Here is a 57671-nt window from a genome sequence, read left to right on the forward strand (position 1 = left end):
GGTGAACTTCTACGAAGGCAACTATACTGAGTATACAGAGTGGTTGAAACAAACGCTTGGTGCTCAGGCTGCAGAGCCTCATCGAATCAAGTACAAACGTATCGCTAAGTAAAAAAACGACACGTTTTCAAGCAAAAGACCGCCCAGGCGGTCTTTTCTTATATGTACGAAATGAATCAAGAAGCAGTGAACTGGATTTCTTAGACGTCACAAATTTAACCGACTCTTTTCCTATTTGCTCCGTAGAAGGAGTACCATAGGGCAAAATTTAAGCATTTATCCGAAGAGAGCAAACTATGATTGAACGCCGTCGATTTTCTCGTGTTGTCTACCAAGCGCCTGCCAGACTGATACAAGGCGACTTGTCCCTGAGCAGCGAAATCCGAGACCTGTCACTGCATGGACTTTTGCTTTCTAGCACGCCAGATACCCACCAGCTCAGTCAGAACACGATGTTAGACGTCGACATCGAGTTACCTGAAAGTGACATTGTGATATCATTAGAGGCTGAAATTGTGGAGCTGAACGACCAGTTCATGCGAGTAAGTATCCACCATATTGATATTGACAGCATCAGTCACCTGAAACGATTGGTTGAACTGAATGTTGGTGATGAAGCCCTTTTGCATAGAGAATTAGAGCAGCTATCTGATTTAGGTGCTTAACAAGCAATAAATGTCTCGAAAAATACAAATATCTATCCCGACTTCGTCTGGGGTACAGCATTTTTTTGTGGGAAGAAAAGCGACAGCCGGTATTCTTCTTTCACTGTTTGCCCTTCCAAGTTTCCTGGGCACATCCATCTACCAGTACCTTTCTGCAAAAGACTATGCAGAGAGTTCACTTGCGCGAGCGGAGCAAAGTTTCGTTCATGCGCAGACTCAGATTGATTATCTTGACCAAAAAAGCGATCAGTTTAAGGCGCTTTACGAAGCGCAGATCAGTGCCAACCACTCTTTGACTCAAGAGCTGGAAGAGAAGAAAGGCGAGATTCTGACATTGGGTAAACGTGTCAACGATGTTGAATCTGTCCTTGGCATTACACAGGAAACGTCTGTGGTTGATTATGCCGAGCTTTCACTGGAGCAACGGATTGATGCGGCAGCCATTGACTCGGCTGTACGCGCAACCATGTTCCGACTGCTTCCAAACGACAGCCCGGTGATCTATCAACGTATTTCTTCAAGCTACGGTTACCGTAAAAACCCGATTACCGGAAAACGCCATCGCCATTTAGGGATCGATTTAACCTGTCAGCGAGGGGAGCAAGTGCTGGCCCCGGCAGACGGTGTGGTAGAGCTGCGCCGACCAAGCAGAGAAGGTTACGGAAACTTGTTGAAACTTCGTCACGCCTTTGGCTTTATGACGTCTTATGCGCACTTGCAGAGTTTTAAAGTTCGCAGCGGTCAGTTCGTGAAAAAAGGCGATGTGGTTGCAACCTGTGGTAACTCTGGCAATTCGACCGGTCCTCACTTGCATTACGAAGTGCGTTTCTTGGGCAGAACATTAAATCCTAAGCACTTTATGGACTGGACCCCAGACAGCTTCGATACTTTGTTTGAAAAAGAGCGAAGCATCAAGTGGGCATCACTGGTGGATGTGATGAGTAACGTCGTCAAATTGCAGGTTTTGTTAACGCAGAACCCAAGTAAAGAACCAGATTCCGTGGATACAGTTAAAAACGCAACGGAAACGGAAGTGGTCAATTAAACCTGACTGCATCGAAAAACAAAACGGCTCCAGAAGGAGCCGTTTTCTATTTTGTCTGTTATTTAACCGCGGTGAATGGCGTCATTGGCTTGCTTAAGCAGCTTCTGACTTTCTTCCATAAATTGCTGGGAATAATCCCCAAACCAGTCACCTACTTTTTCAAAGCTTTCAACAAAGGCTGTTTTGTCGGCTTTTTCCAACATTTCCAAAGCACTGCCAAAACTTTGATGGAAGCGTTTGATCATCTCAATATTGTCTTCTGAGGACAAAATGATGTCTGCGTACAGGTTAGGGTCCTGAGCAAACAAACGCCCGACCATTGCCAGCTCCAGCCGATAAATAGGGGAACTGAGTTGAAGCAAATTATCGATATTTGGGTTTTCGCCACTTAGGTGCAAACCATAAGCAAACGAAGTAAAGTGGCGCAGAGCCTGGATCAGGGTCATACCATGATCGTGTTCTTGGGCTTCACACTTACACAGGCTCGCGCCCCAAATCTCAATTTGTTTCAACAGCCAGTGGTAGGAGTCTTCACCGCGACCATCGCAGAACACCACAACCTGCTTTGCCAGGCTTGGTACATCCGGACCAAACATAGGGTGAAGACCAACTACCGGACCTTGATGTGTTTCCATCATGGCTGCCAGAGGCTTGGCTTTAATCGAGGTCAAATCACAAAGAATGCAGTTTTCAGGGAGATTACCCAGCTTTGCGATGACACTCTCTGTCAGATGAATCGGCACCGTCACAACGACCAGTCCCGCTCCATCCAGTATTTCATCAGCACGCTCCCAATCCTGACTCCCCAGCACTTTTACGTTGTAGCCAGATAATCGGAACATGCGACCAAACAAACCACCAAGCTGACCATGGCCGCCGACAATCACAACCGAACCCAGATCTGGGGTAAGGCATTTGAATCCTGAATCTTTTTCGCTGGTATACGATTCGCGCATGGTGCGACGCAAGATGTCCTCGATCAGCTGAGGCGGTACGCCTTGCTTTTCCGCTTCTTCGCGTCTTGAAGCCAGCATTGCGGCTTCACGCTCGGGGACATAAATGGGTAGCCCGTGTTCACTCTTTACTTCCCCGACTTTTTCTACCAGTGCTAGCCTTTGGGCTAGCAGATCGACCATTTGTTTATCCACCAGGTCGATTTGATCTCTCAATTCATTCAGTTCAACTGCCATTCAGCTTTTACCTTATTGGTCTTTTATTCTGTCTTCTAAAAATGGCACCAGCTCTTGGTGTGCATGTGTTAATAGTGCCTCAGTTGTGTCCCAATTGATACACGCATCGGTGATAGAAACCCCGTACGCCATCTGATCTACAGGAATATCTGACGCCTGATTGCCTTCATTGATGTGGCTCTCAATCATCAGACCGATGATCGACTTGTTTCCTTCACGGATTTGATGGATTACATCTTCTGCAACCAAAGGCTGACGGCTGAAGTCCTTACGGGAATTAGCGTGGCTGCAATCGACCATCAGTGCAGCATCCAGCCCTGACTTCGCCATTTCTTCTTCACATTCAGCAACAGAGACTGAATCATAGTTAGTCTGCTTACCACCACGCAAAATGACATGACCATGAGGGTTACCTTGCGTCGTCAGTAGCGCAACCTGACCTTCGCGATTGATCCCCATAAAACGGTGACCTGAGGAAGCCGCCTGCATTGCATTAATGGCGGTCGCCAAGCTGCCATCCGTACCGTTTTTAAAGCCAACCGGCATAGACAAACCACTCGCCATTTCACGGTGAGTCTGAGATTCAGTGGTACGGGCACCAATCGCAGCCCAACTGAACGTATCCGCTAAGTATTGCGGGCTGATAGGGTCCAGTGCTTCGGTTGCCAGTGGAATTTCCATTTCAGCCAAATCGACCAGAAGCTGACGAGCTACGTGCAGACCGTGCTCAATATCAAACGTCCCATTCAAATGCGGGTCGTTGATCAAACCTTTCCAGCCAACCGTCGTTCTTGGTTTTTCAAAGTAAACTCTCATCACGATGTATAGCTGATCATTCAATTTCTCAGACAGGGCTTTCAGGCGTTTGGCGTATTCTTTGGCTGCATCAATGTCGTGAATGGAACATGGTCCACATACCACTAACAAGCGATGATCTTTTTTATCCAGAATGTTCGCAATTTCCTGACGAGACTGTTGAATGAATCGTCGTGCATTTTCGCTGAGTGGGATTTTCTCTTTCAGTGCGTTTGGTGTGATAAGAACCTGTTCGTCGCTGATGTGTATATTACTTAATTCGCTTTTTTGCATTCCCATTACCTGTAAACTTAAAATTACACTCACTTCAATCAGCGAGCTATACATCCAATAACGAACAAAATAACAGCTAAAAAAAGTATTTCAAGCGTAAACTTAAAAAAACATTTACTGTAAATATTAATTTACACCCCATATAAACACGGTTCTTTTCCTACTTTAGAAGAATATCGATTAAAATAGCGAAAAACCCTCCTTCAGGAATGGCTATGGATTTAATTTTGTCTTTGCTTCAGCAAATGTGCGTGTACCTTGTCTTAGCCTATATGCTGAGCAAAACACCCATCTTTTTGCCCTTGCTTAATATTTCTTCCAGCTTAAGCCACAAACTCAGCTGTTATGTCCTGTTTTCGTTGTTCTGCATTATGGGCACTTATTTCGGTCTTCAGATCAACGATGCCATCGCCAACACCCGTGCCATTGGAGCCGTTATGGGCGGGCTGTTTGGAGGCCCCGTTGTCGGGTTTGCAGTTGGATTAACTGGGGGGCTGCACCGGTATTCGCTCGGTGGATTCACCGATCTTGCCTGCGCTATTTCGACCACTGCCGAAGGGCTTATTGGCGGATTGCTCCACAGCTACTATGTTCGACGGGGCAAAACCAGCCAGCTGTTTAATCCTATCGTCGTGTTCTCTGTGACCTTATTTGCAGAAATCGTTCAGATGGCAATCATTCTGGCAGTCGCGAAACCTTTCGATCAGGCTTACCAGTTAGTGAGCGCCATTGCAGCACCAATGATCATCGCGAACTCAGTGGGTGCCATGCTGTTCATGAGCATTCTTCAAGACAGAAAAACCATCTTTGAGAAGTACTCAGCCGCCTTTTCCCGAAGGGCTCTGACAATAGCAGAACGGTCGGTGGGTATCCTTAGTTCAGGATTCAATGCGGACAACGCGAACAAAATTGCTCGTATTGTCTACGAAGAGACGAATGTGGGCGCAGTTTCAATAACCGATAAGGACAAAATCCTGGCTTTTGTCGGGATTGGAGACGACCACCATAAACCGAACACCCCTATTTCATCCAAAAGCACCATTGATGCAATTCAAAATAATAAAATCATTTACTTAGATGGCACCACACGCCCCTACCAATGCTCAATTTCCAACGACTGCAAATTGGGTTCAGCATTAATTATTCCGCTAAAAGCGGGAGAAGATGTGATAGGCACCATCAAGCTCTATGAACCAAAGAGAAAGCTGTTTTCAACCATAAACATGTCGATGGCAGAAGGCATAGCTCAACTGCTTTCCAGTCAGGTCTTGTATGGGGATTACCAAGAACAGCAGACTCTGCTGACACAAGCTGAAATCAAGTTATTGCATGCTCAGGTAAACCCTCATTTTCTGTTCAATGCGCTGAATACCATCAGTGCTATCACACGAAGAGATCCTGACAAAGCAAGAGAGCTCATCCAGCATCTTTCGCGCTTTTTCCGTAGCAACTTAAAACAGAACATTGAGACCGTCAGGCTAAAAGAAGAACTCGATCATGTGAATGCCTACCTGACGATCGAAAAAGCACGGTTCAGCGACCGGCTTGAAGTCGAATGGGCAATAGACGATGCCTTACTCGAAAAAATCATCCCAAGTTTTACCCTACAGCCTCTTGTCGAAAATGCTATCAAACATGGTATTTCTCAGCTGTTGGAAAATGGTAAAGTCCGGATATACAGCCAGTTTACAGACAACCACTACTCCATCGTAGTGGAGGATAATGCGGGGTTGTACACCACTCCAGAGCATGGACACTCTGGTTTGGGGCTAGACATCGTCAATAAAAGACTGACCAATCAGTTGGGTAAGTCATCCGCATTGAAGATTGACTGTCTGCCACACGAATACACTCGAATGAGTTTTACACTACCGAATACAGAGGCACACGAATGCTGACCGCGATTGTCATAGATGACGAATTATTCGCCAGAGAAGAGCTAACGGAACTGCTCCTGGAAACACAAAAAATCGAAATTATCGATCAGGCGTCCAATGCAATTGAAGGATTGAAAAAGATCCACAGCCTGAAACCCGATGTGGTCTTCCTTGATATCCATATGCCACAGGTCAGCGGCATCGAGCTGCTCTCTATGCTCGACCCGGACAACATGCCTAACGTCGTATTTGTCACTGCTTACGATCAATATGCGATTCAGGCATTTGAAGAGAATGCTTTTGATTATTTGCTTAAGCCCGTCGAACAAAAAAGGCTTGAGAAGTGTGTTGCCAGACTGGTGAAAACGGCTGAACTCAAACAGCCCGTAGATTACTCCCCAATGATCAAAGATAAGCTGGAGCAGGTGCCTTGTGTCGGGCACAATCGGATTGTCATTTTTCCTATCGCAGAGGTGGAATTTGCTTTCACCGACATATCGGGGGTTCAAGTAAAAACCGCTGAGCAGACCGCCACCAGCCAGTTAACCTTGAAAGTTTTGGAGCAGAAAACGCCTCTGCTTCGCTGCCATCGGCAATATCTGGTCAACACTCAGGCGATTCGAGAAATTAAACTGTTAGAACACGGGCTTGCTGAAATAATCACTCACAGCGGGAAACCCGTCCCGGTGAGCAGACGATACCTAAAAAGCCTGAAAGAAACTTTAGGGATCCAATAGAAAACTGCCGTGAAATCAGGATGCACGGCAGTAATATTCGACGAGGTAACTAGCTTTCTAACATCCGTTTCATGGCTTCAGTTGCTTGCTTCCACTCGTGACTCAATCGCAATTCAGCTAACGAAAAACTCTGCTTTTTCAGCAAATGGTGAGCATTAGGGACTTCTGAAATCGGTAGATTATCCAACGCGCTCACGGTGTAGTCCCGATTATTGCACATCAGCAGCATGTCGCATCCTGCATCAAGAGACTGCTTTGTACGTTCTGCTGGGGTTCCCATTACGCCTGCACCTTCCATACTTAAATCATCAGAAAAGACGATTCCCTGAAAACCAAGCTGCTCCCTTAACACCTTTTTAAGCCAGTAAGCACTTCCGCTGGCTGGCGCGGGATCGTATTCAGGGAAAATAACATGGGCAGGCATCATGGCATCAATCACACCTGCATCGATATGCGCTTTGAATATCGCCATATCCTGTTCAAAAATGGAGTCGCGCTCATCAATCGCCGTCTCATGGTGCGTATCAGTAATAACGCCGCCATGCCCCGGGAAATGTTTGCCTGTGGTCGCCATTCCTACCGCTTTCATACCTTTCATATAAGCCTGGCTGTGACTCAGTATGGTTTCTTTATCTTCACCAAACGCTCGGTTACCAATAGCTTTGCAATCGTGCCCTTTGTCTAGAACAGGAGCGAAGCTCAAATCGACATCATGAGCAATCAGCTCGGCTGCCATGAGCCAGCCTGCCTGCTCCGCCAGTTCAAGACCTTGGTTATGTTTGGCAAAATCCTGCGCGGGAGGAATAAGGCTAAAGCCTTCTTTGAATCTCTGGACTCGCCCCCCTTCCTGATCAACACCAATCAGTATCGGGCGCTTGGCAGCTTTGCGGATACTGGCATTCAACGCGAGAAGCTGTTCATTGTCGTGATAGTTTCGCGCAAATAAGATGACTCCACCCACCGTCGGATGCTGCAAAATCTCTTTGTCTTCTGCATCTAACTCATAGCCTGCAACATCTATCCAGAGTGGTCCCATAAGTATGCCTCTTGTTATCCCGAGTTAAGGTTAATATATTGATATTCAAACGATCGCTTTATTATTACAGATATTGAATCGTGGAGTCAGTCAATTTCACGTTAGGGAGAGCTACGTGGCAAATCAAAACGAATACTACATTGGCGTCATGTCAGGAACGAGTCTGGATGGCGTTGACGTTGCGCTGGTAGAAATCTCAGAAAATGACATCACGCTTATTGATAGCTACGTACATCCAATGCCACCAGAGGTAAAACAGCGAGTCCTCTCGGTATGCGAAGGGCAAACCACCAGCGTGAAAGCGATTGGGGAACTCGACCACGATTTGGGTAAGCTGTTTGCTGAAAGTGTGAATACGTTTATCGAGGCTAAAGAACTCTCCTCAGAAAGCATCCGAGCGGTTGGTTGCCACGGTCAAACCTTGTTTCATCAGCCAGATACTGCTCCCCGATTCACCATGCAGCTTGGTGACGCAAACCTCATCGCAGTAGAGACGGGGATTGATACCGTGGCTGATTTTCGTCGAAAAGACATGGCATTAGGTGGTCAAGGTGCTCCGCTGGTTCCTGCTTTTCATCGCTGGCTGTTTGGCAGTTGCGACTCTACAACGGTTATCCTGAATATTGGCGGCATTGCAAATATCTCTGTATTGCACCCAACTCACCCCACAGTTGGCTACGACACAGGCCCCGGGAATATGTTGATGGACGCCTGGTGCTTCAAACATACCCATTCACCATACGATAAAGACGGTCAACTTGCCCGTTCCGGAAAGGTGGTACCAGTCCTTCTCAACCAGTTTTTAAATGAAGCCTATTTTGAGTTACCTTCCCCGAAAAGCACGGGGCGAGAGCTATTCAATGTAAACTGGTTGGCACAGTTTGAGTCCGTAAATAACCACACCATTGAAGACATTCAGGCAACGTTACTTGAGCTAACCGCAGTCAGTATCGCTCAGGAGGTAGAAAAGCACGTATCAGGTGCCGCCCCTACCTTGCTGGTATGCGGTGGTGGTGCAATGAACCCCGCCCTAATGGAGCGACTGGGTACATTACTTCCTGATTGGACAGTAGCGGACACCAAAGATCGCGGTATCGACAGTGAGTTCATGGAAGCCATGGCTTTTGCTTGGCTGGCTCATAGACGTATTCATGGATTGCCAAGCAACCTTCCTGAAGTCACAGGAGCAAGCAAGCCTGCCTCTTTGGGTGTAATATATCCTTCAAACTAAAGCTCATAAGGCAACATCATGGCTAACGACGCATTACTTTCTGCTTTGGCGCATTTGGTCTCTGAAGGTCGAAACCCAGAAACCATGGACATTGACTTACTCTCCTCTCTGGATATCGTCAAAAAGCTTAATCATCAGGATAAACAGGTCCCTGCTGCGATTGAAAAGGAACTGCCTCAGATTGCTAAAGCGGTTGATCGAATTGCTGAAGCTTTTCAAAAAGGGGGAAGGCTGATTTACATTGGTGCGGGGACCAGTGGTCGGTTAGGTGTTCTGGATGCGTCTGAATGCCCGCCTACCTTTGGGGTTTCTGATCAGATGGTGATTGGTTTGATAGCTGGCGGAAAAGACGCGATGTTCAAAGCCAAAGAAGGGGCAGAAGACAGCCAAGCTTTTGGTCAGCAAGACCTGGAAAAAATCTCGCTCAGTTTAAATGATGTGGTTGTCGGAATCGCTGCAAGCGGAAGAACGCCTTATGTAATTGGTGGTCTGGAATACGCCAATCACATTGGTGCTTACAGCATTGCGCTGTCCTGTAACCCAGAATCCCCGATCGCACAGTGTGCCAAACTGGCAATCAGCCCTGTTGTGGGTCCCGAAGCACTGACAGGTTCTACACGCCTGAAGTCTGGCACCGCTCAAAAGCTAGTACTCAATATGCTGACGACTGCCAGTATGATCCGAATTGGTAAGAGCTATCAAAACCTGATGGTGGATGTGAAAGCCAGTAATGAAAAGTTGATTGCAAGAGCCGTGCGTATTGTTGTTCAGGCGACAGAATGCAGTAAAGAAGACGCGAAAACCATGTTAATTGAGACTCAGTATGATGTGAAACTGGCTATTCTGATGATATTAACGGGAATGGATTTAAGCAGCGCAAAAGCGCAGCTATCAAAACAGCAGGGATTCTTGAGAAAAGCCGTTCAGGATCTGGTTTAGATTTTATTTGGGGAAGGCTATTCGCCATTCCCCGATCTTTGATTCCAGCCTCTTTGCCACTCCATTCGGAATTTCTGCGCATCTGGCATTCCTTCACATACACCTTCGTAAAAGCTGCCAGATAAGCCAATTTGATACGCAAATGCCGGGTTACAATACTCCTGAACACCAACCAGGTAACCCTGATCGTAATCGGCATGATTAACCTGCCCATATTCCGCTAAATCCTGAAAAGAACGTTGAGTCTGCCCTTTCACACCATCGCGGTAACCGATCGAATACCAATCACTGTCACCCGATAAGAATTCGCTGCCGGTGCAGCCGACCAGCAAGAGTCCCATCACTAAAGCCACTAATCGTTGTTTCATCGCCATACCTGATCGTTATATTGAATTATCAGTGTACGATGAAACGCCTGATTTTGCCTGATTTATTCCAATACGAGTCGATTGGATTTTGCAGTATGAGCCGGACGCATTGAGATATCGGAAGAAGCTTGAATTAAAGTCACATTGTCGCCACTCAATTCCGCCAGATATGTAGGTAACTCAATGCGTTGTTCGAGTACCGAAACGGAGTCGCCAAAAGGCGTCGGCAAATGAACGTCCTCTAGAGCCTGACGAACAGCACCTGGCTCTGTCGATTTAGCAAGGTTGACCGCATACCCAAAGGCCAGAACAGACAGGTAGGCTGAAACAAAGCCGCCTGACACGTAGACTTTAGACAGATCGCGATATACCCGTTGAGTAAATAACGGGTTAACAGGCTCGAAGAAGCAACTCGCATTGAGTACGCTAATCTTGTCCAGTTTGCCCAGTGCCACGGATTCGCTGCGGCTCATGTGTGAGCAGAGTACTGTGAGTGGGCGTCCATCCCAGTCTCTGTTCAGCTCAGTCAAAAAGGCGTAACTCGCCTCCCCCATCAAGTGATTCACAACGAAGTCGGGTCGGTGAGTCAACAATGAACGAATGGTGTAGTGGAAAGTACGGCAACCTTCACGGTAGTAGTTGTCAAAGGTAAGAGTCCCACCGCCAGTTTTGACATATGAGGTCGTCATCTCACTGAGTTCCCAGCCAAGCTGGTCATTCGGGCTTACGATGGCACACTTTGTCCCTTCTTCCTGAAAGGCGTATTCGAGAAGTGGCAACAAGTAACTGTCTGGGGATGCGCCAAATTCAACCAGCGAATCGAAGTGCTGCTGTTTGCCAGATAAAGCGGAAGACCAGAGCAGAGCTGAATCGCCTTCCATCGATTCCAGCACACATAATCGGGAATCGATAGTCGTGGTTCCGAAAAGGTGTTCAATACCCTGCTTTTGTAGCTGACGAGCATGATTAATGTAGGTATTTTTCTGGCCAAACGGATCTTTGTGTACGGCTCCGAGCTTGAAGTCGAAATGTGGATTTGCATTAACCTGAGCAATGCCGAACTGAGTGCCGATTAATGTCTGGTAACTGACTTTTCTATACTGACTTTGGCTGGAATAAAGCACGCCTACGGGAATGGTATTCATCATTCTCCCCCTACACAAATATCCATCTCATCAAGCCATGACGTTTTGTAGTTGGGCTAAATCTCGTGCTTTCGCATTCAATTTATTAATTAGCTCATTTTCTTTTTATTTATGCTCATATCTAGCCGAGCCGTAGAGAAAACTCAAGGCTGGTTACAATTGCTTTACCTCATAAATTCTCAATATAGAGACAGATTTTATAGCAACATATTTCTTATTTTCATGAGGTTATGACAAAGCCACTTTCTCTTCAAAAGCCATATTCTCAGCTCTGCGACTTATCTGTTTTTGTATTTTTGTTCAAACCACTTATTTCTGATAACTACCACTTAACTTGCTATTCCACCACTCACGACCAAGCAGAATGAAGTGGACATGAGGGAAGCGTATTATCCAGTCTGAAAGGTTAAAACAAGACACGGGGCGTGAAATATGTTGTGGTTTCTCATGTGTGTCGCTGCACTGATTGGCGGCTACTTTATTTATGGGACGTTTGTAGAGAAGGTATTCGGAATCAAAGAAAACCGACAGACACCCGCTTACTCAAAACAAGACGGCGTGGACTATGTTCCCATGTCGAACAAAAAAGTGTACCTGGTTCAGCTACTGAACATTGCAGGCGTGGGACCTATTTTTGGTCCAATCATGGGAGCATTGTATGGCCCTGCAGCCATGTTGTGGATCGTACTGGGTTGTATCTTCGCAGGTGCGGTACACGACTACTTCTCTGGCATGCTTTCTGTGCGCAACGGCGGAGCATCTGTACCAAGCATCACAGGTCGCTACCTGGGTAATGGCGCAAAACACTTTATGAATATATTTGCCATTATTCTTCTGCTGCTTGTTGGTGTGGTGTTTGTTTCCGCTCCCGCTGGCATGATTACGAACCTCATCAATGACCAGACGGACTTTTCCGTTACTATGACTAGCATGGTAGTGATCATTTTTGCTTACTACATCATTGCGACCGTTGTTCCTGTCGACAAAATCATTGGTCGCTTCTACCCAGTATTTGGGGCACTACTTATCTTTATGTCGGTTGGTCTGATTTCTGCCATTGCTCTGTCTGATGAGCATACGGTTATGGGTGGTTTTGAAGTCACGGACATGTTCACTAACATGAATCCTAATGACCTGCCTCTTTGGCCAGCACTGTTTATCACCATCGCATGTGGTGCTATCTCTGGTTTCCACGCTACGCAGTCTCCTCTGATGGCCCGCTGCATGCAAAACGAAAAGAACGGTCGCTTCATCTTCTTCGGTGCGATGATCGGTGAAGGTGTCATTGCACTTATCTGGTGTGCACTGGCTCTGTCTTTCTTCGGCTCGGTGGATTCCTTATCTGAAGCCATTGCAAATGGTGGTCCGGGTAACGTTGTGTACAGCGCTTCGTTTGGTCTGCTTGGTGTATTTGGTGGTGTTCTGGCATTCCTGGGCGTGGTGATTCTTCCAATCACTTCTGGTGATACTGCGTTCCGCTCTAGCCGCCTGATTCTGGCTGAATACTTCAACATGGAGCAGAAGACACTACGCAACCGCTTATTGATGGCTGTTCCACTGTTTGTTCTTGGCGGTATTCTGACTCAGGTTGATTTCGGTGTTATCTGGCGCTACTTCGGATTTGCAAACCAGTCGACAGCAACCATGATGCTATGGACAGCTTCTGCATACCTGCTACGTCACAACAAACTGCATTGGATTACCACTGTCCCTGCTATCTTTATGACAACGGTATGTGTGAGCTTTATCATGAGTAATAGCCAGCTTGGTTTTGGTTTGCCGATGAACGTCTCTACTGTGGGTGGCATTGTGACAGCACTGCTGATTACCGCATACGTTATTAAGACATCAAAAGGGAAAGGAGAAACGGAACTGGCAGACGAAGAAACACCTTCTTCAACAGCCAAGACCGCTTAACAAACTTATTCTCACATGAAATTTAAAAGGGCTCTCAGAGCCCTTTTTTCATCCACATTCTTCCGCGATAAGACATAACTCATCAAGCCACTGATGGGTAAGCTCGAACAGTTGATTAATCTGTTGGTCATCCATTTTTTTCTGCTTAGCCACCAGATCCGCCAGCACTACCATGCCAGACAACGCAACTTTCTCGAACAGACTACTGAGTACCTTCGCACTTGCTGTTATATTTTCCAAATCCTGATTTTGTTGCGCTGTATTCAGATCCGTCACCGCTGATAACGCCTCTTCAATCACATTGTTAATAAACACTGGCATCACGTCATAAGCGACAGCGTTTTTGCGCATAATGAGATTGATGTCTACGGTATCGGTGTCTGCGTGTGTGTTAGCGCTTTCAGTTTGCTTGTAGATAATCCCATTCGGAAACAGCTTTTCCGCGTAACTGCTTAACGTTTCGTGCAACTCCCGCTCCACCACAGGTTTGGCAATCAGATTATCGACCCCTGCCTGTTTCATCTTGTCTCGAGTCTCTTTAAACAAATCAGCGGTGCAGCCAAGAATCAACGTGTTCTTATTGAGTGAGTCCTGACGAATCAGGTACGTTGCCTCAATGCCATCTTTCACTGGCATGTGGTTGTCCATCAATATCAGGTTGAAGGCCTTGGTTTTCGTCAGCTCATAAGCCAGTTCGCCATTCTCAATGCACTCGGTTACAAACCCGCATTGCTTGAGCATAGACTGGAGCACCATAGCATTAAGTCGGTTGTCTTCAACAATCAGCGCTGTGAGTCCGTTGTAATTGAGTGGTCGGGTATCTTGCACAACCGCAAGCTGAGGCTCAGCAAGTGCTAGTGGCATGGTAACAGTGAAACAGCTCCCCATTTCGATCTCGCTGGCTACTTTGATGTCTCCACCCATTTGTTTCACCAGCCGGAAGACAATGGATAATCCAAGCCCTGTACCGCCGTATTTTCGAGTGGTAGAGCTGTCGGCCTGTTCAAACGGATTGAATAAGCGTTTGAGTGTCTCTTCGCTCATACCGATTCCAGTATCTTTGATAGAGACCGTCAAAACCGTTTTTTCACCTTCAATTTGCTCTTCAACTTTCAGTTCTATAAAGCCTTTTTCGGTAAACTTAATGGCGTTGTTCAACAAGTTAAACATCACCTGACGAACACGCGCTTTGTCGGAGTTCACCCAACGGTCTGGAGCAACTTTATTATCGATATAGAGATCGACACCTTTTTCTTCTGCCAACGACTGGTAGATGCTACTGACCGATCCCATTAGGTGAGTGAAGGCAAAAGGATGATTATCGAGCTCGAATTTTCCCTGCTCTATCTTGGAAAAATCCAGGATCTCGTTAAGCAGCGTCATCATGTGCTCACCTGACTCATGGAGGTTTTGCAGATGACTTCGCTGACTGTCACTCAAGTCCGTTTTTTGCAGTAACTGCGCAATTCCCAATACACCGTTCATGGGTGTTCGGATTTCATGGGACACCACCGCAAGAAATTCTGTTTTTGATCTGCTCGACTGCTCTGCCCGATCTTTTTCGCACCTTAAAAGCTCGATGATTTTTTCAAGGTTACCTGCGATCTCATTCAGTTCATCTCCTTCCCAGGAAAGCGTTTCGTTTTGAGCGGGCTCATGGTGGTAGACACTCTTTTGTAGCTTTTCGCTGTATTGAGCAAACTGTTTTAATCGGCGGGTCAGGGTTCGGTAGAGCCAGGTCATACATACAATGGAAACCAAAAAAATCACGATAGTCGCTATCACGACTTTCCATCGCATTTCAGAAAACAGCGCATTTACCTTGGTCAGTTGTTCCGCTTCGCGATCCTTAGCGGTATGTTCCAGATTATTGAGTGCATGAATCGCGGGTTCATCATCGACTCTTGCCTGGTCATCAATTTGATCTATGGTCAGACTTTGATGATATTCTACGGGTAATTGGAAGAGTTTACTTTGGTATTCGGTGATGACACGATCGACCGCTTCAAGAGCGTGCTTTTCAGAAATAGTTAGGTTCAGTGTTTTGTATTCAGCAATGACCAATTTTGCTTGTTTAAAGCGTTCTAAAGAGGCATCGCGATCTTTATTTTTTCCACGTAGTACGTAGTTTTTGAATTGATGAATCGCCCCGTCATACCCTAACTGATACCGAAGCTGCTGAAGCAAGTTGATGCGTGAAGACACTTCTTCACGATATTCCGTATTTGCCTGTTGATAGGCGCTGAGTGAGGAAATGGATATCCATGTAAAAACTGACACCACCGCCAGTATAAAAACAGTGATTAGCCAGAGCTTTCTTTTGATCGAGCTGTTAGCGGAAAACCACGAATTGAACTGCATTCCGTTTCCAACCTCCCTGTTTTATTAGTTTGATGATCGGTGCAACATGCTAGGGTCTGTTGACCTTTCGAGATGATTTTTGCAGCCATTTGTGGGTTCTTTATACAAGGCAGCGCTTATTCGGTGTAGTCGCTCTACATCAATAAGCGGTAACGCAGTAGAAAGGAGCCACAAATGCTGCCCAAAGGGTTCGGTTCTATGCGCTTTACTCTTTGTTGCAAGGTATTTGCTTAGAATGACTAAGCGAAAGACCTTGCGCCGCGATTAAAGCACATAGAACTCGAACAAAATTTAACCGCGAAAGGTCAACAGACCCTAATTATCAAGATCATTCTTATTACTCTACTTTAAAAATAGTAAAGCCCCGAAGGTTTCGGGGCTTTATTTGTTGATTTAGTCGTGATTTTTCAGACTTCTCGTACCTGTAACTCACGCGGCACTTCGAAAAACATGTTCTCTTCACGTCCAAGAACTTCTTCCACATCGTTCGCACCAAGTTCTTTAATGCGATCAAGAATTTGGTTTACCAGCTCTTCTGGCGCTGATGCTCCTGCGGTTACCCCAACGAGTGACGCATTATCAAACCAATGCTCTTCAATTGCCTCTGGGCAGTCAATCAGGTGACCCGGCGTGCCCAGCTTTTCAGCCAGCTCTTTCAGGCGAGTAGAGTTCGAGGAATTTTTTGAACCGACGACCACCAGCACATCAACCTGAGTAGCCAGAATGCGCACCGCATCCTGACGGTTTTGCGTGGCATAGCAAATGTCGTCTTTACGAGGTCCCTGAATATCCGGGAAAACACGACGTAGTTCTTCAATAACGTCTGCCGTTTCATCTACAGACAGCGTCGTCTGGCTTACATAGTGGAAGTTGGTTGGATCTTTCACTACCAGCTTTTCAACATCCTCTGGGGTCTCCACCAGATACATGCCACCGGTGTCACTATCATACTGCCCCATGGTGCCTTCAACTTCAGGGTGACCTGCATGACCAATCAGCACCACTTCCATATTGCGTCGGCTGGCACGTGCCACTTCCATATGTACTTTTGTTACCAATGGGCAAGTCGCATCAAACACCGTTAACTTGCGGCGTTTGGCTTCTTTTCTTACTGCTTGTGATACGCCATGAGCAGAGAAAATCACAATGTTATCGTCTGGCACTTCATGCAGCTCTTCAACAAAGATAGCACCACGTTGCTTCAAACCCTCAACCACAAAGCGGTTGTGCACAACTTCATGGCGCACATAGATTGGTGGTTGATACATTTCCAGCGCCCTTTCAACGATGCTGATGGCGCGGTCAACCCCGGCACAAAAGCCGCGAGGGTTTGCTAACAGTATTTTCATTTCATTGCTCATAGTACTATCGTTTTTATGGCGCGTAGTTTACCGTCATCCCTATTGCTGCTCAAGCAAACAGCAGTCGAGGGATAGAGGGATTTGTTACCGCTTATTCCACACCTAAGATTTCGACTTCGAAAATCACATCTTGCCCTGCAAGAGGATGGTTAAAATCGACGGTTACCGAATCCCCTGAAATATCAGTGATAATACCTGGGATTTCCATGCCATCTTTTCCAGAAAACGCCATGATGGTGCCCACTTCAACTTTCTCTTCGCCGATAAATCTAGCTCTGTCCATATGATGAATATTATCTGGATTTGGCTGACCAAACGCGTCGTCTGCCGCCAGCTTAATGCTTTTGTTTTCGCCCTCTACCAAGCCCAATAGTGCTTTCTCAAAATTTTCACTCAGGCTTCCATCACCCATAGCAAACTTAGCTGGCTTGCCCATGCTGTGAGTGCTGTCGGCTACAGAGCCGTCGTTCAACTTAATGGTAAAATGGAGCGTTACAGCCGAATCATTAGTAATTGTTGTCACAGAGGGTTGTCCTTAATTGTGTTATTGGGCTTTGGCTTTAATACGGACTGCAATGGTGCTGGGTGCATTACTTAAAAAATAGCGCACGGTCCAATTTTTTAGCCTTTATATTAAAAAGCGCCGTCCGAATCAACGGACAGCGCTTAGGGTTATTCGATTTAAGCCATCATGACTGAGCAGGTTCTTCTGGCTTTTTACGGAATCCATCAAGGATTATCATTGCGGCACCAAGTACTATTCCAGAGTCAGCTAGATTGAATGCAGGCCAATGGTAGTCACCCCAGAAAAAGTCTAGATAATCGACCACATAGCCATGTACAAGGCGATCAAAAACATTCCCTAATGCTCCACCAATGATCATGGCATAAGCGATGTTATTCCACTTTTCTGAACTTGGCAGTTTGCTCATCCAGTGTATTAACACACCTGAAACAACAAACGCAATTGCGGTGAAAAACCAGCGTTGCCAGCCAGCTTGATCACTTAGAAAACTAAATGCCGCTCCGTAGTTATGAACATACAGCAGGTTAAAGAATGGCAATATCTCAATGCGATTTGCCCAACCGTAACCCATGTTTTCCATCACCACGAACTTGATGCCGATGTCCGCAATAAAGACGAGCACCGCCAGCCAAAGCCAGCGGACTCCTGATTGTTTTAGCGATACCGCTTGTTCACTCATATTCAATCCAATTATTAAGCGAACTTACGAACTTCACCGTCACCATCAACGTTTGACACACAGCGACCACAAATCTTCTCGTGACCTTTAATTGTGCCTACGTCAGGGGAATGGTGCCAGCAACGATCACATTTCGGGTCTTCAGAAGCTTTCACTTCCACAAACAAACCTTCAACGTCGGTTGCCTGAGCAGATTCCGGTTTGTCTGCCAGCGCTCGAACCGTTGCCTTAGAGATCAGAAGCACGAAACGCAGTTCATCTTCCAATTTGTTCATTTTGGCAGCCAATGCATCTTCGGCGTAAAGGGTTACCTCAGCCTGAAGCGCACCACCAATCACTTTCTCATTACGAGCAGATTCCAGTTGCTTGTTCACAGCATCACGAATTTGTTGGATTTCAGTCCAGAATTCGTTGCTTAGCTCTTCACCTTCAGCCAGACCAAACAGACCATCGAACCACTCATCAGCAAATACAAACTTACCACGCTCGCCTGGCATCTGGTTCCAGATTTCATCCGCCGTGAACGACATGATAGGCGCCATCCAGCGAACCAGAGCTTCTACGATGTAGTACAGCGCCGTTTGACAGCTGCGTTGTGCGTGTCCGCCACGTTTCGCGGTGTACTGACGGTCTTTGATGATGTCTAGGTAGAAAGAACCCATCTCGATGGAGCAGAACTGCATCAGACGCTGCATAACCGCGTGCGTGTTGTACTCGTCGTATGCTTTGATGATTTCTTCCTGTGCAGCAAGTGCGCGACCTACAGCCCAGCGATCCAATGCCACCATTTCATCTGCTGGCACAATATCTGTTTCTGGATTGAAACCGCTCAGGTTTGCCAGGAAGAAGCGAGAGGTATTACGAATACGACGGTATGCGTCTGCACTTCGCTTAAGGATTTCATCAGAGACCGCGACTTCGCCAGTGTAATCCGTAGAAGCCACCCATAGACGCAGGATATCTGCACCAAGTTTGTTGGTCACGTCTTTCGGCGCGACAACGTTACCGATGGACTTAGACATCTTGCGACCGTGACCGTCTACTACAAAGCCATGCGTCAAAACTTGTTTGTATGGCGCTTCACCTTTCATCGCAATGGATGAAATTAGCGATGACTGGAACCAACCACGGTGTTGGTCAGAACCTTCCAGATACAAGTCAGCGCTGTTGCCGTTGTATTCTTCACGAGAATCAACCACTGAGAAGTGAGTGACACCAGAATCGAACCAAACGTCTAGGGTATCCAACACTTTCTCGTATTTGTCTGCTTCTTCACCCAGAAGCTCAGCAGAATCTACGTCCCACCATGCCTGAATGCCTTTCTGCTCAACAAGCTGAGCAACCTTTTCGATTAACTCTAGAGAATTAGGGTGCAATTCAGCGGTTTCTTTATGAACGAACAGAGCAATTGGCACGCCCCATGTACGCTGACGTGAGATACACCATTCAGGACGACCTTCGATCATCCCTTCAATACGGCTTTGACCCCACTCTGGCATCCACTGAACACCTTTGATGGCTTCCAGTGCTTTGGCACGCAGACCCGCCTGATCCATCGACACAAACCACTGTGGTGTCGCACGGAAGATGATTGGGGTCTTGTGACGCCAGCAATGCGGATAGCTGTGTTCGTAAGCGTGGTGATGCAGCAATGCGCCTCTTTCTCTCAGCACTTCAACCACAGCATCGTTAGCTTTAAATACGTGCTGACCAGCGAACAGTTCCGTATCTGGCAGATACACACCGTTAGAACCTACTGGGTTTGCAACTTCCAAGCCGTATTTCTGACCAACTGCAAAGTCTTCCTGACCGTGACCTGGCGCTGTGTGAACCACACCAGTACCGGATTCTGTTGTGACGTGATCACCAAGGATAGCTGGAACAGAGAAATCGTAGAACGGGTGGTTGAACTGAGTCAGCTCTAGATCCGCACCTTTTGCAAAGCCAAGGTTATGGAAGTTTTCAATACCAGCACGATCCATGACGTCTTTCGCCAGATCAGAAGCCACGATGATACGCTCAGCCTTGTTTTCAGATGAGTCGTCGCCTTCTGTTTGGATTAGGACATACTCAAGATCGTCACGTAAACATACAGCACGGTTCGCAGGCAGCGTCCACGGTGTAGTTGTCCAGATAACGATGGAGATATCGCCCTGCCCTTCATGACCTTCGGTCAGGTTGAACTTAGACAGCAGAGCGGCTTCGTCAGCAGCTTTGAATCGTACATCGATTGAAGGAGATACTTTATCTTTGTATTCCACTTCAGCTTCAGCCAATGCACTTCCACAATCCGTACACCAATGAACTGGCTTGAAGCCTTTCAGCAGGTGACCCTGGTCAGCAATCTTACCTAACGCACGGATGATGTTGGCTTCAGTTGCGAAGTCCATTGTGCGGTAAGGTTTGTCCCACTCACCAAGAATACCAAGGCGTTTGAAGCTCTCTTTCTGACCTTCAACCTGACCTTGTGCGTATTGACGACATTTATCACGGAACTCAGCCGCTGTAACTTTTTGACCTGGCTTACCAACCTTTTTCTCTACCATCAATTCAATAGGTAGACCGTGGCAGTCCCAGCCAGGAATGTAAGGTGCGTCAAAACCTGAAAGTGTTTTGGATTTAATAATAATGTCTTTAAGAATCTTGTTCAGTGCGTGACCAATGTGAATATCACCGTTCGCATATGGAGGACCATCGTGCAAAACAAATGACTTCTTGCCTTTTTTGGCTTTACGGATTTCTCCGTACAGATCTTCTTTGTACCAACGCTTAAGCATTTCTGGCTCGCGATTAGCCAGATTGCCGCGCATCGGAAACCCTGTTTCAGGTAAGTTCAGGGTATCTTTATACTCACTCATCGATTCTTAATTCCGTTATGTTGGGCGAAAGTTAGACATTATGCTAAGTGGTGGACTAAACCACTTAACCATTAAGCTGACGCAGCCACACCCTTGCTGCCTCAGCATCCAATTCAATTTGCGCTGTTAGCGCATCAAGAGAGTCGAACTTTTTCTCGTCTCTCAGTTTATGAAGTAATGATACTTCCAGTTGTTTACCGTACAAGTTTGAATTGAAATCAAACAAATGCACTTCAAGTTGTTGTCTCACACCATTGACCGTGGGGCGCTGACCGATATTTGCCACGCCTCCATATGCTTTACCATCAATGCCATGGACTTCAACAACGTACACACCAGATACAGGTGATACGCAACGTTTTAGCGGGATATTCGCCGTTGGGAACCCAATGGTTCGACCAAGTTTTCTCCCGTGTGATACCCGACCATTAATGCTATATGGTCGACCGAGCATCTCTTCTGCACTGGAAAAATCATCGTTCGCCAGAGCTTCGCGAATTGCGGTGCTGCTGACACGAAGTTTGTTCATTTTGAAGCTTTGAGTGCTAACGACATCAAAACCGAACTCTTTTCCTGATTTTTCCAGCATCTCAAAGTTGCCAGTACGATTTTTTCCAAAGCTAAAATCGTCCCCCACAACAAGGAACTTTACGTTCAGTTTTTCAACCAGAAGATCTTTGACAAAGCTTTCGGCGGTCAGGCTGGAAAAGCCAGCATTAAAATTCACACAGATTAGTCGTTCAATATTTAACTTTTTTAGCTGAACGACTTTATCACGCAAGCGAGTCAGCCTTGCCGGCGCTTTATGCCTGGCAAAGAATTCCATAGGTTGAGGTTCAAATGTCATGACCATGGTAGGCAATCCCATCTTACGAGCTTGCTCAGATACCTGTTTCAGCACTTGCTGATGCCCCAAATGGACACCATCAAAATTACCAATGGTCAAAACGCACCCTTTATGTCGGGGCTGAATATTGTGTATACCTCGGATTAACTCCATGAAATCTCTAGCTTAGGCTCACTTGCCGTTGTTCTTTTAATTTATTGTGCACGAAACCGACGGATTATATACCCAAATAGCAATAAGATGCGAGTTTCGCTCCTAAAATAATCTGCTCACTAAGATAAGGCTTTTAAGTGGCGAATTCTTACACCTAACACCACGACCGAAATCAGATAAACCAACGCTCCGGCACCTATCATCATAGCGAGCTGCAGACAACGGTAACCAAAGCTCCAGGTCAACCACGTGTCCATTGATGGATTTAACCACAGTACTGCCGTGACCATAGCACCACCAGCAAGGATAAGTTTCAAAGAGAACAGGATGGTTTCTTTGGTAATACGGTATACCTTTTGACGGTGCAACCCACGATACAAAAGCCCCATATTGACCAAAGCAGAAAGCGCCGTGGCAATAGCCAAGCCGACATAGCCATAAAACCACGCGAAAATCGCGTTAAATACCATGTTCGATACCATGGCTATGATGCCGTATTTGACGGGTGTTTTGGTGTCCTGACGGGAGTAATACCCAGGAGCCAAGACTTTAATCAGCATAAAATTCAATAAGCCTGAGGCGTAGGCAATCAACGACATAGAGGCAAACTCTACATCTTGAGGAGTGAACTCACCTCGCATGAAAAGCACCATTAGCATCGGCTTTGATAATACTATCAACCCCAACATAGCGGGTACACCAAGCAAGAGCACCATTCGAACGCCCCAGTCCATGGTATGGGCAAATCCATCGCTCTGCGCATCCACATGCTTTCGGGAAAGAGCGGGCAATATCACTGTTGCAATAGCAATCCCAAACAAACCCAATGGGAACTCAAGCAACCGGTCTGAATAGTAGAGCCAACTGATAGATCCAGTTGCAAGAAAACTGGCAATGAAAGTATCAAACAGTAAGTTTATCTGGCTGACAGACACTCCAAATAATGCCGGGATCATCAAAGTGCGGATTTTCACGACTCCAGGATCACGCCATCCCCATTTCGGCTTAACCAACATTCCCTCTTTTATAAGGAATGGGATTTGAAAGATAAACTGCACCAAACCGCCAAGGAATACGCCTATGGCTAAACCCACTTCAGGTTGCTCTAACCTCGGAGAGATAACCAGTGCGGAGCCAATGATCATGATGTTGAGGAAAACAGGCGTAAAAGAAGACACCGCAAACTTTCCGATGGTGTTCAGTATTGCGCCCGAAAGAGCCACAAAAGTGATGAACCACAAATAGGGGAAAGTGATTTTTAGTAGGAAGCTGGCAAGTTCGAATTTATCGGAAGACGGTCCTCCGTTCAGCCAGTCCAGAAACCAGCCGAATCCGAACAGAGCCGTAATGACACCGGAGCCCAATACTCCAATGAATGTCACCAGAGTAACGATGACGCCGAGAGTACCGGACGCTCTGGCGATCAGTTCTCGGGTTTTGTCTTTATCACCACTGGCATGATATTCCGTCAAAACAGGGACAAACGCCTGAGAAAAAGCACCTTCTGCAAAAAGTCGACGTAAAAAATTGGGGATCTTATTTGCAAAGAAGAAGACATCTGCACTGGCTCCTGCTCCCATCAAATTGGCTACGACCACATCCCTTACCAATCCCAGTATTCTGGAAATAAAAGTCATCATACTGACGATCAAGCCAGACTTGAGCAGCTTTTTACTCACAAATGTCCCCTAAGAAATACAATAGAATATCCGCCGCCTCCGATTAGTTTGGCTGGCAGACATATTTATTAGCAATGGTATAAAAATGCTGTTAGAATCCACGCCATCTTAACCGCGATGACCTTCTATTCCAAAGATTGTTTGGATGAGGCGGGTTTTTGCACAAATCATTTGACATTTAGGCGCAAATAGGGGATATTCCTCGCCCTTAAATTGTCACCGAACTAAAGTTTTTGGGAGTTAGACCCTTGGCAAACAGTAAATCTGCTAAGAAGCGCGCTATCCAAGCTGAAAAACGTCGTCAGCACAATGCTAGCCGTCGTTCTATGATGCGCACTTACATGAAGAAAACTATCGCAGCTATCGAAGCTGGCGATAAAGAAGCTGCAACTGCTGCATTCACTGCAGTTACACCGATCCTAGACCGCATGGCGACTAAAGGTCTTATTCATAAGAATAAAGCTGCTCGTCATAAGTCTCGCTTCGCAGCAGCAATCAAAGCTCTTTAATTCGAGTTTAGAATTGCGAAAAAAACCGGCTTCTGCCGGTTTTTTTATATCTTAAATTTGCCTGATGCGTTAACAACGCTCTCTCACAACCAAGTTGCTATACAACCAAAGCCTCAGCACAACATAGTTGCTTAGCAAAATTTAAGTTAGGTTTTTAATCTTCACAGTACAAAGAGTGAAGCAGCTTGATCATTTGCTGCACCTCAGAACTGCTCAAAGAGTAGTAAACCGTCTGGGCTTCCTTTCTTGTTTGCACCAGACCATCTCTTCTAAGCCAGGCTAAGTGTTGAGACAGCGCCGATTGGCTCAATTCTAGGTGAGAACAAAGTTCTCCGACGGAAAGTTCGTTGTTGTGTAACATACACAAAATTTGCAAGCGTCTTTCATTCGCCATCGCTTTCAAGAGGACGACAGCTTGAGCAGATTTCTGCTCCATTTCCTGTAAGTTCATTCAGCAGCCTCCATGGGCTATAAACGTAAGTTACTGCATCTTCAACTTGTTATTTGTGTTATGTCAGTTGAAGTCCTTATTCAAATAAATGTTATTACAACAATGTGAAGTAATACAATGAAATCTGTTAATAGAAGAGCTGAATGAAATCAGCATCACAAAGATTTTTCACTGTAGGGTGTTGAATCATCCTCTCAGCGAATATAACAAAGTATTCTTCCTTCAGCTCATTAATCTCTCCAACCAGATGCAATGAAACGTCATCCCCAACTTCAGATTTGTACAAACTAGGAGCCAGAAAGAGTGCGTCTTTATGATCTTGCGCGAATGCTTTCATCAAAGCCACGTCATCAAACTCTCCGAGAACATTTGGTTGAATACCTTGTCTGTCAAACCATTGCATGACTTTTCGCCCCATGGAAGTACGGCTTCCGGGAAGCAACAGCTTTCGGTTTTCGAATACTGATGGGAAGGTTTCATTCTCCAACGGTTTGGAACTGAAAAAACTCATTCGACACTCTCCCAGTTTTTTACTGTAGAGTCCGGGGCTCTGGCTTGAATCTACTGGGCAGTCAGACAAAATCATATCCAGCTTGTGCTGAGAGAGCTGTTCAAGAAGCAATTCGTGCGTCGATTCAAAGCAACGCAAATGGATACTGTTATCGGCTGGCACGGTTGTCATCAATATTCGGCTGACTAATCGCTTAGACAAAGCATCCGCCACACCGACATCAAACAAAATATTAGAACGCTGGCTGTAATTTACGATATCTAACATTTCGTAGCTGAGTCCAAACATCCGGTCGGCGTATTTGAAAACCAGCTGTCCCAATTCGGTTGGCTCTACACTGCGTCCATTTCGCTTAGTGAGCTTACCATCCATTCTTTCTTCTAGAGCTTTTATTTGCCCAGTGACAGTCTGCGGCGTAAGAAAAAGTGCATCTGCAGCCTTTGTTACTGATCCTTGTTTGCATACCATCCAAAAATAGTAGAGATGGTTGTAATTTAAGTGAGACATGCTTTGTTATCCGTCAAATCCTTAGGCATATGATACAACGCATCATAATAAGACACTATGTTTTCGGTATTTCCGATAAATAAAATTAAAAATATCGAATAAAACCGAACACAGTCATGACTTTTATGACACTGTCATAAAGAGAAAATGTGACAAATTGCAAATATCCACAAATTTTCGCAATAGAACCCTATTATTAACCCTATCAAATAAAGTTTTTAATTCATTTAAATCAATACCTTACACCAACCATAATTCCGCTTTATCGGTTGCGTAGAAAAAATAGCAAAAAATGCATTCTTAAACCTAAATGTCATATAACTGCAATATTTCATCTCTAGTATCGCCCTCAGATTCACTAACCGACCAAATGAGAACGGTCAACGGAGAAAAATATGATAAACCAAGCTACTTCAACAGCAGCGCCACAATCGGGTTCCGCTCGCTGGCTACGCTGGGCTAACTTGGCTTTCATGCTTTACCTACTATTACTTGCAGTATCTATGGTAGGAAGTGGTTTTAAGTGGGCTACTGGAGAACACGCTAAAACTCTTTTCGAATTTGCTTCTCACCCGGTTGCAGGCTTAATGATTGGTCTTGTCGCAACTGCCTTGATTCAGTCATCGAGTACTGTTACGTCTATTATTGTCGGTCTTGTTGCTGGCGGTCTTCCCGTCGCAACAGCGATCCCTATGATCATGGGTGCCAACATTGGTACTACCGTGACTAATACCCTAGTAAGCTTGGGTCACGTTCGTTGCAAAGACGAATTCAAACGCGCTTTCGCTAGTGCAACTATTCACGATTTCTTCAACCTGCTCGCAGTCATTATCTTCCTACCACTGGAAATGATGTTCGGCATTCTGGAAAAAGTCTCTCACTGGCTGATTTCTCCAATGCTGGCGACTGGTGACATGAGTATCAAAGGGTTTAACTTCATCAAACCAATTACCAAACCTGTTGTAAGCGCAATTAAAGAGCCGCTAGCAACCTTTGGTGATGTCGCTGGTGGTGTTACTCTGATCCTGCTTGGTATCGCAACCATCTTTGTTGCTATCACAGTGATGGGTAAACTCATGAAGAGCCTGATGGTTGGTCGTGCTCGTGAAATCCTGAAAAACGCTATCGGTCGTGGTCCTCTTCACGGTATCGCTTCTGGTTCTGTTGTGACTGTATTGGTTCAGTCTTCTTCAACAACAACTAGCCTGATGGTTCCACTAGTAGGTTCTGGTGTACTGAAAGTTCGCGATGTTTACCCATTCACTCTGGGCGCTAACATCGGTACATGTATCACGGCTCTGCTGGCTGCTACAGCGGTATCTGGTGAATTCGCGGTCTTCGCATTGCAAATCGCTTTGGTACACCTGGTGTTTAACCTGATGGCGACCATTTTCATCTACGGCATTCCATTCCTGAGAGAGCTGCCAATCAAAGGTGCAGACCTAATCTCGGACATGGCGATGAAAAACAAAGCGGTTGTTGTGGGTTACTTGCTTGCGGTGTTCATCATCATGCCAGGCACGATTCTGGCACTGACTGCCTAAGCTTGAGATTTAAAAATTCAATTCCCAGCATTCTCTGAATGCTGGGGATTTTTATTGTATCTAATATCAATTGCAGCAAGTGATTGGTATACCCTGAGCTCAGGTTTATCGAAACTATCAGATTGCTAAGTTGTTTCCTTCCCATGAAATTGGCTTTCGATCAGGACATAGATTTGAAGAGTGAGTCGTATTGAGTCGAGAATGGAGCTCTAACGAATGTGTAATACGTCGAAAGTACTGAGAGGTCACCATAAACGCTTTGCGTACAAAAACGCCACTCTGTGCTTTAGAGTGGCGTTTTAGCGTATTCGACTACTAATCTGAGAATGAATATTAAACCGAGAACGGATACTTAATTGCGTCGTGGCACTGGTAACCAACCACTTCAAAATCGTCCATGGTTACCCAAGTTTCCAAATCTTCCAGAGATTTGATGTCTGGATTGATTCTAAACTCTGGAGCAGGGAAAGGTTCGCGCTTAAGCTGAACGTCGCGCATCAGTTCTAACTGATCTTCATAGATATGAGCGTTAACAATCTTGTGGTACGCCTGACCCGGTTTCTTGCCCGTGATCTGCGCCATTAGCGCTAAGAAAACGTAAACCTGAACCATGTTGAAGTTCAAACCTAATGGTACGTCACAAGAACGCTGGGTGCTGTTCAGGTATAAAGTGTCACCCAGCAAAGAGAAATGATGGCTGTACATACAAGGGCGTAAACACCCCATATGGAATTCGCCCGGATTGTAGAAGTTGAGTATCTCACCGCGGTCATCAACACCTTTAGAGAGATCATCAACAATTTTTCTGAGTTGGTCGATGTGCCCGCCATCCGGCTTAGCCCAGGCACGCCCCTGAACACCATAAACACGACCCATGTCGTCTTCACCCTTTCGATACGGGTTGTTCAGCCAAGCTTCGTTAAGGTTGGCGTTTGCATCCCAGGTTTTGGTGCCAAGTTTTCGAAAGTCTTCTGCGTTGTCATATCCACGAATGTAACCCAGTAGCTCTGCTACCGCGGCTTTCCAGAAGCTTTTACGCGTAGTCACTAATGGAAATTCATTCGCGGCAACGTCATAAGTAAGATCTGCGTTAATTACCGTAAGGCAACGTTTACCTGTACGTTCATTTTCAATCCACACACCGTCATCGACGATGTGCTGACACAAGTCTAAATACTGTTTCACTGTCGACCTTAAATTTTTGATTTAACAGGTTGTTTGTTTACGCTGTAAGCCCAGCCTATCAGCGCTGCTCCACCAATCACCATTGGCAGTGACAAAATTTGTCCCATTGAGATCCAATCGCCGTAGAGCCCTAAGTGCGCATCCGGCTCGCGGAAATACTCCACAATGAATCTGAATGCGCCATAGCCTAGCAGAAACAGCCCAGCGACGCTGCCTGCCGGGCGCGGCTTCTTAATAAACCAGTTGAGAATGAAGAACAAGACCACACCTTCAAGTACAAACTCATATAACTGAGATGGGTGTCGAGGCAGGTATCCACCGCTTGGGAACAATACAGCCCAAGGTACGTCAGTAACACGTCCCCAAAGCTCATCATTCATAAAGTTACCCAAACGCCCCATTCCCAAACCAAATGGCACCAGTGGAGCAATAAAATCTGCAACGCTGAAGAATGTGCGTCCATTTCGACGGGCATACCACGCCATTGCGGCGATAACACCCAGAAGACCACCGTGGAAAGACATTCCTCCGGTCCAGATTTTAAAGAGGTAAAGCGGATCGCTTAAGAGAACATCGAAATTGTAGAAGAAAACATAACCAATACGCCCACCAAGCACGACACCTAAAAAGCCAGCGAATAACAAATCCGAGACATTGTCACGCGTCCAACCACTGTTTGGCATATCAGCACGGCGGTTGGCGAGCCATAGCGCGAACACAAAGCCGACAAGATACATCAAGCCATACCAGCGCAGGGCAAGAGGTCCTATAGAAAAGATAACAGGATCAATTTGAGGAAAGGTTATAAACCCTTGGTTCATGTTTAAATCTCTTTAAATGTGATGAATCTGAAGCCGCATTTGAGTCGAATTAAAACGGCAACAGCATTTTTCCAGCGACGAACAGTAAGAATACCGCAAAGATTTTCTTCAATACTGCGGTAGGAAGTCGGGTTGCCAGTTTGGCTCCCACGCGAGTCGTTAACACGGATGTCGCAGCAATACCAAATAGTGCAGGCAAGTATACATAACCAATGCTGTACTCTGGAAGCCCGCTGGCATCTAAACCATGTACGACAAATCCGGTCATACCTGCAATGGCAATAAATGATCCGCATACCGAAGACGAACCAATCGCTTTACGCATTTCCACGCCATGACGGCTAAGAAACGGAACTGTTAACGAACCACCACCGATACCCGCAAGACTGGAAGTGACCCCAATAAGACCACCGTAACCCAAAGTGGTTCCGGCAGCAGGCATAGGGCGACTGTTTGAAGATTTTAGAGACATCAGCATTTGAATGGCGAGCCCCAAGACGATGATACCAAACACTTTAATCAGGTACTGAGTTGGGATCGCTTCAGCGATGAAAGAACCAGCTAACCCACCAACGACGACACCAGGCATAAGCCATTTAACAACGAACATATCGACGTTGCCTAGCCTAAGGTGATTAAAAGCAGAAGAACCGGAAGTCAGAATGATGGTGGCCAGAGACGTAGCCAGTGCGATGTGCATAACGAGATTGGTAGAAATTCCTGCAGCCGGGAGCAGCCAAAGCAACGCGGGGACAACCACTAAGCCTCCACCAATTCCCAATAAGCCAGCCAAGACCCCAACCACACTTCCCAGTATCAGGAATTGAATTATCAGCTCTATGTTCAAGTTTACCTCTATTTATTACCCGCCCGGACAAATCCTGCGAGATTTCGTTGTTCTAAGTAATCAAATACCTGATCGTAAATCGCCTGCCCGTACGGCTGAGCAAGCGCACTCAGAGCTAATTGCTCCAGGTCCTTCACTGAGGACTGACGAAGCAAATATTTCACTCTGGCTACGTTGGCGGTATTCATGCTCAGAGAACGATACCCTAATCCAACCAATAGTAAAGCCCCAATAGGGTCACCCGCCAACTCGCCGCAAATGCTCACCGGGAGTTTATAAGCCCGACACGTTTTTTCGATTTGTGCAAGAGCTTGTATCACGGCTGGATGCACCGATTCATATACGCCAGACACACGTGCGTTGTTACGGTCTACAGCAAGAAGATATTGGGTTAAGTCATTGGTTCCAACCGAAACGAAGTCTATTTTATCTGCCATAAATGACAGTAAATAGAGCATGGAAGGGACTTCTAACATAACGCCTACACGAGGTTTGCACACATTTTTGTGACTTTGCGACACCTCGTCATAGGCTTGTTGGATCAGAGCAAGTGCGTCATCCAGCTCTTGGTTGCCAGATAACATGGGTAATAAAATGTTGAGATTGTTCAGACCATCACTCGCTTTGAGCATGGCACGAAGCTGGATAAGGAAAATATCGGGATGGTCCAGAGTAAAGCGTATTCCACGCCAGCCCAGGAAAGGGTTGTCTTCCTCAATAGGAAGATAAGGTAAAGGTTTGTCGCCACCGACATCCAACGTCCGCATGACTACGGGTTTATTCGGATACGTTTCGAGCACTCGACGATATTGCTGATGTTGTTCTTCTTCAGAAGGAAAACGATGCTGAAGCAGAAAAGAGATTTCCGTTCGATAAAGCCCGACACCATTAACTCCCTGATTGACAGAAATGTTGGTATCAGCACTCAAACCCGCATTAAGAAGCACGTCAACTTTACAGTCATCCTGAGTTTTCGCTTCTTGATGAAGTTCTTTCTCCACCATTTTTGAGAGTTCGAATTCTTCATCTCTCAGCGAGCGATACTCTTTCAATAACTGCGCTGGCGGCTCAACGAAAATTTCACCGCTGTAACCATCTACAATCCCTTCTTTCCCATTGAGGTTTTGCGGAGTGACATTCGCTCCCATTATGGCAGGAATACCCAGCGCACGAGATAAAATCGCCGCGTGCGAGTTTGCCGCACCCTCAATAGATATCACAGCAAGTAACTTGTCTTTGGGTAGGCTAGCGAGCGTAGATGCCGTAAGTTCATTGACCACCAAAATGACGGGCTGGTTGAGCTCTAGCTCCCCCACTTCACTGGTATGCAAAAAATAAAGCAGTCGCTGCCCCAGTTCACGAATGTCTTGAGCTCGCTCTCGCAAGTACACGTCTGACATCTGAGCAAACCGGTTTGAATAGGTTTCTACGACCTGACGCAAAGCCCAGTCTGCACGATCCCCCTTCTGGATCTGCTCTTTCAGATCGTTTCGCAGCATGGGGTCGTTCAATAAATGGGTGAAGAGATCGAAAATTGCCAACGTATCTTTGTTGATATCGTTGTCCAGCTTCTTCCTTAAACGGCGAAAGTCTGCTTTTGCACTTTCCATCGCCAGTGCGAGCCATTCATGCTCCTGTTCAACATCAAGAGTACTGGCCGGGTAAACGTCTGAAAGTTTGGGCTGCGTGTCGTCCCACCAGAACTCGCCGACTGCAACACCAGGTGACGCCGCAATTCCGCTTAATTTCTGGCTGTTGGCATCATTCAGAAGCCAGTGACCTTGCGCTTGAGCATGGGCAATGATCACCGCAAGCTGAGCGGACAAAGTGACGAGAAATGATTCTTCCATTTCCGAAAAAAGCCGAGGCGATTTTTGCTGAATAACCAATACGCCAAGCACTTGTTTTCGATGAATAATAGGGGCACCTAAGAAGGAGTGATAAATGCCCTCACCCAGTTGAGGAAAGAATTTAAAGCTAGGGTGAGTAGATACTTCAGCAAGGTTAAGGGGCTCGGCGGTTCTTCGGACTAAGCCCACCAGCCCTTCATGATAACCAATGTGGATTTCGTCCCCTTCGAATTTCAGACCTTTGGTCGCCATCAATTCAAGGCGGGATAATTCATCGTTAGCAAAATAGACGGTGCAACACTCAGTTTGCATGGCATGACAAGTTTCGTTGACCAAGACATCTAATGCCTCATGAATGTGTTCAACTCTGGAAACCTGTTCAACTATATCCCGCAGCTGAGTGAGCATTTAATCTATCCTCTTCGATTCTTTCGCTTACCTTTTACTTTCCGCTCTCGAAACGGCATCGCCAACGTGGCAAACTCTTTCATCGCTCTTCGATAAACGTCACGTTTAAACGAAACAACCTGTCTTACGGGGTACCAGTAACTTACCCATCTCCAACCATCAAATTCAGGGGTATTGCCACGTTGCATATTGATTTTAGACTCATCACAGTCTAAACGCAGCAGGAACCATTTCTGTTTTTGTCCGATACAAACTGGTTTTGAATCCCATCGTACCAGCCGTTTGGGTAGCTTATAGCGTAACCAATGACGACTGGTCGCGACGACTTTTACGTCTTTTTGAGTCAAACCTACTTCTTCATACAGCTCACGAAACATTGCTTCTTCGGGTGTTTCGCCATCATCGATTCCCCCTTGAGGAAATTGCCATGAATGCTGCCCGTATCGTTTTGCCCAGAATACCTGACCATGGTTGTTACAAATTACAATTCCCACATTTAAGCGGTAACCATCGCCATCGATCACTGGCTAACCTCTAATATAAATCTCTGTTAAGTGTGATTTTTCCACATATCCCCAACTTGGGCAAACTTACATGTCGCATAATGCGTTTTTTTCTGTGCGACAAAGCCCGCACTGGATAACTTTTCATCAAAAGCCAAGTTATCAACACAAGAATGAGACCAGCGCCACATTTATTCACCTTTTCTGTGAATAAGTGTGTGAAGAAACCGAACACAATGGGAAAAACCTGATCTACTTACTGCGTACCACTACAAGAATCGAGTGTTCAGATCAAAATAAAATAAAATAAAAACAAAAAGTTAAATTAAATAGACACCTAATATTATCTTTAATGATTAACGAAAATGTTATTCAAATACAGATCGGTTAAAGATCAACCATACAAGCCTTTATCCACATCAAGAGGTCAAAAACTGACTAAATGTAGCCAGAACGTAACAAATACGTTCTACAAAACCCCTGAATATAGATCCAGTTGTTTTAGCTTTGGCGAGTTTTCTATTTTTTCTGTGGATAAGTTATTAAAAGATCCTTGAAATCCGAAGTGCTTTTTAAATGATCAATCCATTCACTCAGGATTATCTTCTGACAGATGTGATAACATGCGTTTTTTAACTGAATAACCCCTCCATGAAACCGACTCCAACATCAGAACAAGAACTCTATGAAAGAGCGTTATCCATAGCCGGCTATACACTTTCTGAGCTAGCAGAAGAAGCCAATATGGATGTTCCTGAAAACTTAAGGCGCGACAAAGGTTGGGTTGGTCAGTTACTGGAATGGCATTTAGGCGCAAGTGCCGGTAGCAAGCCACAACAGGATTTTGTTGATCTTGGTATTGAGCTCAAAAGTATCCCAATTAGTCATAAAGGAACTCCTCTTGAAACCACTTTTGTTTCTGTCGCTCCACTCATTGGTGTGCAAGGGCTGACATGGGAACATAGCCATATCAGACAAAAGCTCTCTCGTGTTCTCTGGATCCCTGTCGAAGGAGAGAGAGAATTGCCAGTCGGCGACAGACATGTAGGTTGCCCGGTTTTGTGGTCACCCACTGAAGAAGAAGAGAAGATCTTAAGGCACGACTGGGAAGAACTCATGGAGTTTATTGTGCTTGGAAAAGTTGAACAAATCACTGCCCGACACGGTCAGGCATTGCAACTGCGCCCCAAAGCAGCCAATAGCCGTGCTTTAACTGAAGCCTATGGCAGTGATGGTACGCCCATCATGACGCTCCCTCGAGGTTTCTACCTCAAGAAAAACTTTACCCAAAAGATCCTCGAACAATTTTTTGATCAATAACTCTCGCCAACATTGCGTCGCCGACATCTTCAGAGACACCTAATGAATAGCCAGCTCGATATCATGATATGGAGCAACACCAGTCTCACCACATTCATCGTAAACGTTGTGTAATCTTAGATAGGCAGTATGAACTCCCATTTTATGTAATGCAGCTTTCACCAGTTCCAGTGAATCAAAGTGCAGGGGTTCATTTTTACCTTTAATGGGTTCAAGCTTGTGTTTGTATTCCACAGCGAGCAAATAGCTAGACAGGTTGGCACAACTGATGACGAATATTTTGGGCTCTTTACCTTGTTCAATATGCTTTGCGTGCACCCAGTGATTCAGTTGTTCTCTTTGCATTTTCCCTTCCTTGGCTGGCATTCGAACCATGCATTTTTGTTATGGGGTTTGTAAAGCATAGTCAACAACTGAGTTATTGTTAAATAAGTCATTATTAGTTTTTACTTGACCGCTGCCATAACAATCAGTTTATAGTGGAAGAAAAACGAGGAATGTTTATGCAATTAAGGAAGTTACCGCATTCAACTCTTGAAATCAGTCCGTTGTGTTTAGGAACCATGACCTTTGGTGAACAGAACACCGAGGCTGAAGCTTTCTCTCAACTTGATTACGCCTTGGAAAGAGGCATCAACTTTATTGATACCGCAGAAATGTACCCAGTTCCTCCCAAAGAAGAAACGCAAGGAAGAACAGAAGAATACATTGGGAACTGGCTTGAAAAATCCGGTAAACGCGAAAAAATAGTGCTCGCGACAAAGGTAGCAGGACCGCGTGGCATTCCCTACATCAGGGACAACATGGCGTTAGACTGGCGTAACATCCACCAAGCCGTCGATGACAGTTTGCGCCGACTAAAAACAGACTACATCGATCTCTATCAAATCCACTGGCCAGAGCGCCAAACCAACTGCTTCGGTCAACTCAATTACCCTTATCCGGAAGAGCAACACGATACACCGATACTGGAAACTCTCGAAGCGCTTGCAGACATTGTTAAGCAAGGGAAAGTTCGCTATATCGGGCTTTCGAATGAGACGCCCTGGGGAGTCATGAGTTATCTAAGGCTAGCCGAAAAGCATGGATTACCAAGAGCGGTTTCTATACAGAATCCTTACAACCTGTTGAATCGAACTTTCGAAGTTGGGCTGTCTGAAATCGCTCACCACGAAGGCGTCGAGTTACTGGCGTATTCGCCTCTTGCATTCGGTGTGTTAAGTGGAAAGTACCTAAATGATGCCCGTCCAGATGGAGCTCGTTGTACTCTTTTTGAACGCTTCGTTCGATACTTTACCCCCAATGGCATCAAAGCAACGGAAGCTTATGTCAATCTTGCCCGAGAACATGGGCTAGATCCGGCTCAGATGGCATTAGCGTTTGTTAATCAACGTCCATTTGTTGCTTCCAACATCATTGGAGCAACCACTATGGATCAGTTGAAGAGTAACATTGACAGCTTGGACGTGAATTTGTCAGAAGAGTTGCTGAACTCTCTACAAGAGATTGGAGTGCAATACTCCAACCCTTGTCCCTGATTGACAGGAAATTTTTTGATTGGAGGGGCTAAGCAGATTACCTGCTTAGCCCCTTTTACTACGTTGGAATTCGCGTTCGTATTAGTCGGCGAAGATGACGAACACGGCGTTCTGCTGTAGCTGAGGGTTGCTCATTCGCACCCACTAGACGACCGTCTGGGTCAAGACCAATATCTTGCAACAGGTGGGCGTTGTGCCATGGAATGTTTTGCTGTGCTCTCGCAACACGACGTTTCCAGGCTCGCTCTTCGCGTTTGATATCGGCTTTAACTAATAAAGTTGCTAGTTGAATGTAAATTGAGTGACGCATAACTTTTCTCCAGATTGTAAAACAGGCTGGATAAAGCGATCGGAAAAACAGGATTCAATAAAAGAGACTTTCCCAGTCAGACCGCTTACCCGCAGCCTGAAAGGTTACGGATTAATTAACTATCAGATGTAGGCAGTTCACTACCACGAACGTTGGTGGTATTGCCCATATCGGTGGCGACACAAGTTTGCTGTGCTTTGAAAATGATTAGCATTTTGTGCCTCCCTGAGTTACTTAATCCAAAATAGAAGTGATTTGATGTGACTTGCTGTCACGGTTAAATTCTAACCCCGAAAGGATATTATTCAAGCAGTTATTTGCTTTATTTATAAATAAAGCAAATACCACTGTATGCAACTGGATCGAAGCTTATTCACTGGAATAATATTTAAAGTTTCAGTTATAAAATAGAATATATGTTCATAAGAAAATGCAAATACGATAAAAAAACGCTCGCAGTTTATGCGAGCGCTTGCTTTTTGTTTTGTATCTGAATCAGGATTTATGCTCTGGTTTCAGAAATCAGATTGTGCTTGTTCAGCAAGCGATACATTGTCGCTCGTGATACACCCAATTCTTTTGCGGCTGGCGTCACCTGACCATCATGTGATTCCAGTACCAATACTAAAGCATCCCTCTCCGATCGCTCTCGTATGCTACGCAAACTTCTTTGGTTGTCAGCACGTTTTGGTAAATCGAGTTGTGACTCTTCAATAACCACTGAATCTGACATCAGTACAACGCGCTTAATCTGATTCATTAACTCACGAACATTTCCTGGCCAATGGTGCTGAGTTAATGCTCTCAGAGCCTGATCAGAGAAGCTACGCGCCTGAGCGTTGTATTCACGGGAATACACGTTCAGGTAGTGATTCGCCAGTACAGCGATATCACCAGAGCGCTCTTTCAGACTAGGAACGTTAATTCTCAGTACATTGAGTCGGTGGTAAAGTTCTTCGTTAAAGTCATCATCGAGAAGGGCTTTTTCCATGTCGGAATGGTTTGCAACCAGAATCCTGACATCAACCTCTTTCGCCCCTTCTTTTGTTTCGACTTTTCCTTCCTGTAAGTAGAATAACAAATGCTGTTGTTGAGATAGCGGCATGTTCAAAATATCGTTGAACAGAATTGTGCCTCCATCAGCTTGCTCTAGCAGTGAGGACTCTCCCCAGTCGTCACCTCTGCCAATGCCGAAAATATCCATTTCCATTCGCTGCTCAGATATCGCACCGCAATTCACACTGAAAAACGGACCTTTTGAACGGGCCGATGTCGTGTGGATTGCCTGAGCAACTTTTTCTTTCCCTGATCCTGATTCCCCAAATATCAAAATACTGACATCGGTAGGTCCAATTCTTCTTACCTGATCTCGCAGACGCTTTATAGGCATTGACTCCCCAATCATGCCCATATCACTAGTCTGACCATAACTCGGCCAAACTTTTTTCTCCAGTTTCAGCATTCCAAGTTGGTGGCCAATTGTATTGAGTAATTGTGCGTCTGGTATGGGCGCAGTAAAAAAATCAATACAAAAGTTTACTATGAACTGACATATGGTATCGGAACTCAGTTGAGACTCCCGAATAAATGCCAGCCAACGAACCTGCTTGTGGCTGCTGACCAAATTAGCCAATCCATTGAGACTGAACTCATCTTGGCTTAAATCAACAATCCCAATGCAAGGACCAATCTCTGAGAACAATGTTTGTGCTTCACGAAGGTCATCACATCGCTGGCAACGCCAACCTACCTGCTCTAACACTGCAAGCCAAGGTTCGTATGTGCCTCCAACAACAACAAGTGAACCCGGTACAGAATCCATTCGGAATTGAGTACCCATTAATACTTCCTTAATCAATCTATATTGTTGTTACGATCTTCATCGTGGTTTTAAGGTGCTTGACGATTTAAATATGAATTAATCTTGCGACAATAAAACGTCTCATAGTTAAGACATAGTATAGATTGTTAAACAGTCAAGCATGAACAGACTAACCAATAACTGTTGTCAATAGTGAGACACATAAAGATAAAGTGAAAAGATCGCTCGTTTTGCAGAGCAAAATCACATATTTATAAAATTTCAGCACTCAAATTAAGATCAAAAAAAGCCACCCGAAGGTGGCTTTAATTTTGAGACACAAAATTTTTACTGCTGTGGTCGCATTGCTGGGAATAGAATTACATCACGAATGGTATGCGTGTTTGTGAATAACATTGCCAATCGGTCTATACCAATTCCCTGTCCTGCTGTTGGTGGCAGACCATGCTCAAGTGCTGTGATGTAGTCTTCGTCGTAGTACATCGCTTCATCATCACCCGCATCTTTTGCTTCAACCTGAGCTTTAAAACGAGCGTCCTGATCTTCAGCATCGTTAAGCTCGGAGAAACCATTTGCGACTTCACGACCACCGATAAAGAACTCAAAACGGTCAGTGAAGAACGGGTTGTCGTCGCTACGGCGAGCCAATGGAGAAATGTCTGCAGGGTAGCCAGTGATGAAGGTTGGCTGAATCAGCTTAGGCTCGGCTGTCTCACCGAAAATCTCTTCAAGTAGTTGACCACACGTCCAGAACTCTTCCACTTCTACGTGAACAGACTTCGCAATCGACACCATTAGGTCACGGTCTTGCAGATCCGCTTCTGTCAGTTTCTGAATTGCTTCGTGCTCTGGGTTGTAGTGTTTGATGGCTTCAAACATGCTCATACGAGCGTATTTACCACCGAATTCAACCGTTTCATCACCGTAAGGCATAGACGTTGAACCAAGAACATCCAGCGCTACCGTACTTAGCATCTCTTCAGTCAGGTCCATTAGGTCCTTGTAGTCTGAGTACGCTTGGTAGAATTCCATCATAGTGAATTCTGGGTTGTGACGAGGAGACAAACCTTCGTTACGGAAGTTACGGTTGATTTCGAATACACGGTCAAAACCACCCACAACCAAACGCTTAAGGTAAAGCTCTGGCGCAACACGCAGGTACATATCAATGTCCAGCGCATTGTGGTGAGTGATGAACGGGCGAGCCGTTGCACCGCCAGGAATCACGTGCATCATTGGTGTTTCCACTTCCAGGTAGCCTTTGCCACTCATGAAGTTACGGATAGAAGACACCAGCTTAGAACGGATGATGAACGCCTGACGAGAGTCTTCGTTCACAATCAGGTCAACATAGCGCTGACGGTAACGCATTTCCTGATCCGTCAAGCCGTGGAACTTCTCTGGAAGTGGACGCAGTGCTTTGGTCAGCAACTCGTACTCTTCCATGTTCACGTAAAGATCACCTTTACCAGACTTGTGAAGCGCACCTTTTACACCGATGATGTCACCGATGTCTAACCCTTGGTATTTTGCTTTCAGCTCTTTCTGAACATCTTTCGCCGCATAAGCCTGAATACGGCCAGAAGTTTCCTGAATCACAAGGAAAGGACCACGCTTCGCCATGATACGACCCGCGATCGCCACTACGTGGTTCAGCTCTTCCAGTTCTTCTTTGCTCTTTTCACCGAACTCTTTCTGAAGGTCGCCAGCCAAGCTGTCACGACGGAAGTCGTTAGGGTGACCGTTAGCGTTGCAAGTCTTGCGAATTTCATCCAATTTCGCGCGACGCTCGGCAATCAGCTTATTCTCTTCTTGTGAATGGGCTTCTAGTTGCGTTTCATTTTGAACAGCATCAGTCATTTTCGATGTATCCTGTCGATTGTCGGTGAAAGCTTACAGACCTGATTTCAGGCTGGCTTCGATAAATTTGTCCAGATCGCCGTCAAGAACCGCTTGCGTGTTGCGGTTTTCAACGCCGGTACGTAAATCTTTGATTCGGGAGTCATCCAGTACATAAGAACGGATTTGGCTACCCCAGCCGATGTCAGACTTGGCGTCTTCATTGGCTTGCTTCTCTGCGTTCTGCTTTTGAAGCTCAAGTTCGAATAGCTTCGCTCGAAGCTGCTTCATTGCCTGATCTTTGTTTTTGTGCTGAGAACGGTCGTTCTGACACTGCACCACAGTGTTAGTGGGAAGGTGGGTAATACGTACCGCAGATTCCGTGGTGTTAACGTGCTGACCACCAGCACCCGACGCACGGTATACGTCGATGCGAAGGTCGGCAGGGTTAATGTCGATAGCAATGTTTTCGTCAATCTCTGGGTAAACAAACGCAGACGCAAATGAAGTATGACGACGACCGCCTGAATCGAATGGCGATTTACGAACCAAACGATGAACGCCCGTTTCAGTGCGAAGCCAGCCGTAAGCGTACTCACCTGAAATACGAACCGTTGCCGATTTCAGACCCGCTACTTCACCTTCAGATACTTCAATCACTTCCGCTTTGAAGCCTTTGGCCTCAGCCCAACGCAAGTACATGCGAAGCATCATGTTGGTCCAGTCTTGAGCTTCTGTACCACCTGAACCCGCTTGCAAGTCGATGTAGCTATCAGAGGAGTCGTGATCGCCAGCAAACATACGACGGAATTCAAGCTTCTCTAGCTTTTGTTCAAGTTCAGCCAATTCTGGCTCAATCTCGTCGAAGGTTTCCTGATCTTCTTCTTCAACCGCCAGTTCCAGAAGACCATCAACGTCTTCCACACCCTGGTCTAGCAAGTCGATGGTTTCTACCACCGCTTCCAGTGATGCACGTTCTTTACCTAAAGCTTGTGCTCGCTCTGGTTCGTTCCATACATCCGGCTGTTCAAGTTCTGCGTTTACTTCTTCTAGACGCTCTTTCTTGGCGTCATAGTCAAAGATACCCCCTCAGGACATTCGTGCGCTCAGTCACGTCCTGCAGGCGGTTTTTAATTGGATTGATTTCAAACATGTTTGCTCAACATTTTAGCGTAGAATTTAACCGAGGAATTCTACTTAAAAATGTGACAGAGATACAGGAAAAATTTGCGCAATTTGAGCTGAGAAATTGCAGATGCCCACTGCTCTCAATCAGCAGCGGGACAGGGTTGAAAGGCAATACTCGATGCGAGGTTACTTAACCTGAGCTCGGGATAAGAGGTTAGCTAATTCGTTAAAATAAATGAATATTTCTATCGGGACATTCTAATGAGAAATTTTCACTTAAGACAAGGCGAACACACGAATCAATAACGGGTTATTGAGAGAGGGTTCAACGCAGTATTAAGTGAAAAGAGCCATTAGAAAGCAAGTTGTTATCCCTAGTTCAGGTTACTTGGCTTCGATATGATCGATCATCAACTGAAGCGACTGATTGCCACGAAACTCGTTTACATCCAGTTTGTAGGCTAAGTGTACGGTTTTCACCGACGCGTCTGGCCAGCGACGTAAATCGATATTGAACGCAATGCCATCAATCATGATATTGGTCGGGTGCCCCTTATGCAGCGGCTCTAACATCAATTTCAGGTGCTTCTCGCCCACCAGCTTTTGATGCAGGACTTTGAATTCGCCATCAAAAATGGGCTCTGGGAATGCTTGTCCCCATGGTCCGGCTCCACGTAAAGTTTCAGCTACGTGCATGGAAAACTCTTCGGGTAGCAACTCGCCGTCAGACATCACCACGCCTTTGAGTGAGGCTTCATCAAGATCTTGCCTGACCGCTTCATCGAACAGTTTGCTGAATTTTTCAAAATCGACTTCATCGATGGTCAATCCTGCCGCCATGGCGTGACCACCAAATTTAGCAATTAACCCTGGGTTTTGTGTGTCGATTCTGTCCAATGTATCTCGCATATGCAGACCGGGAATAGAACGGCAGGAACCTTTGATTGTGCCTTCTCCGCCGTCGGCAAAGGCGATCACCGGGCGATGAAACTTCTCTTTAATGCGCGAAGCTAAAATACCGATAACACCCTGATGCCAGTCTCGCTGGAACAAGGCTAAACCATAAGGAAGCTCCGCATTTTCACCAAATTGCAGACGTTCACAAAACGCCATGGCTTCTTGCTTCATACCTTCTTCGATTTCTTTACGGGTTTGGTTGAGTCCATCCAACTCACTCGCCATGCGGCGCGCAGCGTGGATGTTGTTGCTCATCAGAAGCTCAACCCCAAAAGACATGTCATCCAAACGCCCCGCCGCATTAATGCGTGGCCCTAAGGCAAATCCGAAATCGGATGCCACCAGTCTGCGAGCATCTCGTTTGGACACTTCGATAAGCGCCTGAATTCCCGGGCGAGCTTTACCAGCACGAATGCGTTGTAACCCTTGATGCACCAAGATTCGGTTATTCTCATCCAGAGGCACGACATCGGCGACGGTTCCAAGTGCGACTAAGTCGATAAGCTCCATCAGTTTGGGTTCTTGCATCCCCTGTGAGGCAAACCAATTGAGCTTTCGCATGTGAACGCAAAGCGCCATCATCATGTAGAACGCAACACCAACACCAGCCAAAGATTTTGATGGAAACTGACAAGACTCAAGGTTGGGGTTAACAATCGCATCAGCAATGGGAAGCTCATTTCCCGGTAAGTGATGATCGGTGACGATAACCGTTAAACCCTTCTCCTTTGCGTAACGCACGCCATCTATAGACGATACGCCATTGTCGACCGTCATGATGACTTCAACACCCAGCTCCAGAGCCTGATCGACCACCTCCGGACTTAAGCCGTATCCATCTTCAAAACGATTTGGCACCAGATAGTCCACGTTGGGACAACCCAGCATCCGAAGCGCAAGCACTGACAACGCAGAACTGGTTGCACCATCCGCGTCAAAATCCCCTACGACGATGATGCGTTTTTGTTTCTGAATCGATTCAAACAAAATCTCTACGGCTTGCTGTATTCCACCCAGTAGTTGGTATGAGTGAAGCGCTTTCGCTGCTTTCTCTAACTGGTTAATACTTTGAACACCGCGTGCGGCGTAGATGCGTTGCAATAAAGGGGGAATGGAGTCAGGTAAGGAGTGAGGCGCGTCTTGCGGACGTCTTTGAATTTCAATCATAAGAATGGCGTTTGCCTGAGGTTTCCCTCAGGCATCCGTTGGTCAATTAGTTAAGTCTTTCTAGCTGAGCAGTCAAATCTTCTGGAGACAGATAACCGCCAATTACATTACCGTTACTGGTTACGATAGCTGGTGTACCACGTACACCCAACTTAGAACCAAGATCACGATGTGCAGCGATGGTGTTCTGACATTGTAACAGCTCACTGGTTTCTTGCGAGAAAGTACGCTCAAGCTTTACTTCGTCCATTGCGGCTTTCTGATCATTCGCACACCAGATTTGTGACATTTGATGCCCTACCTGACTTTGTGCACCAGCACGTGGGTAAGCAAGGTAGCGAACGGTAATACCATTCTTGTTGTAGTCTTCCATCTGACGGTGCAGTTTCAGACAGTAACCGCAATCTACGTCGGTAAATACTGTCACGACGTGCTTCTCTTCTTTGGCTTTGTATTCAATCCAGCTTGAAGAGAAGTCTTTGATTTTTTCTGCGTAACGCTTGGCGATCACGTCTGTGAAGTTACCTTTGTCATCCAGGGCATAGATTTTACCCTGAATGAAGTAGTCCCCTTTTTCTGTAGAAAGGAACAACCCTTGATTGGTTTCTACTTCGTAAAGACCCGCAATGTCGCTGCCTTCTACGGATGTCACCATCAGACCAAGTTTACTGAAACGCTCTGTGATGGATTTTGTGTCTGCGTCTGCTGCGAATAGAGAAAATGAAGCCAGCGCGCCCGCTGCTACAACACCAAGTTTGCGCATGAAATGCATGTTTTCACCTTAAAAGTTAATGTACGAACTACGCCCTTGGGTGGTGCTGTTCGTGAATCTGTTTGAGTCGCTCTGTTGCGACGTGAGTATAAATTTGCGTGGTCGATAAGTCACTATGACCCAATAACATTTGCACCACTCTCAAATCTGCACCGTAATTCAACAGGTGCGTTGCAAATGCATGTCGGAGCACGTGAGGCGACAACGCATCCGTGTCGATTTCTGCCAGCGTGGCGTAAAATTTAATTCGATGCCAGAACGTCTGGCGCGTCATTTGTCTTGCCCGCTTGCTTGGGAACACTACATCCGATGACGTTTCCCCCAAAATGCTTGGACGACCATGTTCTAGGAAGGTTTCAATCCAATCAACGGCATTTTCTCCCATTGGGACCAACCGCTCTTTTCCGCCTTTACCTGTTACACGAACAACGCCCTGCCGCAGGCTAATATTTTCCATCGTCAGGCTAACCAGTTCAGTGACCCGAAGCCCTGTCGCATAAAGGAGTTCAAGCATGGCTTTGTCGCGAAGCTCTATCGGGTCATTAGGATCTGGCGTGTTGAGTAAATCTTCAACCTGCTGTTCACTCAAATCCTTGGGCAGCCGCTTGGGCAGTTTGGGGCTCACCAGCAAAGCACTTGGGTCGTCTGCTCTTATCTTTTCTCGGTGAAGATATTGAAACAGACGGCGAATCGCAGAAAGCATTCTCGCTCGCGACGTCTGTTTATAGCCTTGATCCATCAGCCAGCCTTGATAGTCCTGTAACCCAGAGACGCTGATGAAATCGAGCCGGAAGTTCTCTTTCAACATCCAGCTCAGCAACTTGGATAAATCGTTACGGTATGAAGCGAGCGTATTCTCAGACAATCCACGCTCCATCCACATGGCATCAAGAAACTGCTCCATTAAGTAGGTATCTGGATGACTTGTTTCCGTCATTCTTATCTCTCTTTTTATCGGTAACACTCATGAGAGTATGTGAGGCATGAAAATAATACTATTAAAATTCACCTACAATCGTATAAACCCTGCAAATTTGAGCACGTTATGAGCATCTCCTCTAAATACTTATGACTGAAAATCCATCTTGTCGCAGAGCCTAGCATCTGAAGGTTATTTGGGTATAGAATCTGCCATCTCTTCGACAAACAATGACAGATCATGAAAATCGGACTTTTTTACGGCTCAACAACCTGCTACACAGAAATGGCAGCGGAAAAAATTCGCGCCTTCATCGGCGAAGATTTAGTGGACATATTTAATGTAAAAGAAACACCACTATCATTGATGAACAACTATGATCTGTTATTGCTAGGGATTTCTACGTGGGATTTCGGTGAAATTCAAGAAGATTGGAGTGCAATATGGGAGCACATCGGTGGCGTGTCGCTAAACGGCAAACACGTCGCATTGTTCGGCTTAGGCGATCAAGAAGGCTATGGCGAGTGGTTTCTCGATGCGATGGGGCTTCTTCATGATGAACTGATTCCAACAGGCGTAAAATTCATTGGCTACTGGCCAAATGAAGGTTATGAATTCGAAGCATCTAAAGCCCTTACGGAAGACAAATCACAGTTTGTCGGTCTGGCTCTTGATGAGGATTCCCAGTACGAGTTCAGTGATGAGCGCATCGAGAAGTGGTGTGAGCAAATCCTGGTGGAATACCACGACTCACTATAACTCTATACATTTATAAAAAAGGGGCTGATGATTATCAGCCCCTTTCTTGTTTTGTTTACTAAGTCGCGATTATGCCGCTTCTTCCGACAACTCTTTACGAGGTGCGCCAATGAAGAACATGCAGATGATCGCCGCCATAGTTGGCATCAGCCAAGCCATGCCCACTTCAAACAGTGGAAGCATATTGAATGCGTTGACATTGATACCCGAAACCTTCGCAGCATCCAGAAGAGCAAACACAAATGCCACCAATACTACTACGCGGTACGCTACACGCGGATTTGGCAAGCGATCGCGTACAAACGCCAGTGCAACCAAAGCAATGGCTACTGGGTAAAGAGCAAACAGAACTGGAACAGACAGTGAAATCAGCTGGCTCAGACCAACATTTGCCACCACTGCGCACGCGACTCCAATAACCACAACCCAGGTTTTGTAGTTGATTTTGGTGATAGAGCTGAAGTAATCAGAACAAGCTGAGATCAGACCAATAGCTGTTGTCAGACACGCCAATAGAACAATCACAGACAGAACCGTCTGACCCGACGCACCGAACAGAGCCTGTACGTATAGGCTTAGGATCACACCACCGTTATCTGCACCAGCAGCCACAGTACCACTTGTAGAACCCAAGTAGAAAAGAGACACATAAACAAATGCCAGACCCGCTGCTGCGATCACCGCTGCGCTGATCAGGTATTTAGTCGTCGGTTTGGACTCGGTAATGCCTTTGCTACGCAGTGCATCCACAATAAGAATACCGAACATCAGAGCGCCGAAGGTATCCATGGTGTTATAACCTTCAAGGAAACCTTTGATCAGTGGCTGAGTCACATACTCGCCCTGCGCTTCTGTTGGAACGCCTTGTGGGTTTAGAAATACAGACACAGCTAACGTAATCAAACCGATGAACAGCACTGGCGTCAGCACTTTACCAATGGTGTCGATCAACTTGCCCTGAGACCAGGCAAAAAACATCGCAATGGTAAAGAACGCAATGGAGAATATAGTCAGATGCATTTGCTCTGCGTTAGCAATGAACGGCTTCACTGCCATCTCGTACGCAACCAAACCTGTACGTGGGGCAGCAAATGCAGGACCAATAATAATGAAGATCAGTACGACAATAAGTGTCGCTACCTGTTTAGGAAGGTGCTTAGAAAGATGTTCCCAAGATCCACCCGCTACTGCAATAGCAATAATGGTGATCAAAGGCAGACCTACCGCAGTAAACAGAAAACCGGACATGGCAGGAAACAAATTTTCACCTGCTAATTGACCCGCAAGAGGAGGGAAAATAATATTGCCCGCTCCTAAAAAGAATGCAAAGAGCATAAAGCCCAGAGCAACGACATCAGTTGTTTTTAGTTTTTGATTCACTTAAAACCCTTATAAAAATCTTGTGTTTGCAAATATTCTGAAATTTTATTCTAGAATTAAGGGGCGAATAATGAACAAAAGCGATAACAGAAACAAGAGAATGACAAAAAACACAATAAAAATTCAATCAGAACACCATTTAGCAGATAGAATCACTAGCTACATGTAATATTTCAGCTCATATAACTAATTAAAATCTTTATCTTTAAAATAACAAGAATTTAATATATTTAACCACTCGACCAAACCAACATATGAAGAACAGAACCAAAGACTTTCAATTCAAACAGTTTAAGATTCGCGGTGGTCGTAGCGGAATGCCAGTCAGTACCGATGGCGTATTACTGGGTGCCTGGGCTTCAATCCCGCCTGCTGGTCAACTGCTGGATATTGGTACTGGGACTGGTTTACTGTCTTTAATGTGCGCTCAGAGATCCGATGACAACCTTGTGATTACCGCCGTTGAGCTAGAGCAAGATGCCTTTGAAACTGCAAGCTTAAATTTTGCAGACAGCCCCTGGAGCCAAAAGATACGTCCTGTTTGTGGCGATATATTAAACCTGTCATTCGATACCCAATTCGACGCCATTATCTGCAATCCGCCTTACTTCAACAGCGGAGAACAAGCCTTAGACACTCGTCGTGCCGACGCCCGCCACACCAATACGCTAACTCACAGCGCTTTAATGAAAACCTGCTGGACGCACCTTACTGATACAGGATCAGCAAGCTTTGTGCTGCCTGTGGTTGAAGGGGAACAATGCATCGAGATCGCACAGGCGCAAGGCTGGCACTTATCTCAATGTTGTCGTGTTCAGACAACCGCTCGAAAACCAGCAACCCGACTGCTTTTTGCCCTGACCAAACAGCCGTGTGAAACGCAAGAGTCCTCTTTAGTAATCAACCAGGGTAATGGCTACAGTTCAGAATTCATTGCTCTTACCCAAGACTTTTACTTAAAGATGTAAAGATCCTGCTGGAAAATGCGTTTTATCTGATGGGTTATGGGTATATAATTCGCGCCCAATTAATCATTCACACGCTTGTGGAGACCCACTGTGATCAGAACTTTTGCTGAACTCGAACTCGATCCAAATCTGTTGGAAGCCATTGAAGAGATGGGATACGAACGCCCAACTCAAATTCAGGCTAAAGCAATTCCGCAAGCACTGGATGGTCGCGATGTCCTCGCGTCAGCTCCTACCGGAACAGGTAAAACTGCCGCTTTCGTCATTCCTGCACTGCAATATCTGCAAGATTTTCCACGCCGTAAAGCGGGACCAGCACGTATTCTGATCCTGACACCAACTCGTGAGCTGGCGATGCAGGTTGCGGATCAAGCCAGAGCTCTGGCGAAGTACACAAACCTGAAGATCTTCACCATTACTGGCGGGGTTCAGTATCAGGAACACGCGGATATTCTATCCACCACGCAAGATATCGTGGTCGCGACACCGGGTCGTTTGATGGAATACATTGAAGCGGAGCGTTTTGACTGCCGCGCCATTGAGTGGCTGGTACTGGATGAAGCGGATCGCATGCTGGATATGGGATTTGGTCCGACCGTTGACCGCTTATCAGCAGAGTGTCGCTGGCGTAAACAGTCTATGTTGTTCTCGGCAACGCTTGAAGGTCGTGGTGTGGAAGGCTTCACAGCGGATCTTTTGAAAAACCCAGCCGAGCTGGATGCAGAACCTTCTCGCCGCGAACGCAAAAAAATCACTCAGTGGTATCACCGCGCCGACTCCATGGAGCACAAATATCAGCTTCTTAAGCACGTGGTAACCGAACAGGCGGAACGTTCCATTGTATTCTTAAAAACACGCGATCGCCTGGCGGACTTACGTTCTAAATTAGAGAGTGACCAAATTACCTGTGCGTGGATTCAGGGTGAGATGCCGCAAGATCGCCGTAACAACGCCATTCGCCGTTTCCGCGATGGTGAAGTAAACGTTCTGCTGGCAACCGACGTGGCCGCACGTGGTATCGATTTGCCAGACGTATCTCATGTCATCAACTTCGATATGCCTCGAACCGCCGATGTTTACCTGCACCGAATTGGTCGAACCGCTCGTGCTGGTAAAAAAGGAAATGCGTTGTCTATCGTTGAGGCGCACGACCAGCCGATGCTGGATCGCGTCGCTCGTTACACCAAAGAAGACATCAAAGAGCGCTTCATTGAAGGCATGAGACCGCAACACAAAAAGCCAGTGTTCAAGAAAAAGAACAAGAAGAAAGAAGCGAAGAAAGCCGACAAGAAAAAAAGCGCTAAGAAAAAGAAGAAGTAGTCTTTTCTTCAATAATTAAATATATAGAAGTATAAAAGGCAGCGATTTCGCTGCCTTTTTGTATTCATCTTTAGACCTAGTCACCAAGAGGCTGCCTGTCTCCACCACCACGGTGTGAATCAAGCGCCACTTTCAGTCGGCGTAGCCTGTCACGAGATCGTCGTTTATGACTGACAGCCAGTTCCATTGAAATCACATCCACCAGCGCCAGCATTGCGTATCGTGACGCTGAAGGTTTATAGATAAAATCTGTTTCCTGAATGACAATGGGCAATGTCAAATCACATACTTCTGAAAGCGGGCTGCCCTGACTGGTAATGGCGATCACCTTCAGGCCATACTGCTTTGCTGTTTCTGCCACTTCAAGAATCGTTGGTGTATATCCGGTAACCGACATCACCACCAGCACATCATTGCTGTCTGCGGTTGCCGCGACCATGCGTGAAAGCAAGCCGTCATTGTAAGCGGCAACCGGATAGCCTAAGCGGAATAAGCGATGCTGAAATTCCTGCGATATCATAGTGGACCCACCACCCATTCCAACCGCCAGAGTCTGGCGAGCATTGTGGATCCATTCCGCAGCCTGTTTCACGTCTGCTTCATCAATGACTTTTCGGTTGAGATCCATAGAATGCTTGATGGATTCGTAAATCCCCTGCATCCCAGTTTGATCTATCGGTTCATCAATGAAACGCTGCCCCACCGCCAGTGACTGTGCCAGTTTGATCTTGAGATCACGAACATTGATACACCCGACGGCTTTTGCAAAACGGGTGATGGTCGCCTCACTGACACTCGCCTGTTGCGCCATCTCGGTAATACTGGCGTTAGCAGCAGATGCCAGATCATCAGCAATGAAATTCGCTACTTTTTTTTCTGCTTCGCGAAGACTGGTATATCGCTCACTGATTTTGGAAAGAATATCGATATCGACAGACACGGATTGCTCTCAGTATGAAGTTTTTATTTGGTTAGATACTTTCTAACATAATTACCACACTATCTATACCCCTAACCTCTCAAGTCGGTAGATTGCGATACAAAATCCGCTTATGCCGAAGGCTTAGTATCACTTCAAGGCACCGACTAACCCCATTACACACAATCAATTTTATCTTTACTAATTAAACAATTAGATTAAATAACTCAAAGAACGACACCTATTTCATCAGGTTTCTAATCGTGATCCATTTCAAATAACAACACAAAATGTGCGTGTTGTTACTTTTTTGCAACAAGAAGAAAAAACGAGCAAATTACGACCACAAAACAATCAATTAGATCGTGATAGTTTTTGTTTTATCAAAACAACGCAGACCGATAACATTTTATTTTTCAATAATTTACAAATAAATTGCATTCAATGTTAGAAACTAACATATTTGTGATCGTTTTATCAGTTATAAACAATCATAGTGACTAAATTATCTTCCAAGCAAAGCACAACTCTATCAATAAAATCATTGCTGACTGGAAGGAGCCGCCGTCGCCATGTCGTTTTCTGTCGTACCTCATATAAAACAATCTCTCAATCGAGTTAACCAGTTCATCGTCGGGATCTTAATGATTATGCTGATTCTGGACGTATGGATCGGTGTTCTTGATCGCTATGTATTTCAATGGCAACTGGTGTGGGTTGAAGAACTCGCCCGCTACATCATGATCTGGGCGATCTTAATGGCCGTTCCCTGCTGCACCGCCGGACGAGAGCATATGGGGCTGGAGTTTGTTGTTCGACGATTTCCCCAGCCTATACAGACTCTGATAAAGCGAACACTCGGCTTACTCACCTGCCTGTTCTTTTTCTATATTGCCTACCTTGGGTACTTCTTCGCCATGAAAGGTGCAAATCAGCTTTCAACGGTTTTCGCTCTGCCTATGTCCTATGCCTATGCAGCCGTTCCGGTGACTTTTGCGCTTTCGGGTTTTCAGGCTTTATTGGTCTGGATTGAGGATTGCGCCGGGCTCACTCCCCCAGCCAATAAAATAGCTTCACAGGAGGAGACGCCATGCTAGTCGGTGGTCTATTCCTGATATTAATGCTGCTGGGTGCTCCTATTGCCATAGCGCTCGGTGTTGCTGGATTAACAGGTATGTTCGAAATGGGCGGAGCACACTTTGCGTCTCTGGCTCCGAGTAAAGTCTTCAACGGCTTAAACATTTTCCCATTCCTTGCGATGCCATTTTTCATTCTCGCGGGTGAAATCATGAACCATACGGGCATCACTAATCGCTTGGTTTATCTGGCGGAAGCGTTGGTGGGGCATTTTCGTGGAGGCTTAGCGCACTCCAATATGGTGGCATCCGTTTTCTTTTCAGGGATTACAGGCAGCGCGACTGCTGACGCCGCAGCATTTGGAAGAACGCTGGTTCCTGCCATGGAAAAACAAGGCTACAGCCGTTCGTACGCCTGCGCTGTAACTGCGGCAGGTTCCATCATTGGTCCCACTATTCCACCTTCCGGGTTGATGGTGGTCTACGGGTCCTTAATGGGGGTATCCATTGGTGGTCTGTTTGCAACGGGTATATTGCCCGGGTTACTGGTGTGTTTTGTCTGTATGGCGATCATCGCTGCCATGGGCAAGCGTAAAAACCTGCCAAAGATGAGCGAGAAGTCTTCACTGACCGAAGTGTTAAAGCATTTCCGACATTCTGCACTGGCTCTATTGATGCCCCTTATTATTTTGGGCGGCATTGTGTTTGGTATTGTAACCCCAACGGAAGCCGCATCCATTGCCGTAGCATACGCACTGATCATCGGATTTCTTATCTATCGCAACCTCACCTTTCCGGCCCTGTTTCAGATGGTGGTGCGCACGGCTCAGATTTCCGCGGTGATTTATCTGATCATCGGGTCTGCATCGATTCTTGGTTGGTGGCTCAGCTTCAACCAGATCCCACAAATGATCGCCGATATCTTTATCTCGCTATCCGATAACCCAAATGTGATTCTGTTTTTGATCATCAGTTTGCTTCTGGTGGTCGGCATGCTCATGGACATCAACGTCATGTTGATCATTCTTGCCCCCATCCTTGTGCCACTGACGGCAGAAATCGGTATGCATCCTCTGCATGCAGGCATTGTGTTTGTGCTGGCACTCAATATTTCCCTGATGACACCACCAATAGGCGCTTGCCTGTTCGTCTTGTCTTCGGTCACGGGCGCTCGGATAGAAGGCATATCCAAGGAGCTGATGCCCTTTTTATTCGGACAGCTTCTTTTGCTGTTCACTATCGCGTACTTTCCCGACTTAGTCCTGTTCATACCAAGACTGCTTGGGTACTAACCAAAACATTAAAGGAGTAATGATGAAGCATTTAACCAAATCGCTGCTGGCGATAGCCCTTGCCACCTCCCTACTGGCAGCCCCCTATTCTATGGCTGCGAAAGTACTGCGCATTGGTCATGACAACAAAGCCGACATTATGGAAAATCCGGCGCACGCCTTTACTGGTGTGTTTAAAAACATTGTTGAGACCGCTTCTAATGGCGAAATCAAAGTGCAGGTCTTTCCGAGTAACCAGCTTGGTAGTGCCAAAGAGCATATTCAGATGGTTAAAGATGGTCAGCTACAGGGCACTTTATCTTCCGTTGGGGCGTTGGCCGGTTATTACCCTCGCATTGGTATCTTAGACGTACCTTTTGCGTTCAATAATAATGCTGCGACTTACGATGTACTGGACGGGGCATTTGGTAAGGCATTAGCCAGTGATATTGAATCTGAAATGAAAGACGTCCGCGTGCTGGGTTTCCCTGATACAGGCGGCTTCTTCTCGGTGACTAACTCAAAACGTGCGTTGGAATCTCTGGACGACTTCAAAGGGCTGCGCATTCGTACCATGACGTTGCCAACACACCAGAAAATCATCCAGTCTCTGGGCGCTCAAGCCTACCCACTGGCTTGGGGCGAAGTGTATTCTTCCTTGCAAACAGGCGTAATTGACGGGCAAATGAACCCAATTCCAACCGTTTCATTTGCCAAGTTCAACGAAGTGCAGAAGTACCTGACTCTGACCAACCACCTGTTTGCCCCGTATACCTTTATGATCAACCGTGATTTCTTTGATGGCTTGTCTGCCAATGAGCAAAAAATTGTCCGTGATGCGGTGCAAATTGCTCTGAGTGCCAACCGTGGTTTATCTCGCCTGATTGAAGCGTCTGAAGATCGTGGACTGGAAGGGTTGAAGAAGAAAATGAAAGTAAACTCATTGACCGATGCACAACGCCAACAAATGCGCGACGTAACTCAGCCAACGATCAAAGCTTACGTCAAAGAAACACACGGTAAAAAAGGGGAAGAACTGCTGAACCTGTTCTTAAGCGAAGTCGATAAAGCAAATCAGTCTTCCTACCTACAGTAAAACCACACCTCCTTTCACTATAGGGCTGCGATAATGCAGCTCTATATGCATTCAATTTAATATCGATCGCATTTCTGATCCCCGCTTCCAATAAAAGGCTGTCAAGTTGACCTTACCTCCTCAGAATACTTTCATTTGTTCAAAAGCAGTTGGAGGTAATTTTGAAAACAATGAAAGCCCTGTTGGTTGCAGCTCTGGTTAGCGTCAGCTTTTCCAGCCTCGCCACTCCTGAATTAACGTTTCTCAACGCCAAACAGTCCGCCAAAGAACTTGGAAAAAATGACGCCTTTATGCGTCGTCTGAGTCAGTTCGATATGGAAGCGCGAATGAAAACGGAAGATCACGTTATCAAGCCGGAATTTCGCCGTTTTGTTCGTTCCAACACGTTGGACTGGACCGCGGAGGACAAAACCAAAGTCACTCAAGTGTATGAGAACTTGCAAAAAGAGTTAGCAAAGTATCCACTCGACCTGCCTAAAGAAATCAAAATGATTCTGACGACGGGTAAGGAAGAAGGTACTGCCGCCTACACGCGAGGCAAAGCCATCATACTTCAAAGAGACAAGCTGGAACTGGGTATCGAGCTAAAGCGAATTATGGCGCATGAAATTTTCCATATTTACTCTCGCCTCAACCCAGTTAAGAAAGATGAACTGTACAACAGCATTGGCTTCCAACATGTTGGGGAAATTGAATTCCCAGATGATCTGGAAGACAGAAAAATCACCAACCCTGATGCGCCAGTCAACGACTACGCCATTAAAGTCGGTTTGAACAACGAGCAGGTCTGGGCGATGCCTATCCTGTATTCAGTATCTGAAAAGTACGACCTGAAAAAAGGTGGTGAATTCTTTAACTACCTGCAATTCAAATTCTTAGTTGTCGCAGACCAACATGGCGAGTGGACCTACGATGATGACGAGCCAGTTATCGTCGGTCGTGCCGAACTGACTGGTTTCTTTGAGCAGGTGGGTACCAACACCAACTACATTATTCACCCGGAAGAAATTCTGGCAGACAACTTTGCACTATTGATGCTGCGTTCACCAGTGGTGAATTCGCCAGAAGTTATTGAGCGTATGAAAGCGATTCTTAGCCAATAAATACTGTCACCGAAAGAGTTATATAAGAAAAGCCGCCTGATAGGGCGGCTTTATTATGATTTCAATCTGAAATGATGTTCTTACTTCGCCAATGGTAGCGCCTGCTGGTCGATGTCGAACAAGTGGCAATACTGCTCTCTGAGTTCCACATGCAGAATCTGACCATTATCCAGCTTCAAGGACACCGCCTCTTCTCCATCCAGCATTAGGCTGAGCTTTTCAATGTCACCTGAATAGCAATGCACGTAAGACACCGCACCAAGATACTCCGCAACATTAATGGTCATAGGCACAATGCAACGTCCTTCTTCCACGTCGTCACGAACGGTTAAGTGCTCGGGGCGAATACCTAGTGTAATGCGATCGCCTGCTGACAGATGCTCGCCATTTCTTGGCAAGGTTAATGTGTAGTGATCAGCGATGCTGACAGTGGTTTGCGATACGCTCGCCTCTAGTACAGTCACTGGAATGAAGTTCATTTTCGGCGAACCAATAAAGCCTGCAACAAACTGATTCTGTGGGTGGTAATACAGCTCCAGCGGCGGTCCCACCTGCTCAACACAACCATCTCTAAGCACCACAATTTTGTCTGCCAGTGTCATAGCTTCAACCTGATCATGTGTGACGTACACCATGCTGGTCGCTAAAGTGCGGTGCAGCTCGGCGATCTGGATTCGCATATCAACCCTAAGCTCGGCATCGAGGTTAGACAAAGGCTCATCAAACAGAAACAGTTTAGGGTTACGCACAATTGCACGGCCAATCGCCACGCGCTGGCGCTGCCCGCCAGACAGTTCTTTGGGTAAGCGGTCAAAGAGCTGGTCCAGTTTCAGCAACTTACCAGCGTGATCGACTTTTTGTTTGATCTCTTCTTTGGGTTGCTTGTCGATAGACAGGGCAAACGACATGTTTTCACGCACTGTCATTTGTGGGTACAACGCATAAGACTGGAACACCATGGCAATCTCGCGATCGGCAGGCGCTTCATCGGTCACATCTCGTCCGTCAATAAAAATCTCGCCCGATGTCGGCTCTTCCAGCCCGGAAATCATTCTGAGTAAAGTGGATTTACCACAGCCAGAGGGTCCGACAAAGGTGACGAATTCTTTATCATTGATTTCAAGGTCGATGCCTTTAAGAACATCCACTTTTCCATACGATTTTTTGATGTTTTTGAGTACTACTTGAGCCATGGTTATTCCTTAATTCCACCTTGAGTCAAACCTTGAATAAAGGCTTTGGATGCCAGCAAAAATGCGATCAATGTTGGTGCCATCATGATGATTAGCCCTGCGAACATCATGTGCCACTGGATGGCAAATTCGTTCTGGAACTCCTGCAAACCCAATGTCAGTGGGTAGAGATCCCTGTCTTGCAAGAATAAGAGTGGGAAGATGTATTCGTTCCAGGCACTCACAAAGGAAAGCAGCGCCACCGTTGCGATTGCAGGCTTCACCAGTGGCAGCACGATGCGCCAGTAAATCTGAAATGGTAAAGCGCCATCCACCCTTGCTGCCTGTTCTATTTCTGGAGACAAGTTCTTAAAGAAAGTACTGAGAATAAATACCGCCACCGGCATCATGCTCGCTGCCTGAACCAGAATGATACCCAGCAAAGAGTTGAGCAAATCTAAGCTTTGCACCACCACAAACAGAGGTGCCATTGCCAGACGAAGCGGGACAATCACTCCCAGCATAAACAAGATGAAAATCAGCTTGTTGCCTCTAAACTGCACCCGAGCCAGAACAAAGGCCACCATGGTACTGAACGCCACCGCCAGCACTACCGTACCTAAGCTGATGATCAGGGAGTTTAAGAAATAGCTGCTGAAATTCGCTTGTTCCCACGCACTGAGATAGTTCTCGAAATGCCATTCTTGCGGCATACCAAATGGCGAGCGAATCACCTGCCCCAGATTGCCTTTCACCGAGTTAATGAAGGCCAAACCAAACGGCAGGGCGACAATCAATGCCCATATCAGCAGTAGAAACTGTACAACGACCTGCTCAAGGGGTTTAAGTTTGAATATACGTTCCATGTCTTCCCCCTATCGATTACGCATGTTGCGCAGTGCCAAGTAAATCGACGCAGGTAAAATCAGAACCGATATCACCATGCCTATTGCGGCTGCCATACCAAGGTCTGCGGTTCCTGAACCACCACTGGTTCCAAAGGCAGTTCGGTACTGGAACGTCCCCATAATGTCGGTAGAGTAATAAGGTCCTGCATCCGGTCCCATAAGAATCAACACGTATTCCGCATTATTAAACACGTCCACCATCGTCAAAATGGTAATCAGAACAAATGCTGGTGTGAGCACCGGAAATACCACGTGCTTAATGCACTGCCAGCGGTTTGCGCCATCCAGTACTGCCGCTTCTAACAAGTCGGAGCGAACGCCAAGAATGGCAGACAAAATCAACATGATAGAAAAGCCCAGTTTTTGCCAAGACTGGAACATAGCAATGGTTGGCAACGCCGAACTTTCATCCCCTAAGAACATCAGAGGTGCGGTGATGACATCCCAATTCAGAAGAAGTTGATTCAGCGGACCACGAACATCAACAATAAGCTGCCCTAAGAACGCAACCGCTACGGCGGCCAGAGGATAAGGCATAAAGAACAGCAATTTGTACCCGGCTTTACCTGCAGTATTCCAGCTCAGCAGCAAGGCGAAGGTTGTGCCTAAAATGAGGAAGACGGAGATACAAATCGCGAAAAAGAGTACGGTTTGGTAAAACGAATTCCAAAGTTGCGTGCTCATGTAATCATCTGTCAGCAACTTAGTGAAATTGTCGAATCCAACGAAGGTGGCAGGACCTATGCCTGGCCAGTCAAAAAATGAAAGCACAAGAGTGCCGAATAAGGGCAAAAGATTAAAAACCCCATACAACAAGCAACCGGGAATCAGCAGCAACATGTACTGAATCTTTTCTTTCTGCTTGAAACTCAATCCTTTGGGGCGGGAAAACTCGGTCATACTGACTCCAGCGGTATGTAGGCGACCTGGTTATCAGGTCGCCGTCTTTCTTCTGTTTTTACAGATGTTGGCTTTTACAGATTTTTAGCTTTAAAGCCTTTTTCAATTTCACTCGACAGACCTTTGCTGTCGACTTTGCCTGCTAAGAACTTCTGGAAAGCAGGACCTACAACTTCCTCATACTGAAC

At 46.1% G+C, this 57671-nt stretch carries 52 protein-coding genes (2 of these 52 only partly in view); 19 read left to right on the forward strand and 33 right to left on the reverse strand.

Features of this window, described 5'->3' with window-relative positions:
* From ettA to QMG91_RS14750, 3 genes are all read left to right on the forward strand, one after another.
* Positions 1-112, forward strand: the 3' end of a protein-coding gene (gene ettA, locus QMG91_RS14740) for an energy-dependent translational throttle protein EttA (RefSeq protein ID WP_281827362.1). It extends 1556 nt beyond the left edge of the window; only the last 112 of its 1668 coding nucleotides appear in the window; its start codon lies beyond the left edge, outside the window; the stop codon is at positions 110-112.
* Positions 113-296: 184 nt separating this feature from the next.
* On the forward strand, positions 297-665 hold the full coding sequence (locus QMG91_RS14745) for a PilZ domain-containing protein (RefSeq protein ID WP_022589857.1): 369 nt from the start codon (positions 297-299) through the stop codon (positions 663-665).
* A 10-nt stretch (positions 666-675) separates the two neighbouring features.
* Complete coding sequence (locus QMG91_RS14750) at positions 676-1710, forward strand: M23 family metallopeptidase (protein WP_022549719.1); 1035 nt, start codon at positions 676-678, stop codon at positions 1708-1710.
* Positions 1711-1772: 62 nt separating this feature from the next.
* Here the strand turns inward: QMG91_RS14750 and tyrA are convergent, their stop codons facing one another.
* The gene (tyrA, locus tag QMG91_RS14755) at positions 1773-2900 is read right to left on the reverse strand and encodes a bifunctional chorismate mutase/prephenate dehydrogenase (protein WP_281827366.1); all 1128 of its coding nucleotides are present in this window, start codon (positions 2898-2900) and stop codon (positions 1773-1775) included.
* 12 nt (positions 2901-2912) lie between these two features.
* A complete protein-coding gene (locus tag QMG91_RS14760; protein ID WP_004397935.1) occupies positions 2913-3989 on the reverse strand; it encodes a 3-deoxy-7-phosphoheptulonate synthase in 1077 nt (358 codons plus the stop codon).
* A gap of 215 nt (positions 3990-4204) precedes the next feature.
* Between QMG91_RS14760 and QMG91_RS14765 the strand changes: the two genes are divergently transcribed.
* Positions 4205-5887: a sensor histidine kinase gene (locus QMG91_RS14765; RefSeq protein WP_281827384.1), complete on the forward strand. Its 1683-nt coding sequence runs from the start codon at positions 4205-4207 to the stop codon at positions 5885-5887.
* Entirely contained in the window at positions 5881-6603 is a 723-nt protein-coding gene (gene btsR, locus QMG91_RS14770) for a two-component system response regulator BtsR (protein ID WP_022549716.1), read from the forward strand. Before QMG91_RS14765 ends, btsR begins: the two co-directional genes overlap by 7 nt.
* Before the next feature lie 49 nt (positions 6604-6652).
* Here btsR and nagZ read toward each other — a convergent pair whose 3' ends face one another.
* A complete protein-coding gene (nagZ, locus tag QMG91_RS14775; protein ID WP_281827386.1) occupies positions 6653-7639 on the reverse strand; it encodes a beta-N-acetylhexosaminidase in 987 nt (328 codons plus the stop codon).
* 115 nt (positions 7640-7754) lie between these two features.
* On the opposite strand from nagZ, the gene QMG91_RS14780 reads away from it, so the two are divergent.
* On the forward strand, positions 7755-8870 hold the full coding sequence (locus QMG91_RS14780) for an anhydro-N-acetylmuramic acid kinase (RefSeq protein ID WP_281827388.1): 1116 nt from the start codon (positions 7755-7757) through the stop codon (positions 8868-8870).
* Positions 8871-8888: 18 nt separating this feature from the next.
* Positions 8889-9809 (forward strand): N-acetylmuramic acid 6-phosphate etherase, encoded by a 921-nt coding sequence (gene murQ, locus QMG91_RS14785; RefSeq protein ID WP_281827389.1) that lies wholly within the window; start codon positions 8889-8891, stop codon positions 9807-9809.
* A gap of 17 nt (positions 9810-9826) precedes the next feature.
* On the opposite strand, the gene QMG91_RS14790 is transcribed toward murQ, so the two are convergent.
* Entirely contained in the window at positions 9827-10177 is a 351-nt protein-coding gene (locus QMG91_RS14790) for a DUF2799 domain-containing protein (protein ID WP_038196152.1), read from the reverse strand.
* Between the two features lie 62 nt (positions 10178-10239).
* Positions 10240-11325 carry a transporter substrate-binding protein gene (locus QMG91_RS14795; protein WP_281827392.1) on the reverse strand — a complete coding sequence of 362 codons (1086 nt, stop codon included), beginning with the start codon at positions 11323-11325 and terminating at the stop codon, positions 10240-10242.
* 429 nt (positions 11326-11754) lie between these two features.
* Here QMG91_RS14795 and QMG91_RS14800 point away from each other — a divergent pair, with 429 nt between their 5' ends.
* The gene (locus tag QMG91_RS14800) at positions 11755-13239 is read left to right on the forward strand and encodes a carbon starvation CstA family protein (RefSeq protein WP_004397926.1); all 1485 of its coding nucleotides are present in this window, start codon (positions 11755-11757) and stop codon (positions 13237-13239) included.
* Between the two features lie 48 nt (positions 13240-13287).
* Here the strand turns inward: QMG91_RS14800 and QMG91_RS14805 are convergent, their stop codons facing one another.
* From QMG91_RS14805 to murJ, 7 genes are all read right to left on the reverse strand, one after another.
* The gene (locus QMG91_RS14805) at positions 13288-15600 is read right to left on the reverse strand and encodes an ATP-binding protein (RefSeq protein ID WP_281827395.1); all 2313 of its coding nucleotides are present in this window, start codon (positions 15598-15600) and stop codon (positions 13288-13290) included.
* Positions 15601-16007: 407 nt separating this feature from the next.
* Positions 16008-16961: a 4-hydroxy-3-methylbut-2-enyl diphosphate reductase gene (gene ispH / locus QMG91_RS14810; RefSeq protein WP_281827397.1), complete on the reverse strand. Its 954-nt coding sequence runs from the start codon at positions 16959-16961 to the stop codon at positions 16008-16010.
* Between the two features lie 91 nt (positions 16962-17052).
* Positions 17053-17484 (reverse strand): FKBP-type peptidyl-prolyl cis-trans isomerase, encoded by a 432-nt coding sequence (fkpB, locus tag QMG91_RS14815; protein ID WP_022549708.1) that lies wholly within the window; start codon positions 17482-17484, stop codon positions 17053-17055.
* A gap of 166 nt (positions 17485-17650) precedes the next feature.
* Complete coding sequence (gene lspA, locus QMG91_RS14820) at positions 17651-18166, reverse strand: signal peptidase II (RefSeq protein WP_004397922.1); 516 nt, start codon at positions 18164-18166, stop codon at positions 17651-17653.
* A gap of 14 nt (positions 18167-18180) precedes the next feature.
* The gene (gene ileS / locus QMG91_RS14825; RefSeq protein WP_281827401.1) at positions 18181-21024 is read right to left on the reverse strand and encodes an isoleucine--tRNA ligase; all 2844 of its coding nucleotides are present in this window, start codon (positions 21022-21024) and stop codon (positions 18181-18183) included.
* 64 nt (positions 21025-21088) lie between these two features.
* Positions 21089-22024 carry a bifunctional riboflavin kinase/FAD synthetase gene (ribF, locus tag QMG91_RS14830; RefSeq protein ID WP_281827403.1) on the reverse strand — a complete coding sequence of 312 codons (936 nt, stop codon included), beginning with the start codon at positions 22022-22024 and terminating at the stop codon, positions 21089-21091.
* Between the two features lie 119 nt (positions 22025-22143).
* Complete coding sequence (gene murJ, locus QMG91_RS14835; RefSeq protein WP_281827405.1) at positions 22144-23703, reverse strand: murein biosynthesis integral membrane protein MurJ; 1560 nt, start codon at positions 23701-23703, stop codon at positions 22144-22146.
* A gap of 248 nt (positions 23704-23951) precedes the next feature.
* Between murJ and rpsT the strand changes: the two genes are divergently transcribed.
* Positions 23952-24212: a 30S ribosomal protein S20 gene (gene rpsT / locus QMG91_RS14840; RefSeq protein WP_004397918.1), complete on the forward strand. Its 261-nt coding sequence runs from the start codon at positions 23952-23954 to the stop codon at positions 24210-24212.
* A gap of 154 nt (positions 24213-24366) precedes the next feature.
* On the opposite strand, the gene QMG91_RS14845 is transcribed toward rpsT, so the two are convergent.
* Entirely contained in the window at positions 24367-24663 is a 297-nt protein-coding gene (locus QMG91_RS14845; protein ID WP_004397917.1) for an ArsR/SmtB family transcription factor, read from the reverse strand.
* 127 nt (positions 24664-24790) lie between these two features.
* The gene (gene nhaR / locus QMG91_RS14850; protein ID WP_004397914.1) at positions 24791-25681 is read right to left on the reverse strand and encodes a transcriptional activator NhaR; all 891 of its coding nucleotides are present in this window, start codon (positions 25679-25681) and stop codon (positions 24791-24793) included.
* Positions 25682-26079: 398 nt separating this feature from the next.
* On the opposite strand from nhaR, the gene QMG91_RS14855 reads away from it, so the two are divergent.
* On the forward strand, positions 26080-27225 hold the full coding sequence (locus tag QMG91_RS14855; RefSeq protein WP_038124790.1) for a Na/Pi symporter: 1146 nt from the start codon (positions 26080-26082) through the stop codon (positions 27223-27225).
* Between the two features lie 333 nt (positions 27226-27558).
* On the opposite strand, the gene QMG91_RS14860 is transcribed toward QMG91_RS14855, so the two are convergent.
* From QMG91_RS14860 to rppH, 5 genes are read right to left on the reverse strand one after another with little or no spacing between them, the layout of a single operon-like run.
* Positions 27559-28410 carry a thymidylate synthase gene (locus QMG91_RS14860; protein WP_022593723.1) on the reverse strand — a complete coding sequence of 284 codons (852 nt, stop codon included), beginning with the start codon at positions 28408-28410 and terminating at the stop codon, positions 27559-27561.
* Between the two features lie 8 nt (positions 28411-28418).
* Positions 28419-29231: a prolipoprotein diacylglyceryl transferase gene (gene lgt, locus QMG91_RS14865; RefSeq protein WP_281827409.1), complete on the reverse strand. Its 813-nt coding sequence runs from the start codon at positions 29229-29231 to the stop codon at positions 28419-28421.
* 49 nt (positions 29232-29280) lie between these two features.
* Complete coding sequence (locus QMG91_RS14870) at positions 29281-30078, reverse strand: sulfite exporter TauE/SafE family protein (RefSeq protein ID WP_022549689.1); 798 nt, start codon at positions 30076-30078, stop codon at positions 29281-29283.
* An 8-nt stretch (positions 30079-30086) separates the two neighbouring features.
* Positions 30087-32336, reverse strand: coding sequence for a phosphoenolpyruvate--protein phosphotransferase (gene ptsP / locus QMG91_RS14875; RefSeq protein WP_281827412.1), 2250 nt, complete (start codon positions 32334-32336; stop codon positions 30087-30089).
* Positions 32337-32341: 5 nt separating this feature from the next.
* Positions 32342-32860, reverse strand: a complete 519-nt coding sequence (gene rppH, locus QMG91_RS14880) for an RNA pyrophosphohydrolase (protein ID WP_004397908.1) — start codon at positions 32858-32860, stop codon at positions 32342-32344.
* Between the two features lie 630 nt (positions 32861-33490).
* Here rppH and mutH point away from each other — a divergent pair.
* Entirely contained in the window at positions 33491-34159 is a 669-nt protein-coding gene (gene mutH / locus QMG91_RS14885) for a DNA mismatch repair endonuclease MutH (RefSeq protein WP_004397904.1), read from the forward strand.
* A 39-nt stretch (positions 34160-34198) separates the two neighbouring features.
* Here the strand turns inward: mutH and QMG91_RS14890 are convergent, their stop codons facing one another.
* Positions 34199-34504 (reverse strand): DUF6482 family protein, encoded by a 306-nt coding sequence (locus tag QMG91_RS14890; protein WP_022607424.1) that lies wholly within the window; start codon positions 34502-34504, stop codon positions 34199-34201.
* Positions 34505-34662: 158 nt separating this feature from the next.
* On the opposite strand from QMG91_RS14890, the gene QMG91_RS14895 reads away from it, so the two are divergent.
* Positions 34663-35697 carry an NADP(H)-dependent aldo-keto reductase gene (locus QMG91_RS14895; RefSeq protein WP_004397901.1) on the forward strand — a complete coding sequence of 345 codons (1035 nt, stop codon included), beginning with the start codon at positions 34663-34665 and terminating at the stop codon, positions 35695-35697.
* A gap of 58 nt (positions 35698-35755) precedes the next feature.
* Here the strand turns inward: QMG91_RS14895 and QMG91_RS14900 are convergent, their stop codons facing one another.
* From QMG91_RS14900 to xerD, 7 genes are all read right to left on the reverse strand, one after another.
* Positions 35756-36007, reverse strand: a complete 252-nt coding sequence (locus QMG91_RS14900; RefSeq protein WP_004397899.1) for a hypothetical protein — start codon at positions 36005-36007, stop codon at positions 35756-35758.
* A 502-nt stretch (positions 36008-36509) separates the two neighbouring features.
* Positions 36510-37847, reverse strand: a complete 1338-nt coding sequence (vpsR, locus tag QMG91_RS14905; protein WP_004397895.1) for a cyclic-di-GMP-binding transcriptional regulator VpsR — start codon at positions 37845-37847, stop codon at positions 36510-36512.
* Positions 37848-38156: 309 nt separating this feature from the next.
* Positions 38157-39689 carry a lysine--tRNA ligase gene (gene lysS, locus QMG91_RS14910; protein ID WP_022593734.1) on the reverse strand — a complete coding sequence of 511 codons (1533 nt, stop codon included), beginning with the start codon at positions 39687-39689 and terminating at the stop codon, positions 38157-38159.
* A gap of 33 nt (positions 39690-39722) precedes the next feature.
* Positions 39723-40821 (reverse strand): peptide chain release factor 2 gene (prfB, locus tag QMG91_RS14915; protein WP_139063201.1). Its coding sequence is split into 2 segments (ribosomal slippage): positions 39723-40745 and positions 40747-40821, totalling 1098 coding nucleotides; the frame shifts between segments, so codons are not numbered across the junction.
* A 359-nt stretch (positions 40822-41180) separates the two neighbouring features.
* Positions 41181-42920, reverse strand: coding sequence for a single-stranded-DNA-specific exonuclease RecJ (gene recJ / locus QMG91_RS14920; RefSeq protein WP_281827420.1), 1740 nt, complete (start codon positions 42918-42920; stop codon positions 41181-41183).
* A 46-nt stretch (positions 42921-42966) separates the two neighbouring features.
* The gene (gene dsbC / locus QMG91_RS14925) at positions 42967-43692 is read right to left on the reverse strand and encodes a bifunctional protein-disulfide isomerase/oxidoreductase DsbC (protein WP_281827422.1); all 726 of its coding nucleotides are present in this window, start codon (positions 43690-43692) and stop codon (positions 42967-42969) included.
* Between the two features lie 28 nt (positions 43693-43720).
* A complete protein-coding gene (gene xerD / locus QMG91_RS14930; protein WP_022549680.1) occupies positions 43721-44629 on the reverse strand; it encodes a site-specific tyrosine recombinase XerD in 909 nt (302 codons plus the stop codon).
* A gap of 222 nt (positions 44630-44851) precedes the next feature.
* Here xerD and fldB point away from each other — a divergent pair, with 222 nt between their 5' ends.
* A complete protein-coding gene (gene fldB / locus QMG91_RS14935; RefSeq protein ID WP_022589833.1) occupies positions 44852-45370 on the forward strand; it encodes a flavodoxin FldB in 519 nt (172 codons plus the stop codon).
* 69 nt (positions 45371-45439) lie between these two features.
* Here the strand turns inward: fldB and brnQ are convergent, their stop codons facing one another.
* Positions 45440-46750 (reverse strand): branched-chain amino acid transport system II carrier protein, encoded by a 1311-nt coding sequence (gene brnQ / locus QMG91_RS14940; protein ID WP_022549678.1) that lies wholly within the window; start codon positions 46748-46750, stop codon positions 45440-45442.
* Between the two features lie 254 nt (positions 46751-47004).
* On the opposite strand from brnQ, the gene QMG91_RS14945 reads away from it, so the two are divergent.
* Together QMG91_RS14945 and srmB are read left to right on the forward strand one after the other, a co-directional pair.
* Entirely contained in the window at positions 47005-47718 is a 714-nt protein-coding gene (locus QMG91_RS14945) for a tRNA1(Val) (adenine(37)-N6)-methyltransferase (protein ID WP_281827426.1), read from the forward strand.
* Positions 47719-47808: 90 nt separating this feature from the next.
* Entirely contained in the window at positions 47809-49038 is a 1230-nt protein-coding gene (gene srmB, locus QMG91_RS14950; RefSeq protein WP_281870080.1) for an ATP-dependent RNA helicase SrmB, read from the forward strand.
* A gap of 76 nt (positions 49039-49114) precedes the next feature.
* On the opposite strand, the gene QMG91_RS14955 is transcribed toward srmB, so the two are convergent.
* Positions 49115-49978, reverse strand: a complete 864-nt coding sequence (locus QMG91_RS14955) for a MurR/RpiR family transcriptional regulator (RefSeq protein WP_022549675.1) — start codon at positions 49976-49978, stop codon at positions 49115-49117.
* Positions 49979-50529: 551 nt separating this feature from the next.
* On the opposite strand from QMG91_RS14955, the gene QMG91_RS14960 reads away from it, so the two are divergent.
* The 4 genes from QMG91_RS14960 (at position 50530) to QMG91_RS14975 (ending at position 54503) form a co-directional block, all read left to right on the forward strand.
* Complete coding sequence (locus QMG91_RS14960; protein ID WP_004397865.1) at positions 50530-51054, forward strand: TRAP transporter small permease; 525 nt, start codon at positions 50530-50532, stop codon at positions 51052-51054.
* Positions 51048-52325 carry a TRAP transporter large permease gene (locus QMG91_RS14965; RefSeq protein WP_022549673.1) on the forward strand — a complete coding sequence of 426 codons (1278 nt, stop codon included), beginning with the start codon at positions 51048-51050 and terminating at the stop codon, positions 52323-52325. The genes QMG91_RS14960 and QMG91_RS14965 overlap by 7 nt, the downstream gene beginning before the upstream one ends.
* Positions 52326-52344: 19 nt before the next feature.
* Positions 52345-53400 carry a TRAP transporter substrate-binding protein gene (locus tag QMG91_RS14970; RefSeq protein ID WP_281870081.1) on the forward strand — a complete coding sequence of 352 codons (1056 nt, stop codon included), beginning with the start codon at positions 52345-52347 and terminating at the stop codon, positions 53398-53400.
* 170 nt (positions 53401-53570) lie between these two features.
* The gene (locus tag QMG91_RS14975) at positions 53571-54503 is read left to right on the forward strand and encodes an early set domain-containing protein (protein WP_004397862.1); all 933 of its coding nucleotides are present in this window, start codon (positions 53571-53573) and stop codon (positions 54501-54503) included.
* Between the two features lie 80 nt (positions 54504-54583).
* On the opposite strand, the gene QMG91_RS14980 is transcribed toward QMG91_RS14975, so the two are convergent.
* The 4 genes from QMG91_RS14980 to QMG91_RS14995 form a co-directional block, all read right to left on the reverse strand.
* Positions 54584-55696, reverse strand: a complete 1113-nt coding sequence (locus QMG91_RS14980) for an ABC transporter ATP-binding protein (protein WP_022589828.1) — start codon at positions 55694-55696, stop codon at positions 54584-54586.
* A gap of 2 nt (positions 55697-55698) precedes the next feature.
* Positions 55699-56541 (reverse strand): carbohydrate ABC transporter permease, encoded by an 843-nt coding sequence (locus QMG91_RS14985; RefSeq protein WP_004397860.1) that lies wholly within the window; start codon positions 56539-56541, stop codon positions 55699-55701.
* A gap of 9 nt (positions 56542-56550) precedes the next feature.
* A complete protein-coding gene (locus tag QMG91_RS14990) occupies positions 56551-57483 on the reverse strand; it encodes a carbohydrate ABC transporter permease (RefSeq protein ID WP_004397859.1) in 933 nt (310 codons plus the stop codon).
* A 74-nt stretch (positions 57484-57557) separates the two neighbouring features.
* Positions 57558-57671: the 3' portion of an ABC transporter substrate-binding protein gene (locus QMG91_RS14995; RefSeq protein WP_004397858.1), read on the reverse strand. The gene runs 1101 nt beyond the window's last position; the window shows 114 of its 1215 coding nt (coding positions 1102-1215); its start codon lies off the right edge, out of view — the gene reads right to left on this strand; its stop codon occupies positions 57558-57560.

Origin of the sequence: Vibrio nigripulchritudo (genome assembly GCF_027924785.1) — a bacterium.
Taxonomy (GTDB): domain Bacteria; phylum Pseudomonadota; class Gammaproteobacteria; order Enterobacterales; family Vibrionaceae; genus Vibrio; species Vibrio nigripulchritudo.

Excerpts from the sequence above, each read along its gene's own strand:
- QMG91_RS14745 (WP_022589857.1), top strand. The coding sequence starts at position 297 with ATGATTGAACGCCGTCGATTTTCTCGTGTTGTCTACCAAGCGCCTGCC.
- QMG91_RS14750 (WP_022549719.1), top strand. The coding sequence starts at position 676 with ATGTCTCGAAAAATACAAATATCTATCCCGACTTCGTCTGGGGTACAG.
- tyrA (WP_281827366.1), bottom strand. The coding sequence starts at position 2,900 with ATGGCAGTTGAACTGAATGAATTGAGAGATCAAATCGACCTGGTGGAT.
- QMG91_RS14760 (WP_004397935.1), bottom strand. The coding sequence starts at position 3,989 with ATGCAAAAAAGCGAATTAAGTAATATACACATCAGCGACGAACAGGTT.
- QMG91_RS14765 (WP_281827384.1), top strand. The coding sequence starts at position 4,205 with ATGGATTTAATTTTGTCTTTGCTTCAGCAAATGTGCGTGTACCTTGTC.
- btsR (WP_022549716.1), top strand. The coding sequence starts at position 5,881 with ATGCTGACCGCGATTGTCATAGATGACGAATTATTCGCCAGAGAAGAG.
- nagZ (WP_281827386.1), bottom strand. The coding sequence starts at position 7,639 with ATGGGACCACTCTGGATAGATGTTGCAGGCTATGAGTTAGATGCAGAA.
- murQ (WP_281827389.1), top strand. The coding sequence starts at position 8,889 with ATGGCTAACGACGCATTACTTTCTGCTTTGGCGCATTTGGTCTCTGAA.
- QMG91_RS14790 (WP_038196152.1), bottom strand. The coding sequence starts at position 10,177 with ATGAAACAACGATTAGTGGCTTTAGTGATGGGACTCTTGCTGGTCGGC.
- QMG91_RS14795 (WP_281827392.1), bottom strand. The coding sequence starts at position 11,325 with ATGATGAATACCATTCCCGTAGGCGTGCTTTATTCCAGCCAAAGTCAG.
- QMG91_RS14800 (WP_004397926.1), top strand. The coding sequence starts at position 11,755 with ATGTTGTGGTTTCTCATGTGTGTCGCTGCACTGATTGGCGGCTACTTT.
- QMG91_RS14805 (WP_281827395.1), bottom strand. The coding sequence starts at position 15,600 with ATGCAGTTCAATTCGTGGTTTTCCGCTAACAGCTCGATCAAAAGAAAG.
- ispH (WP_281827397.1), bottom strand. The coding sequence starts at position 16,961 with ATGAGCAATGAAATGAAAATACTGTTAGCAAACCCTCGCGGCTTTTGT.
- lspA (WP_004397922.1), bottom strand. The coding sequence starts at position 18,166 with ATGAGTGAACAAGCGGTATCGCTAAAACAATCAGGAGTCCGCTGGCTT.
- ileS (WP_281827401.1), bottom strand. The coding sequence starts at position 21,024 with ATGAGTGAGTATAAAGATACCCTGAACTTACCTGAAACAGGGTTTCCG.
- ribF (WP_281827403.1), bottom strand. The coding sequence starts at position 22,024 with ATGGAGTTAATCCGAGGTATACACAATATTCAGCCCCGACATAAAGGG.
- QMG91_RS14845 (WP_004397917.1), bottom strand. The coding sequence starts at position 24,663 with ATGAACTTACAGGAAATGGAGCAGAAATCTGCTCAAGCTGTCGTCCTC.
- nhaR (WP_004397914.1), bottom strand. The coding sequence starts at position 25,681 with ATGTCTCACTTAAATTACAACCATCTCTACTATTTTTGGATGGTATGC.
- lgt (WP_281827409.1), bottom strand. The coding sequence starts at position 29,231 with ATGAACCAAGGGTTTATAACCTTTCCTCAAATTGATCCTGTTATCTTT.
- ptsP (WP_281827412.1), bottom strand. The coding sequence starts at position 32,336 with ATGCTCACTCAGCTGCGGGATATAGTTGAACAGGTTTCCAGAGTTGAA.
- mutH (WP_004397904.1), top strand. The coding sequence starts at position 33,491 with ATGAAACCGACTCCAACATCAGAACAAGAACTCTATGAAAGAGCGTTA.
- QMG91_RS14890 (WP_022607424.1), bottom strand. The coding sequence starts at position 34,504 with ATGCAAAGAGAACAACTGAATCACTGGGTGCACGCAAAGCATATTGAA.
- QMG91_RS14895 (WP_004397901.1), top strand. The coding sequence starts at position 34,663 with ATGCAATTAAGGAAGTTACCGCATTCAACTCTTGAAATCAGTCCGTTG.
- QMG91_RS14900 (WP_004397899.1), bottom strand. The coding sequence starts at position 36,007 with ATGCGTCACTCAATTTACATTCAACTAGCAACTTTATTAGTTAAAGCC.
- vpsR (WP_004397895.1), bottom strand. The coding sequence starts at position 37,847 with ATGGGTACTCAATTCCGAATGGATTCTGTACCGGGTTCACTTGTTGTT.
- lysS (WP_022593734.1), bottom strand. The coding sequence starts at position 39,689 with ATGACTGATGCTGTTCAAAATGAAACGCAACTAGAAGCCCATTCACAA.
- recJ (WP_281827420.1), bottom strand. The coding sequence starts at position 42,920 with ATGATTGAAATTCAAAGACGTCCGCAAGACGCGCCTCACTCCTTACCT.
- dsbC (WP_281827422.1), bottom strand. The coding sequence starts at position 43,692 with ATGCATTTCATGCGCAAACTTGGTGTTGTAGCAGCGGGCGCGCTGGCT.
- xerD (WP_022549680.1), bottom strand. The coding sequence starts at position 44,629 with ATGACGGAAACAAGTCATCCAGATACCTACTTAATGGAGCAGTTTCTT.
- fldB (WP_022589833.1), top strand. The coding sequence starts at position 44,852 with ATGAAAATCGGACTTTTTTACGGCTCAACAACCTGCTACACAGAAATG.
- QMG91_RS14945 (WP_281827426.1), top strand. The coding sequence starts at position 47,005 with ATGAAGAACAGAACCAAAGACTTTCAATTCAAACAGTTTAAGATTCGC.
- QMG91_RS14960 (WP_004397865.1), top strand. The coding sequence starts at position 50,530 with ATGTCGTTTTCTGTCGTACCTCATATAAAACAATCTCTCAATCGAGTT.
- QMG91_RS14965 (WP_022549673.1), top strand. The coding sequence starts at position 51,048 with ATGCTAGTCGGTGGTCTATTCCTGATATTAATGCTGCTGGGTGCTCCT.
- QMG91_RS14970 (WP_281870081.1), top strand. The coding sequence starts at position 52,345 with ATGATGAAGCATTTAACCAAATCGCTGCTGGCGATAGCCCTTGCCACC.
- QMG91_RS14975 (WP_004397862.1), top strand. The coding sequence starts at position 53,571 with ATGAAAGCCCTGTTGGTTGCAGCTCTGGTTAGCGTCAGCTTTTCCAGC.
- QMG91_RS14980 (WP_022589828.1), bottom strand. The coding sequence starts at position 55,696 with ATGGCTCAAGTAGTACTCAAAAACATCAAAAAATCGTATGGAAAAGTG.
- QMG91_RS14985 (WP_004397860.1), bottom strand. The coding sequence starts at position 56,541 with ATGGAACGTATATTCAAACTTAAACCCCTTGAGCAGGTCGTTGTACAG.
- QMG91_RS14990 (WP_004397859.1), bottom strand. The coding sequence starts at position 57,483 with ATGACCGAGTTTTCCCGCCCCAAAGGATTGAGTTTCAAGCAGAAAGAA.